This is a genomic window from Streptomyces dioscori, assembly GCF_003024195.1.
Lineage (GTDB): Bacteria > Actinomycetota > Actinomycetes > Streptomycetales > Streptomycetaceae > Streptomyces > Streptomyces dioscori.
Genome location: NZ_KZ679046.1, coordinates 1 through 56,251 on the forward strand (window position 1 = coordinate 1; position 56,251 = coordinate 56,251).

At 70.7% G+C, this 56,251-nt stretch carries 54 protein-coding genes and 1 riboswitch (1 of these 55 cut by a window edge); of the genes, 31 read left to right on the top strand and 23 right to left on the bottom strand.

The features are described 5' to 3' along the window. Positions 1–172: 172 nt before the first annotated feature. From C6Y14_RS22640 to C6Y14_RS22685, 10 genes are all read left to right on the top strand, one after another. On the top strand, positions 173–805 hold the full coding sequence (locus C6Y14_RS22640; RefSeq protein WP_107018623.1) for a CDP-alcohol phosphatidyltransferase family protein: 633 nt from the start codon (positions 173–175) through the stop codon (positions 803–805). A gap of 89 nt (positions 806–894) precedes the next feature. Then, on the top strand, positions 895–3,390 hold the full coding sequence (locus C6Y14_RS22645; protein WP_107018624.1) for a mannose-1-phosphate guanyltransferase: 2,496 nt from the start codon (positions 895–897) through the stop codon (positions 3,388–3,390). Between the two features lie 92 nt (positions 3,391–3,482). Next, positions 3,483–4,385, top strand: a complete 903-nt coding sequence (locus tag C6Y14_RS22650) for a DUF881 domain-containing protein (RefSeq protein ID WP_107018625.1) — start codon at positions 3,483–3,485, stop codon at positions 4,383–4,385. Beyond that, entirely contained in the window at positions 4,382–4,714 is a 333-nt protein-coding gene (locus C6Y14_RS22655) for a small basic family protein (RefSeq protein ID WP_046587749.1), read from the top strand. Before C6Y14_RS22650 ends, C6Y14_RS22655 begins: the two co-directional genes overlap by 4 nt. 5 nt (positions 4,715–4,719) lie before the next feature. Further along, positions 4,720–5,586: a DUF881 domain-containing protein gene (locus tag C6Y14_RS22660; RefSeq protein WP_107018626.1), complete on the top strand. Its 867-nt coding sequence runs from the start codon at positions 4,720–4,722 to the stop codon at positions 5,584–5,586. Between the two features lie 61 nt (positions 5,587–5,647). Then, complete coding sequence (locus C6Y14_RS22665; protein WP_107018627.1) at positions 5,648–6,619, top strand: FHA domain-containing protein; 972 nt, start codon at positions 5,648–5,650, stop codon at positions 6,617–6,619. Between the two features lie 43 nt (positions 6,620–6,662). Continuing rightward, positions 6,663–7,397, top strand: coding sequence for a transcriptional regulator FtsR (gene ftsR / locus C6Y14_RS22670; protein WP_107018628.1), 735 nt, complete (start codon positions 6,663–6,665; stop codon positions 7,395–7,397). 99 nt (positions 7,398–7,496) lie between these two features. Then, complete coding sequence (locus C6Y14_RS22675; protein WP_006123076.1) at positions 7,497–7,970, top strand: bifunctional nuclease family protein; 474 nt, start codon at positions 7,497–7,499, stop codon at positions 7,968–7,970. A gap of 232 nt (positions 7,971–8,202) precedes the next feature. Continuing rightward, the gene (locus C6Y14_RS22680; RefSeq protein ID WP_107018629.1) at positions 8,203–8,835 is read left to right on the top strand and encodes a MerR family transcriptional regulator; all 633 of its coding nucleotides are present in this window, start codon (positions 8,203–8,205) and stop codon (positions 8,833–8,835) included. Positions 8,836–8,947: 112 nt separating this feature from the next. Further along, a complete protein-coding gene (locus C6Y14_RS22685) occupies positions 8,948–10,369 on the top strand; it encodes a DNA polymerase IV (RefSeq protein WP_107018630.1) in 1,422 nt (473 codons plus the stop codon). Positions 10,370–10,483: 114 nt separating this feature from the next. Here C6Y14_RS22685 and C6Y14_RS22690 read toward each other — a convergent pair whose 3' ends face one another. Then, a complete protein-coding gene (locus C6Y14_RS22690) occupies positions 10,484–10,858 on the bottom strand; it encodes a PRC-barrel domain-containing protein (protein WP_107018631.1) in 375 nt (124 codons plus the stop codon). Between the two features lie 104 nt (positions 10,859–10,962). Beyond that, positions 10,963–11,058: riboswitch (glycine riboswitch) on the top strand. Positions 11,059–11,241: 183 nt separating this feature from the next. On the opposite strand from C6Y14_RS22690, the gene gcvP reads away from it, so the two are divergent. Further along, entirely contained in the window at positions 11,242–14,127 is a 2,886-nt protein-coding gene (gene gcvP / locus C6Y14_RS22695) for an aminomethyl-transferring glycine dehydrogenase (RefSeq protein ID WP_107018632.1), read from the top strand. A gap of 93 nt (positions 14,128–14,220) precedes the next feature. On the opposite strand, the gene C6Y14_RS22700 is transcribed toward gcvP, so the two are convergent. Both C6Y14_RS22700 and C6Y14_RS22705 read right to left on the bottom strand, forming a co-directional pair. Further along, positions 14,221–14,424 (bottom strand): DUF5999 family protein, encoded by a 204-nt coding sequence (locus tag C6Y14_RS22700; protein ID WP_107018633.1) that lies wholly within the window; start codon positions 14,422–14,424, stop codon positions 14,221–14,223. Positions 14,425–14,833: 409 nt separating this feature from the next. Continuing rightward, entirely contained in the window at positions 14,834–15,424 is a 591-nt protein-coding gene (locus tag C6Y14_RS22705; protein ID WP_107018634.1) for a hypothetical protein, read from the bottom strand. 673 nt (positions 15,425–16,097) lie between these two features. Between C6Y14_RS22705 and C6Y14_RS22710 the strand changes: the two genes are divergently transcribed. Beyond that, positions 16,098–17,618 carry a glutamate--cysteine ligase gene (locus C6Y14_RS22710; RefSeq protein ID WP_107018635.1) on the top strand — a complete coding sequence of 507 codons (1,521 nt, stop codon included), beginning with the start codon at positions 16,098–16,100 and terminating at the stop codon, positions 17,616–17,618. Positions 17,619–17,640: 22 nt separating this feature from the next. Here the strand turns inward: C6Y14_RS22710 and C6Y14_RS22715 are convergent, their stop codons facing one another. Next, the gene (locus C6Y14_RS22715) at positions 17,641–19,410 is read right to left on the bottom strand and encodes a substrate-binding domain-containing protein (protein WP_107018636.1); all 1,770 of its coding nucleotides are present in this window, start codon (positions 19,408–19,410) and stop codon (positions 17,641–17,643) included. Between the two features lie 217 nt (positions 19,411–19,627). On the opposite strand from C6Y14_RS22715, the gene C6Y14_RS22720 reads away from it, so the two are divergent. Continuing rightward, entirely contained in the window at positions 19,628–20,407 is a 780-nt protein-coding gene (locus tag C6Y14_RS22720; protein ID WP_107018637.1) for a CPBP family intramembrane glutamic endopeptidase, read from the top strand. A 97-nt stretch (positions 20,408–20,504) separates the two neighbouring features. Here the strand turns inward: C6Y14_RS22720 and C6Y14_RS22725 are convergent, their stop codons facing one another. Further along, the gene (locus tag C6Y14_RS22725; protein WP_107018638.1) at positions 20,505–21,323 is read right to left on the bottom strand and encodes a PhzF family phenazine biosynthesis protein; all 819 of its coding nucleotides are present in this window, start codon (positions 21,321–21,323) and stop codon (positions 20,505–20,507) included. Between the two features lie 150 nt (positions 21,324–21,473). On the opposite strand from C6Y14_RS22725, the gene C6Y14_RS22735 reads away from it, so the two are divergent. Further along, on the top strand, positions 21,474–22,139 hold the full coding sequence (locus tag C6Y14_RS22735) for a PadR family transcriptional regulator (RefSeq protein WP_107018907.1): 666 nt from the start codon (positions 21,474–21,476) through the stop codon (positions 22,137–22,139). Between the two features lie 141 nt (positions 22,140–22,280). On the opposite strand, the gene C6Y14_RS22740 is transcribed toward C6Y14_RS22735, so the two are convergent. Then, positions 22,281–22,709 (bottom strand): type II toxin-antitoxin system Rv0910 family toxin, encoded by a 429-nt coding sequence (locus C6Y14_RS22740; RefSeq protein WP_107018639.1) that lies wholly within the window; start codon positions 22,707–22,709, stop codon positions 22,281–22,283. A 128-nt stretch (positions 22,710–22,837) separates the two neighbouring features. Then, positions 22,838–23,026 carry a hypothetical protein gene (locus C6Y14_RS22745; RefSeq protein WP_199854833.1) on the bottom strand — a complete coding sequence of 63 codons (189 nt, stop codon included), beginning with the start codon at positions 23,024–23,026 and terminating at the stop codon, positions 22,838–22,840. Between the two features lie 198 nt (positions 23,027–23,224). Here C6Y14_RS22745 and C6Y14_RS22750 point away from each other — a divergent pair, with 198 nt between their 5' ends. Next, positions 23,225–23,773 carry a Clp protease N-terminal domain-containing protein gene (locus C6Y14_RS22750; RefSeq protein ID WP_404828816.1) on the top strand — a complete coding sequence of 183 codons (549 nt, stop codon included), beginning with the start codon at positions 23,225–23,227 and terminating at the stop codon, positions 23,771–23,773. A 132-nt stretch (positions 23,774–23,905) separates the two neighbouring features. After that, positions 23,906–24,955: an EamA family transporter gene (locus C6Y14_RS22755; protein WP_107018642.1), complete on the top strand. Its 1,050-nt coding sequence runs from the start codon at positions 23,906–23,908 to the stop codon at positions 24,953–24,955. A 92-nt stretch (positions 24,956–25,047) separates the two neighbouring features. Here C6Y14_RS22755 and C6Y14_RS22760 read toward each other — a convergent pair whose 3' ends face one another. Then, positions 25,048–25,728: a pyridoxamine 5'-phosphate oxidase family protein gene (locus C6Y14_RS22760; protein WP_107018643.1), complete on the bottom strand. Its 681-nt coding sequence runs from the start codon at positions 25,726–25,728 to the stop codon at positions 25,048–25,050. A 93-nt stretch (positions 25,729–25,821) separates the two neighbouring features. On the opposite strand from C6Y14_RS22760, the gene C6Y14_RS22765 reads away from it, so the two are divergent. Further along, entirely contained in the window at positions 25,822–27,159 is a 1,338-nt protein-coding gene (locus C6Y14_RS22765) for an aminotransferase class I/II-fold pyridoxal phosphate-dependent enzyme (RefSeq protein WP_107018644.1), read from the top strand. Between the two features lie 283 nt (positions 27,160–27,442). After that, positions 27,443–28,345: a LysR family transcriptional regulator gene (locus tag C6Y14_RS22770; protein ID WP_107018645.1), complete on the top strand. Its 903-nt coding sequence runs from the start codon at positions 27,443–27,445 to the stop codon at positions 28,343–28,345. Positions 28,346–28,366: 21 nt separating this feature from the next. Here C6Y14_RS22770 and C6Y14_RS22775 read toward each other — a convergent pair whose 3' ends face one another. Then, the gene (locus C6Y14_RS22775; RefSeq protein WP_107018646.1) at positions 28,367–28,834 is read right to left on the bottom strand and encodes a pyridoxamine 5'-phosphate oxidase family protein; all 468 of its coding nucleotides are present in this window, start codon (positions 28,832–28,834) and stop codon (positions 28,367–28,369) included. A 188-nt stretch (positions 28,835–29,022) separates the two neighbouring features. Between C6Y14_RS22775 and C6Y14_RS22780 the strand changes: the two genes are divergently transcribed. Then, a complete protein-coding gene (locus tag C6Y14_RS22780) occupies positions 29,023–29,673 on the top strand; it encodes a cysteine hydrolase (protein ID WP_107018647.1) in 651 nt (216 codons plus the stop codon). Here C6Y14_RS22780 and C6Y14_RS22785 read toward each other — a convergent pair. From C6Y14_RS22785 to C6Y14_RS22850, 14 genes are all read right to left on the bottom strand, one after another. Beyond that, positions 29,660–30,115, bottom strand: coding sequence for a Rieske (2Fe-2S) protein (locus C6Y14_RS22785; RefSeq protein WP_107018648.1), 456 nt, complete (start codon positions 30,113–30,115; stop codon positions 29,660–29,662). The two genes, C6Y14_RS22780 and C6Y14_RS22785, sit on opposite strands and share 14 nt — an antisense overlap. 122 nt (positions 30,116–30,237) lie before the next feature. Further along, the gene (locus tag C6Y14_RS22790; protein ID WP_107018649.1) at positions 30,238–32,457 is read right to left on the bottom strand and encodes a S9 family peptidase; all 2,220 of its coding nucleotides are present in this window, start codon (positions 32,455–32,457) and stop codon (positions 30,238–30,240) included. A 101-nt stretch (positions 32,458–32,558) separates the two neighbouring features. Continuing rightward, on the bottom strand, positions 32,559–33,383 hold the full coding sequence (locus C6Y14_RS22795) for a hypothetical protein (protein WP_107018650.1): 825 nt from the start codon (positions 33,381–33,383) through the stop codon (positions 32,559–32,561). A 26-nt stretch (positions 33,384–33,409) separates the two neighbouring features. Continuing rightward, positions 33,410–33,952, bottom strand: coding sequence for a pyridoxamine 5'-phosphate oxidase family protein (locus C6Y14_RS22800; protein WP_107018651.1), 543 nt, complete (start codon positions 33,950–33,952; stop codon positions 33,410–33,412). Between the two features lie 28 nt (positions 33,953–33,980). Beyond that, complete coding sequence (locus tag C6Y14_RS22805) at positions 33,981–34,772, bottom strand: SDR family NAD(P)-dependent oxidoreductase (protein ID WP_107018652.1); 792 nt, start codon at positions 34,770–34,772, stop codon at positions 33,981–33,983. Next, on the bottom strand, positions 34,772–35,236 hold the full coding sequence (locus C6Y14_RS22810; protein ID WP_107018653.1) for a DUF3237 domain-containing protein: 465 nt from the start codon (positions 35,234–35,236) through the stop codon (positions 34,772–34,774). Before C6Y14_RS22810 ends, C6Y14_RS22805 begins: the two co-directional genes overlap by 1 nt. Beyond that, on the bottom strand, positions 35,233–36,135 hold the full coding sequence (locus C6Y14_RS22815; RefSeq protein ID WP_107018654.1) for a hypothetical protein: 903 nt from the start codon (positions 36,133–36,135) through the stop codon (positions 35,233–35,235). The genes C6Y14_RS22810 and C6Y14_RS22815 overlap by 4 nt, the downstream gene beginning before the upstream one ends. Further along, entirely contained in the window at positions 36,132–37,334 is a 1,203-nt protein-coding gene (locus tag C6Y14_RS22820; protein WP_107018655.1) for an aromatic ring-hydroxylating oxygenase subunit alpha, read from the bottom strand. Before C6Y14_RS22820 ends, C6Y14_RS22815 begins: the two co-directional genes overlap by 4 nt. Then, a complete protein-coding gene (locus tag C6Y14_RS22825; RefSeq protein WP_107018656.1) occupies positions 37,334–38,299 on the bottom strand; it encodes a class I SAM-dependent methyltransferase in 966 nt (321 codons plus the stop codon). Before C6Y14_RS22825 ends, C6Y14_RS22820 begins: the two co-directional genes overlap by 1 nt. A 67-nt stretch (positions 38,300–38,366) precedes the next feature. Then, positions 38,367–39,377 (bottom strand): polyprenyl synthetase family protein, encoded by a 1,011-nt coding sequence (locus tag C6Y14_RS22830; RefSeq protein ID WP_107018657.1) that lies wholly within the window; start codon positions 39,375–39,377, stop codon positions 38,367–38,369. Further along, the gene (locus C6Y14_RS22835; RefSeq protein WP_107018658.1) at positions 39,374–40,123 is read right to left on the bottom strand and encodes a flavin reductase family protein; all 750 of its coding nucleotides are present in this window, start codon (positions 40,121–40,123) and stop codon (positions 39,374–39,376) included. Before C6Y14_RS22835 ends, C6Y14_RS22830 begins: the two co-directional genes overlap by 4 nt. Beyond that, the gene (locus tag C6Y14_RS22840) at positions 40,095–41,351 is read right to left on the bottom strand and encodes a DegT/DnrJ/EryC1/StrS family aminotransferase (RefSeq protein WP_107018659.1); all 1,257 of its coding nucleotides are present in this window, start codon (positions 41,349–41,351) and stop codon (positions 40,095–40,097) included. Before C6Y14_RS22840 ends, C6Y14_RS22835 begins: the two co-directional genes overlap by 29 nt. 1 nt (position 41,352) lies before the next feature. Beyond that, complete coding sequence (locus C6Y14_RS22845) at positions 41,353–43,176, bottom strand: adenosylcobalamin-dependent ribonucleoside-diphosphate reductase (RefSeq protein WP_159074303.1); 1,824 nt, start codon at positions 43,174–43,176, stop codon at positions 41,353–41,355. Continuing rightward, positions 43,173–43,913 (bottom strand): dTMP kinase, encoded by a 741-nt coding sequence (locus C6Y14_RS22850; protein WP_159074304.1) that lies wholly within the window; start codon positions 43,911–43,913, stop codon positions 43,173–43,175. Before C6Y14_RS22850 ends, C6Y14_RS22845 begins: the two co-directional genes overlap by 4 nt. Positions 43,914–44,242: 329 nt before the next feature. Between C6Y14_RS22850 and C6Y14_RS22855 the strand changes: the two genes are divergently transcribed. From C6Y14_RS22855 to C6Y14_RS22910, 12 genes are all read left to right on the top strand, one after another. Then, complete coding sequence (locus C6Y14_RS22855) at positions 44,243–45,445, top strand: nucleotidyltransferase family protein (protein ID WP_107018662.1); 1,203 nt, start codon at positions 44,243–44,245, stop codon at positions 45,443–45,445. A gap of 185 nt (positions 45,446–45,630) precedes the next feature. After that, positions 45,631–46,485, top strand: a complete 855-nt coding sequence (locus C6Y14_RS22860) for an isocitrate lyase/phosphoenolpyruvate mutase family protein (RefSeq protein WP_107018663.1) — start codon at positions 45,631–45,633, stop codon at positions 46,483–46,485. Beyond that, positions 46,482–47,729: a thiamine pyrophosphate-dependent enzyme gene (locus tag C6Y14_RS22865; RefSeq protein ID WP_225891218.1), complete on the top strand. Its 1,248-nt coding sequence runs from the start codon at positions 46,482–46,484 to the stop codon at positions 47,727–47,729. The genes C6Y14_RS22860 and C6Y14_RS22865 overlap by 4 nt, the downstream gene beginning before the upstream one ends. Beyond that, positions 47,726–48,982 (top strand): phosphonoacetaldehyde reductase, encoded by a 1,257-nt coding sequence (locus C6Y14_RS22870; protein WP_107018664.1) that lies wholly within the window; start codon positions 47,726–47,728, stop codon positions 48,980–48,982. The genes C6Y14_RS22865 and C6Y14_RS22870 overlap by 4 nt, the downstream gene beginning before the upstream one ends. Further along, the gene (locus C6Y14_RS22875) at positions 48,975–49,910 is read left to right on the top strand and encodes a TauD/TfdA family dioxygenase (protein WP_107018665.1); all 936 of its coding nucleotides are present in this window, start codon (positions 48,975–48,977) and stop codon (positions 49,908–49,910) included. The genes C6Y14_RS22870 and C6Y14_RS22875 overlap by 8 nt, the downstream gene beginning before the upstream one ends. After that, positions 49,879–50,883, top strand: a complete 1,005-nt coding sequence (locus C6Y14_RS22880; protein ID WP_107018666.1) for a hypothetical protein — start codon at positions 49,879–49,881, stop codon at positions 50,881–50,883. The genes C6Y14_RS22875 and C6Y14_RS22880 overlap by 32 nt, the downstream gene beginning before the upstream one ends. Continuing rightward, positions 50,880–51,401, top strand: a complete 522-nt coding sequence (locus tag C6Y14_RS22885; RefSeq protein ID WP_225891219.1) for a hypothetical protein — start codon at positions 50,880–50,882, stop codon at positions 51,399–51,401. Before C6Y14_RS22880 ends, C6Y14_RS22885 begins: the two co-directional genes overlap by 4 nt. Next, positions 51,398–52,492 carry an SDR family oxidoreductase gene (locus C6Y14_RS22890; RefSeq protein ID WP_159074305.1) on the top strand — a complete coding sequence of 365 codons (1,095 nt, stop codon included), beginning with the start codon at positions 51,398–51,400 and terminating at the stop codon, positions 52,490–52,492. The genes C6Y14_RS22885 and C6Y14_RS22890 overlap by 4 nt, the downstream gene beginning before the upstream one ends. Continuing rightward, positions 52,489–53,862 carry an acyl-CoA dehydrogenase family protein gene (locus C6Y14_RS22895; protein ID WP_199854821.1) on the top strand — a complete coding sequence of 458 codons (1,374 nt, stop codon included), beginning with the start codon at positions 52,489–52,491 and terminating at the stop codon, positions 53,860–53,862. Before C6Y14_RS22890 ends, C6Y14_RS22895 begins: the two co-directional genes overlap by 4 nt. Continuing rightward, on the top strand, positions 53,859–55,091 hold the full coding sequence (locus C6Y14_RS22900; RefSeq protein WP_107018668.1) for an aspartate aminotransferase family protein: 1,233 nt from the start codon (positions 53,859–53,861) through the stop codon (positions 55,089–55,091). The genes C6Y14_RS22895 and C6Y14_RS22900 overlap by 4 nt, the downstream gene beginning before the upstream one ends. Before the next feature lie 97 nt (positions 55,092–55,188). Next, on the top strand, positions 55,189–55,641 hold the full coding sequence (locus C6Y14_RS22905) for a type II toxin-antitoxin system RatA family toxin (RefSeq protein ID WP_107018669.1): 453 nt from the start codon (positions 55,189–55,191) through the stop codon (positions 55,639–55,641). Further along, positions 55,638–56,251: the 5' portion of an ABC transporter ATP-binding protein gene (locus tag C6Y14_RS22910; RefSeq protein ID WP_107018670.1), read on the top strand. Its footprint extends 334 nt past the window's final position; only the first 614 of its 948 coding nucleotides appear in the window; the start codon lies at positions 55,638–55,640; its stop codon lies beyond the right edge, outside the window. The genes C6Y14_RS22905 and C6Y14_RS22910 overlap by 4 nt, the downstream gene beginning before the upstream one ends.

Genomic DNA, 56,251 nt, shown 5'->3' on the forward strand with positions numbered 1-56,251 from the left:
TGGGAGAGTAGGACGCCGCCGAACTAATATTGATGGAAAAGCCCCCGCACTTCGGTGCGGGGGCTTTTTTGCGTTCCAGGACAGGGCCGGCCGAACCCCTCCGCGCCCGGGGCGGATGGCTGAGGGTAGGGTCAGGGGGCATCGTTGGCTCGTTCCCACAGGAGGCCCCCGGGTGGAGGTCCAGGAGACCCGCGTCCAGACAGACCGGGTCCTCACCATCCCGAACATCCTCAGCATGGCGCGCCTCGCGGGCGTACCGCTCTTTCTGTGGCTGATCCTCAGGCCGGAGTTCGGTGGGCCCAACAGCGACGGCTGGGCGCTTCTGGTGCTCATGCTGAGCGGTATCAGCGACTATCTGGACGGCAAGCTCGCCCGGCGCTGGAACCAGATCAGCGGGCTCGGCCGGCTGCTCGACCCCGCGGCCGACCGTCTCTACATCCTCTCGACCCTGCTCGGGCTCACCTGGCGCGAGATCCTGCCGCTGTGGCTGACCAGTGTGCTGCTGGCGCGCGAGCTCGTTCTGCTCGTGATGGTGGGCATCCTCAGGCGGCACGGCTATCCGCCGCCACAGGTGAACTTCCTCGGGAAGGCTGCAACGTTCAACTTGATGTACGCCTTCCCGTTGTTGCTGCTCAGTGACGGAAGTGGATGGCTTGCGTCACTCGCTGCTATTTTCGGATGGGCGTTCGCCGGATGGGGTACAACTCTGTATTGGTGGGCAGGGATCCTCTACGTGGTTCAGGTCCGCCGCCTTGTTCGTGCGGACAACCATGGCCGACTGAGCCCGCCCAATGGGCGGCCGTAGAGGTCTCTGATGGCCCGCAACGAGAATGTGCGGGACAATCTGACGGGTGAAGTCGGCTAGACCGTCTCTTCAAGGAGGACGCTTCCGACATGAAGGCCGTCGTGATGGCCGGCGGCGAAGGCACACGCCTTCGCCCCATGACCTCAAGCATGCCCAAGCCGCTCCTGCCTGTGGCCAATCGCCCGATCATGGAGCACGTGCTACGGCTGCTCAAGCGGCATGGGCTCAACGAAACCGTCGTCACCGTCCAGTTCCTGGCCTCGCTGGTCAAGAACTACTTCGGTGACGGTGAAGAGCTCGGTATGGAGCTCACCTATGCCAACGAGGAGAAGCCACTCGGTACTGCCGGCAGTGTCAAGAACGCCGAAGAGGCACTGAAGGACGACACGTTCCTCGTGATCTCCGGCGATGCCCTGACCGACTTCGACCTCACCGACCTCATCAACTTCCACAAGGAAAAGGGTGGGCTCGTAACGGTCTGTTTGACCCGCGTTCCCAATCCCCTTGAATTCGGCATCACCATTGTCGACGACGAGGGAAAGGTCGAGCGCTTTCTTGAGAAGCCGACCTGGGGTCAGGTCTTCTCGGACACGGTGAACACCGGAATTTATGTCATGGAGCCCGAGGTCTTCGACTATGTCGAGGCCGATGTCTCCGTCGACTGGTCCGGCGACGTCTTCCCTCAGCTGATGAAGGAGGGCAAGCCGATCTACGGCTATGTCGCCGAGGGCTACTGGGAAGACGTCGGCACGCACGAGAGCTATGTGAAGGCACAGGCCGATGTCCTGGAGGGCAAGGTCGACGTCGAGCTGGACGGCTTCGAGATATCGCCCGGAGTCTGGGTCGCCGAGGGCGCCGAGGTCCACCCCGACGCCGTACTGCGGGGGCCGCTGTACATCGGGGACTACGCCAAGGTCGAGGCCGACGTCGAAATCCGCGAGCACACCGTGGTGGGCTCCAACGTCGTCGTGAAGACCGGCGCGTTCCTCCATAAAGCCGTACTGCACGACAACGTGTACATCGGTCAGCACAGCAATCTGCGCGGCTGTGTCATCGGCAAGAACACCGACATCATGCGCGCGGCGCGTATCGAGGACGGCGCCGTCATCGGGGACGAGTGCCTCGTCGGCGAGGAATCGATCGTCCAGGGCAACGTACGGGTGTACCCGTTCAAGACCGTCGAGGCCGGCGCCTTCGTCAACACGTCGGTCATCTGGGAGTCCCGCGGCCAGGCCCACCTCTTCGGCGCCCGTGGCGTGACCGGGATCCTCAACGTCGAGATCACGCCCGAGCTGGCCGTGCGGCTGGCGGGGGCGTACGCGACGACCCTCAAGAAGGGGTCCACCGTCACAACGGCCCGTGACCACTCCCGAGGCGCTCGCGCGCTCAAGAGGGCGGTCATCTCCGCTCTGCAGGCCAGCGCCATGGACGTACGGGACCTGGAGAACGTACCGCTGCCGGTGGCGCGGCAGCAGACCGCGCGGGGCAGCGCCGGCGGGATCATGATCCGTACGACGCCCGGAGTTCCCGACTCCGTCGACATCATGTTCTTCGACGGGAACGGGGCGGACCTGTCCCAGGGGAGTCAGCGCAAGCTCGACCGGGTGTTCGCCCGGCAGGAGTACCGGCGCGCGTTCCCCGGTGAGATCGGGGATCTGCACTTCCCGGCCAGCGTCTTCGACTCGTACACCGGCTCCCTGCTCAGGAATGTCGATACGACCGGGATCGCCGACGCCGGGCTCAAGGTGGTCGTGGACGCCTCCAACGGCAGCGCCGGGCTGGTGCTGCCCAGTCTGCTGGGCAAGCTCGGGGTCGACGCGCTGACCATCAACCCGGGGCTCGACGAGTCGCGTCCCACGGAGACGGCGGACACCCGCCGGTCCGGGATGGTGCGGCTCGGCGAGATCGTGGCGTCCGCACGGGCCGCGTTCGGCGTGCGGTTCGACCCGGTCGGCGAGCGCCTGTCGCTCGTCGACGAGAAGGGCCGGATCATCGAGGACGACCGGGCGCTGCTCGTCATGCTCGACCTGGTGGCGGCCGAACGGCGCAGCGGGCGTGTGGCGTTGCCGGTGACCACCACGAGGATCGCCGAGCAGGTGGCGGCGTACCACGGGACGCAGGTCGACTGGACGACGACGTCTCCGGACGATCTGACGCGCGTAGGGCGCGAGGAGTCGACGATCTTCGGTGGTGACGGGCGCGGCGGATTCATCATCCCCGAGTTCAGCAGCGTGTTCGACGGTACGGCGGCCTTCGTGCGGCTCATCGGTCTGGTGGCACGGACGCAGCTCACGCTCAGTCAGATCGACGCGCGGATTCCGCGGGCGCATGTCCTCAAGCGCGATCTCGCGACTCCCTGGGCGGTCAAGGGGCTGGTGATGCGGCGCGTGGTCGAAGCGGCCGGTGACCGGTTCGTCGACACGACCGACGGGGTGCGTGTCGTGGAGACCGACGGGCGCTGGGTGATGGTTCTGCCCGATCCGGCGGAAGCGGTCACCCACCTGTGGGCCGAAGGGCCCGACGACGCCTCGGCGCAGGCCCTGCTCGACGAGTGGTCGTCGGTGGTGGACAGCGCCGGTCGCTGAGCAGCACACGCGCGTGCCGGACAGTGCCCCGAACCGGGCCTGTCCGGCACGTCGGTGGGGCCGTTCGGAGGTACAGGTCGCGACGTGCGACGATGTGCGGCATGCCGCAGCAGCCCCCCGTTCGGAGCACCCCCACGCGCCCCTCGCGCCCGGACGCGTCCATGTCGCTGCTCACCAACGTGATGGACCACAGTCTTGACGAGGGGTACGCCGAGGCCGCTGCCCGGCGGAAGGCCGAAGGCACGGGCGGGATGCCCAAGAAGCTGTCGGCGAAGCTCGGTCTCGCGGCCGGTCTGGTGCTCGCGGCGCTGCTGGTGACCGTGGGCGCGGCGCAGGCGCGGATAGCGGCTCCGGTGGTCGCCAAGGAGCGCGAGGAGCTCATCGACCGCATCGACGGCGAGCAGTCTGCGGCCGAGGACCTTGAGGACGCCATCGACGAGCTCCGTGACGATGTCGGGGCCCGGCAGCGTGAGGCGTTGAAGAAGCACGGCGGTGACCAGGGCGAGCTGGTGGGGATCCTGTCCGGAGCCCTCGAAGTGCACGGTCCCGGTGTGAAGCTCGTCGTGGACGACGCGAAGGAAGCCGACCACGCCGGTGACGGGGACGCGCGGGAGACCTCGGGCTTCTCCGACACCGGGCGCGTACGCGACCGCGACATGCAGCGGGTCATCAACGGGCTGTGGGAGTCGGGCGCCGAGGCCGTCACCATCAACGGACAGCGGCTGACGGCCCTGTCCGCGATCAGGGCCGCGGGCGACGCGATACTGGTCGACAACAAGCCGCTGGTGCCCCCGTACACGGTGTTGGCCGTGGGGGACGGGGACCGGCTGCGCAGCAAGTTCCAGAACAGCGGGGACGGGCAGTATCTGCAGGCCCTGCACGAGAACTTCGGGATCAGGACCAGTATCTCCGCCGAGGACGAGGTCCGGCTGCCCGCAGCACCGAGTGTGATCGTACGAACAGCACAACCGAGCACAGAGAAAGGCACATCGTGATCGCCGTACTGGGCCTCGTCGTGGGAGTCGTGGCTGGATTGCTGGTCCGGCCCGAGGTTCCGGCGATGGTCGAGCCCTATCTTCCGATCGCCGTCGTCGCGGCGCTCGACGCCGTGTTCGGAGGTCTGCGGGCGATGCTCGACGGGATCTTCGACGACAAGGTCTTCGTGGTGTCGTTCCTGTCCAACGTCGTGGTGGCCGCGCTGATCGTCTTCCTGGGTGACAAGTTGGGCGTGGGCGCCCAGCTGTCCACGGGTGTCGTGGTCGTCCTGGGCATTCGCATCTTCTCCAACGCCGCCGCGATCCGCCGGCACGTCTTCCGGGCGTGAGGCCGATGAGCAGCAACGACGAGACGCCGGGAACCTCCGAGAACCCGCTGCGCGAAGAACTGCCCGAAGAGGTCCGGACGAAGGCTCCGGAGGCGGCGCCTGTGCCCGGCGCCGAGCGGGCCGAGCAGGAACCGGCCGGGCCGGCCGGTCCCACCGGCCGTCAGCGCCTCGTGAACGGGCTGTGGCCGCCGCGGGTGTCCCGCGCGCAACTCATCGTCGCGCTGCTGCTGTTCGGCCTCGGATTCGGCCTGGCCGTCCAGGTCGCGTCCAACAGCGACAGCGACGGCGCCCTGCGCGGCGCACGCCAGGAGGACCTCGTACGCATCCTCGATGAACTCGACGACCGTACACAGCGTCTGGAAGAGGAGAAGCAGGGGCTGGAGGATCAGCGCACCGAGCTGGAGAACAGCTCGGACCAGGCCGAGGAGGCCCGCAAGCAGACGGTCGAGAAGGAGAAACAACTCGGCATTCTGGCGGGCACCGTGGCGGCGCAGGGCCCCGGCATCACGCTGACGATCGACGACGGGAAAGGGACGGTCGAGGCCGACATGCTGCTCGACGCGGTCCAGGAGCTCCGTGCGGCGGGCGCTGAGGCGATCCAGGTCAATGGCGTGCGGATCGTCGCGGGCACCTATCTGACTGATGTGAGCGGGGGAGTCGCCGTGGACGGGAACAAGATCAGCTCCCCGTATCGTTTCAAGGTCATCGGCAAACCTCAGGACCTCGAACCGGCGCTCAACATCCCTGGCGGAGTGGTGCAGACTTTGGAGAAGGAGCAGGCCACTGTCACGGTGGAGCGCTCGGACAAGATCGTCGTGGACGCCTTGCGACCCGCCGAGCAGCCTGACTACGCTCGGTCGTCCTCCCAGTGAACCGGGGGCGCTTGGAGGTGGCTCTCCGAGGGCATGAGCTTGCGGGGGGTCGACGCACCGAATGGGTGGTGCGTGGTGGAAACTGTCTGGTGGATACGGACGTTGTGAGGGTGTCCGGCTCGACCGGTGTGTGCAATCAGGGTTCGTCCTGCCCCACGGGCGGGTCTGTTTCGGTCAAGGGGAATCGCCCGTGAAGTTGTTTGCGAAGTTGTTCGGCAAGAGCGCACGAGAGGGCAGCGACAACGCCACTGCCCGGCATCGCGCACCGCGCCCCGCTGAAGGCGAGGAGCAGGGGGACCGCCCGCTGTTCCGGGACCAGGTGGGTGGGCCGCCCGGTGACATTTCCGGTGGTCAGGGCGCGCCGTCTGTTGACCCTGCCCAGTCGGGGCGCATAGGTTTCGGGGATCCGTCAACCTCAGGTGCGGGTGGAGGTTTCGGCTCCGACCCGTACGCGTCCAATACCCCGGCGGGGCAGCCGCGGCAGGAGGATCCGTCCATGTCGGCCCTGGTGTGTACGAGGTGCGGTAACCGCAACGCGGAAGCGAGTCGCTTCTGCTCCAACTGTGGTGCGCCGTTGCGGGCCGGGGCGACCCCGGAGCGTCCGTCGGAGACCACCTCGACGATCTCCATCTCCGGTCTTGAGGCCTACGATGCCGAGGCCACCGGCCAGACGCAGATGCCGATGCTGTCTCCCGAGGCGCAGGCCGCCGTCGACGCCCTGCCCCTCGGCTCGGCGCTCCTGGTGGTGCGGCGGGGGCCCAACTCGGGCAGCCGCTTCCTGCTGGACGGCGATCTGACGACCGCCGGCCGTCATCCGCAGAGCGACATCTTCCTGGACGACGTGACCGTGTCGCGCCGCCATGTGGAGTTCCGCCGTGAGCCCGACGGTTCGTTCACGGTGGCGGACGTCGGCAGCCTCAACGGCACGTACGTCAACCGGGAGCGCATCGACCGGGTCCCCCTGTCGAACGGTGACGAGGTGCAGATCGGCAAGTACCGGCTGGTCTTCTACGCGAGCCAGCGGGGCATCTGACCCTCCCCCAGACTTTGTCCGGGGAGACCCCCAGGGAAGGTCCATGCTTCGAACACCGAGCGGCGGTGCCGGACACGGCGCCGCCGCCACGGACCACGGACTGATGAGCATCGGCACGGTGCTGAACGTGCTCCGTGATGAATTTCCCGAGGTCACCGTCTCCAAGATTCGTTTCCTGGAGTCCGAGGGCCTCATCGAGCCGCAGCGCACCCCCTCGGGATACCGCAAGTTCAGCGAGGACGACGTCGAGCGCCTCGGACACGTCCTGAGGATGCAGCGGGACCACTATCTGCCTCTGAAGGTCATCCGTGAGCACCTGGACGCCATGGGGCGCGGAGAGGCGGCTCCTCTGCCCTCCGTGGGGCGCCAGCGCGACGGTGAGGCGCTGAGCGAGCCGGAAGGGCCTGTCGTCGCCCGCATCGGGCGGGCCGAGCTGCTGGCCGCCGCCGAGATCGGTGAGCAGGAGCTCGCCGAGTGGGAGTCGTACGGGCTCATCACCCCGCTCCTGGACGGGGTGTACGACGCCGAGGCGGTGACCGTCGCCGGACTGGTCCTGGAACTGGGGCGGTTCGGGATCGAGCCGCGGCATCTGCGCGCCGTGAAAGCCGCCGCCGACCGCGAGGCCGGCCTGGTGGACCAGGTCGTGGCGCCCCTGCGGCTGCACCGCAACCCGCAGACCAGGGCACACGCGCAGGAGCGCACCAAGGAGCTGGCGGGACTCGCCGTGAAGCTGCACGCAGCCCTGGTGCAGTCGGCTCTCGGGGTACGGCTTCCCTGACCCGGCGACCCGCGCGGACGCAGGACGTGGAACGTGGGATAGGGCACCCATTCCGTGCTCGACTACCCAAAGGTGCCGGGCACGGCCTAGGGTTGCTGTGTGAACGAGCTCGACGTCGTAGGTGTCCGGGTCGAAATGCCCTCCAACCAACCGATCGTGCTCCTGCGTGAAGTGGGAGGCGACCGTTACCTCCCCATCTGGATCGGTCCGGGGGAGGCGACGGCGATCGCCTTCGCGCAGCAGGGCATGGCCCCCGCGCGACCGCTGACCCACGATCTGTTCAAGGACGTGCTGGAGGCCGTCGGCCAGGAGCTGACCGAAGTGCGCATCACCGACCTGCGGGAGGGCGTCTTCTACGCGGAGCTGGTGTTCGCCAGTGGAGTCGAGGTGAGCGCGCGGCCGTCCGACGCCATAGCGCTGGCCCTGCGCACCGGGACGCCCATTTACGGCAGCGACGGCGTCCTGGACGACGCCGGCATCGCGATCCCGGACGAGCAGGAGGACGAGGTGGAGAAGTTCCGCGAGTTCCTCGACCAGATCTCGCCCGAGGACTTCGGGACCAACAGCCAGTGACGGCCCGACAGCCGAAGGTGGCGCGAGAAGGCGCTCGGTGACCCTCCGGGGCCGTCGGACGACGGGCCGTGCGGCCACCGTCCCGAGAGCATTCGGCTAGCCTTTCCCCGCAGTGGGGCACGGGAAACCACTCTCAGGGTGATTATCACCCGGCGTGCCGAGTGTGGCGATCGTTGACGAGCCCCTGGTGACTGCCTACCGTCGAGAAGGCAGGTCAAGGACGGAGGTCGGCGTGAGAAGCAGCGGCGACGGTACGGCTGGGGGTGTTCCCGGACGCGGTCTGGGGGACAGTGGCCCGTACCCGCTTCACAGCAGCGCGGCCGATCACGTACAGCGGCCGACGGCGGTGCCGGGGGACGGCGAGGTGGCGTCCGAGGAGATCGGCTATCGCGGGCCCACGGCCTGCGCGGCCGCCGGGATCACCTATCGGCAGTTGGACTACTGGGCGCGCACCGGCCTGGTCGAGCCGAGTGTGCGGCCCGCCCACGGGTCGGGGACGCAGCGGCTCTACAGCTTCCGGGACGTGGTCGTCCTGAAGATCGTCAAGCGGTTCCTCGACACGGGGGTCTCGCTGCAGAACATCCGCACCACGGTCCAGCACCTCAAGGAGCGTGGCTCCTGCGACCTGGAGCGGATGACGCTGATGAGCGACGGCGCGACGGTCTACGAGTGTTCCTCGCCCGACGAGGTCCACGCCCTTCTCCAGGGCGGCCAGGGCATCTTCGGCATCGCCGTGGGCGTGGTGTGGCGGGACGTCGAGGGCGCGCTCTCGCAGCTGCACGGAGAGCGGGTGGACACGGGCGAGACGCTCGTCGGGACCAATCCGGCGGACGAGCTGGCCCGGCGCCGCAACCGGGCGGTCTGAGGCCGCAACAGGGCGGTCCGGGGTGGTCGTAGCGGGTGGGACGGTGGCCCCGCGGTGCTTCGTGGGGCGACGGGGCGGGGCATTGTCAGTGGCGTAGGGCAGCATCGGACATGTGAGAACCGCGCCCACGATCCTGCATCTCGACATGGATGCCTTCTTCGCTTCGGCCGAGCAGGCGTCCAAGCCGAGCCTGCGCGGGAAAGCGGTCATCGTGGGCGGCCTCGGACCGCGTGGTGTGGTCTCCACCTGTTCGTACGAGGCGCGGGTCTTCGGGGTGCATTCGGCGATGCCCATGGCGCAGGCCCGCCGGCTGGCGCCGAACGCCGCGTACCTCGTACCGCGCTTCGGTCTCTACCGGCAGATCAGCGAGCAGGTCATGGGGCTGCTGCGGGAGCTGTCGCCGCTGGTGGAGCCGCTGAGCCTGGACGAGGCGTTCGTGGATCTGGAGGCCGGGGAGACGGCCTGGGACGAGGCGTCCGCGCTGCTGGCCGCCAGGAAACTGCGCGACGACATCCGGGCCGTCACGGGGCTGACCGGGTCCGTGGGTCTCGCGGCCTGCAAGATGCTCGCGAAGATCGCCTCCGAGCAGGCCAAGCCGGACGGACTCGTGCTGATAGAACCGGGCACCGAGCGGGCGCTGCTCGCGCCGATGTCGGTACGCATCCTGCCGGGGGTGGGGCCGGCCACCGGCGATCATCTGCGGCGGGGCGGGATCAGCACGGTCGGGGAGATCGCCGAGGCGGGGGAGGACGAGCTCGTACGGCTTCTGGGGAAGGCCCACGGACTCGCCCTGTACGCCATGGCGCTGGCCCGCGACGAGCGGCCCGTGGTGGCCGAGCGGGACACCAAGTCGGTGTCCGTCGAGGACACGTACGACGTGGACATCCACGACCGGGTGCGCGTGCGCATGGAGGTGCAGCGGCTTGCGGACCGGTGCGTCCAGCGGTTGCGGGGGGCCCACCTTTCCGGGCGGACCATCGTGCTGAAGGTGCGGCGGTACGACTTCTCGACGCTGACACGGTCCGAGACGTTGCGGGGGCCTACGGACGATCCGGCCGTGGTGCGGGAGGCCGCCGCGCGGCTGCTGGAGGCGGTGGACACCACGGGGGGTGTGCGGTTGCTGGGGGTGGGTGTGACCGGGCTTGCCGATTACACGCAGGAGGATCTTTTCGCGCAGGCGCGGGCCGCTGCGGCGGGGGTGGAGGAGGGGGCCTCGGGTGAGCGGGTGGAGGAGGCCCAGGTGGGCGGGGGTGCCGGTGCCGGTGCCGGTGCCGTCGACGTCGTGGAGTCTGCGGGGGGTGAGCCCGCGGAGCGGGTGTGGTGGGCGGGGCACGATGTTCGGCATGTCGAGTTCGGGCACGGGTGGGTGCAGGGGAGTGGGCTGGGGAGGGTGACTGTGCGGTTCGAGACGCCCGGGTCCGGGCCGGGGCGGGTGAAGACGTTTCGGGTTGATGATCCTTTGTTGGAGTCGGCGGAGCCGTTGCCGTTGGTTGAGCCGTTGCCTGCGGGGCCTGCGGCGCCTGGGGAGGGGTGAGGGGGCGTAGTGAGGGTGCGGGTTCGTTGTGGCTGGCCGCGCCGTTCCCCGCGCCCCTGAAGGCAAAGGATTGCGCCGTTCCCCGTGCCGCTCGGGGGCCACGGGGGCGGGGTGTCAGGTGGGGTCTTCGCTGTTTGCCAGGTGGCCGAAGTCTTTGTCCGGGAAAGGGGGTGCGGGGGAGATGTCCAGGCCGTAGTGGTGGTAGAGCTGTAGTTCTTGTTCGGGGGAGAGGTGGCGGCCTACGCCGAAGTCGGGGGCGTCCTTGATCAGGGAGCGTTCGAACGGGACGTGCAGGGATTCGGCGATCACTTCGCTGGGCTCCAGGGGGACGAAGGCGTCCCGGCTGAACAGGCCGGTGCGGATGGCAGCCCACTCCGGTGCGCCGGTCGCGTCGTCGAGGTAGACCTCGTCGACGGTGCCGATCCTCGTGCCGTTGCGGTCGAACGCCTTGCGGCCTATCAGGTTGCGCGGATCGATGTCGGTCTGCACGGGCCCTCCAGCTGCTCGCAACTCATCCGTAAGCACTACGAAAGAGCATCTTGAGGTGGGCGGCCACTTGAGGGAACCCCGCTGGTAGGCTGGGCGACGGCTGCTGACCCCGTGCGGGAGAGTCCTCCAGGCTTCAACGGAGGCGCCGAAGGAGCAAATCCTCCCCGGAATCTCTCAGGCACACGTACCGCATGGACGAGGTCACTCTGGAAAGCAGAGGGGTGTTCGAGTATTCGACGGGCTCCGCTCTCACCGACGGTGAAAGCCGGTGCGCCTTCACGGCGAGCCGGTGAAGCTCTCAGGTTGAGATGACAGAGGGGGAGGCCGTTCGGGCACCGCACAGTGGTGCCCCTCGAAGGTCGTCAGACCAGGAGGCCTCCGCAATGACCGCCCAACGTATTCCGCTCTCCGAGCTCGAACAGGGAATCCCCTTCGAGCAGCGTCACATCGGGCCCGACTCCGAGGCCCGCGCCAAGATGCTCGCGCAGGTGGGGTACGGCTCGCTCGACGAGCTGACGGCCGCCGCGGTGCCGGATGTGATCAAGAACGCCGACGCGCTCGAACTGCCGGGCGCGCGCACCGAGGCCGAGGTGCAGGCCGAGCTGCGTTCTCTCGCGGATCGCAACCAGGTGCTGGGTTCCATGATCGGGCTCGGTTACTACGGGACGTTCACGCCGCCCGTCATCCTGCGCAACGTCATGGAGAATCCCGCCTGGTACACGGCGTACACGCCGTATCAGCCGGAGATCTCGCAGGGGCGGCTGGAGGCCCTGCTGAACTTCCAGACCGTGGTCGCCGAGCTGACCGGACTGCCGACCTCCGGGGCCTCGCTGCTCGACGAGGGCACGGCGGCCGCCGAGGCCATGGCCCTGTCGCGGCGCATGGGGAAGAACAAGAAGGGCCTCTTCCTCATCGACGCGGACACCATGCCGCAGACCATCGCGGTGATCCAGACGCGCGCCGAGCCCACCGGTGTCGAGGTGGTCGTCGCCGATCTGCGCGACGGCATCCCCGAGGGGCTCGCCGGGCGTGAGATCAACGGCGTGCTGCTGCAGTACCCCGGCGCCTCCGGTGCCGTACGCGACCTGAAGCCCGTCGTCGAGCAGGCGCACGAGCGGGGCGCGGTCGTCACCGTCGCCGCCGACCTCCTCGCCCTGACGCTGCTCACCTCGCCCGGCGAGCTGGGCGCCGACATCGCCGTCGGTACGACCCAGCGCTTCGGTGTGCCGATGGGCTTCGGCGGGCCGCACGCCGGATACATGGCCGTACGGGAGAAGTTCGCGCGCAGCCTGCCCGGTCGGCTCGTCGGCGTCTCCGTGGACGCGGACGGCAACAAGGCGTACCGCCTGGCCCTGCAGACGCGTGAGCAGCACATCCGCCGTGAGAAGGCGACCAGCAACATCTGCACGGCCCAGGTGCTGCTCGCCGTGATGGCGGGCATGTACGCCGTCTACCACGGTCCCGAGGGGCTGAAGGGCATCGCCCGGCGCACCCACCGGTACGCCACGATCCTCGCCGCCGGTCTGACGGCGGGCGGGGCCGAGGTCGTCCACGAGGCGTACTTCGACACCCTCACCGTGCGGGTGCCGGGCCGGGCCGCCGAGGTGCTCGCCGCCGCCCGGCAGGGCGGGGTCAACCTCCACCTGGTGGACGCGGACCACCTCTCCCTGTCCTGCGACGAGACGACCACGCGGGCCCAGTTGGGTGTCGTCTGGTCGGCGTTCGGCGTCGACGGCGATGTGGCCGCGCTGGACGGGACGGCCGAGGACACGCTGCCGGCCCCGCTGCTGCGCACCGACGAGTACCTCACGCACCCGGTCTTCCACCAGTACCGCTCGGAGACCGCGATGCTGCGCTACCTGCGCCGGCTCGCGGACCGCGACTACGCGCTCGACCGGGGCATGATCCCGCTCGGCTCGTGCACCATGAAGCTCAACGCGACCACCGAGATGGAGCCGGTCACCTGGCCCGAGTTCGGGCAGCTGCACCCGTTCGCGCCTGCCGAGCAGGCGCAGGGCTACCTCACGCTCATCCGTGAGCTGGAGGAGCGGCTCGCCGAGGTGACGGGCTACGACAACGTGTCGCTCCAGCCCAACGCCGGTTCGCAGGGCGAGCTGGCCGGTCTGCTGGCCGTCCGCGGCTACCACCGGGCCAACGGTGACGAGCAGCGCACCGTCTGCCTCATCCCGTCGTCCGCGCACGGCACGAACGCCGCGAGCGCGGTGATGGCCGGGATGAAGGTCGTCGTCGTGAAGACCGCCGAGGACGGCGAGATCGACGTCGAGGACCTGCGGGCCAAGATCGAGCAGCACCGTGACGAGCTGTCCGTGCTGATGATCACGTACCCCTCGACCCATGGGGTGTTCGAGGAGCACGTCGCCGACATCTGCGCGCAGGTGCACGAGGCGGGCGGGCAGGTCTACGTCGACGGCGCCAACCTCAACGCGCTGGTGGGGCTCGCCAAGCCGGGGCACTTCGGCGGCGACGTCTCGCACCTCAACCTGCACAAGACCTTCTGCATCCCGCACGGCGGCGGCGGTCCCGGCGTCGGTCCGGTCGGGGTGCGCGCGCACCTGGCGCCGTACCTGCCGAACCACCCGCTGCAGCCCGCCGCGGGGCCGGAGACGGGCGTGGGCCCGGTCTCCGCCGCTCCCTGGGGCTCCGCGGGCATCCTGCCCATCTCGTGGGCGTACGTCAGGCTCATGGGCGGGGAAGGGCTCAAGCGGGCCACGCAGGTCGCCGTGCTCAGCGCCAACTACGTGGCCAAGCGTCTGGAGCCGCACTTCCCGGTCCTCTACACCGGTCCCGGCGGGCTCGTGGCGCACGAGTGCATCATCGACCTCCGGCCCCTCACCAAGGCGACCGGTGTGAGCGTCGACGACGTCGCCAAGCGGCTCATCGACTACGGGTTCCACGCGCCGACGATGTCGTTCCCGGTGGCCGGCACGCTGATGATCGAGCCCACCGAGAGCGAGGACCTGGCCGAACTCGACCGGTTCTGCGACGCGATGATCGCCGTTCGCGCGGAGATCGAGAAGGTCGGTTCGGGCGAGTGGGCGGCGGACGACAACCCGCTGCGCAACGCCCCGCACACGGCGGGCGCGCTCGGCGACACCTGGGAGCACGCGTACAGCCGCGAGGAGGCCGTGTTCCCGGCCGGGGTCTCGGCCGCCGACAAGTACTGGCCGCCGGTGCGGCGCATCGACCAGGCGTACGGCGACCGGAACCTGGTCTGTTCCTGCCCGCCGCTGGACGCCTACGAGGAGTAGTCGCGCCCGGACATGCGTCGGGGCCGGTTCCGGGAGTGCTTCCCGGGGCCGGCCCCGCTGTCCGTTCTCGTCGTCCGTGGCGTGCTGTGCCGCTCAGGCAGCGGTCATCACATCAAGGGCCAGCGGCCGGTGCGGCGCGATGATCCGGCCGTCCGGCAGAAGCTCGCCGGTGTCCTCGAAGAGCAGGACGCCGTTGCACAGCAGGCTCCATCCCTGCTCCGGGTGGTGCGCCACGAGGAGCGCTGCCTCCCGGTCGGCGGAGTCGGCTGTCGGGCACGGTCGCTGGTGCTGGCACATTGATGGGATCTTTCGCTTCGGTGTGAGGTCGGTGCTCGATGTGTTGTCTGTTCCGCGGCTCGAACTGGCGTCCATGGCCGCCCCCCGTTTGTCAGATGGTCCGGAACCCAGTGTTGCCCTATGGGCGTCAATCCGCAGGGATTTGGCGCCAGCGCTCCTCACAGGTTGATGACGCATCACCCGTGCGGACGGTTCATCCCAACTGGGGTGTCCCTTCGGGTGGTTCGCAATGGTCGGATGGGGCTAGTCCGGATGGGCCGGGAGTGCGCTCTGTCTTGCACGTGTCACTCCGAGCAACGCCCTCCCCATGTCCCTCTCTCGCTTCTCTCGCTTCTTCATCGGTCGGCGCGCACAGCAATGTGCCCCGCGGCCGGGGTGGTGGCCGCGGGGCGGTGGGACCGAGGTGTGCTCAGGCGGGTGAGCCGAGCAGGGGAGTGGCGGCTGGTGCCAGCCGGTTGGTCAGGACGGGCAGCAGTTCGGCCACGCGGTGCGGGCGGTGGGCGGCGATACCGGGCGGGGCGGGTGCCAGTGGCACCAGCAGATCGGTGGCGGCGAGGTGCCCCTTCGTGCCGTCGGCGGTGAAGTCGCCGTGCAGCCAGAGTGTGAGCATGTAGAGCTCGGGTACCGAGAGCAGACGTGGCTGGTACGACCCCTGCATCGTCTCCGCCTGGCGCAGGGCGCGCTCGGTGGCGGTGACGTACGGGCCTTCGAAGAAGTGGGAGAAGGCCCAGCCGTCGGGGGTCAGCCTGGTGTCCGCGGCCGCCACCGCGCGTTCGTGGCAGCGGATGAGGAAGCGCCATCCGGCGAGCCGGGTGGCCGGGGTACCCGCCGGGGTGATTCGGTCGAGTACGTGGACGGGCAGCGGGAGTTCGGCGGTGAGGGGTCCCTGGGTGTCGCGGAGTGACGGGGTACGGGCTTCACGGACCGCGGTCGGGGAACCGAGGGCCGTGAGGACGGTGCGCAATGCCGGCGCGGGAGCCGGAGGGACGTGCAGCGGCATGGTGGGTCGCCTCTCATTCGACAGGCATGGTGGCGCGGGGGCGGGGGCGGACGGCGCTGTCAGCTCTCGGGGTCAAAGGGGCGGGGGCATAGGGCCTGTCGCCGAAGTGATGCCTGCCGCGCGGTGTCCGGCACGCATGCTCGCCGAGAGGCCGGAGGGCTCCGGTAGCCTCGTTCGCTACAAGATCCTTCCGGCGACTTTGCGATCGCACGCACAGGACGCCGCACGGGCCGCCCTTCGGGTTTACGCCGTCACCTCGACGACAGGCCCTGCGACCACGAGCGCCAACTCTCTGCCTCGTTCGCGGAGTTTATACGACACGTGTTCAGGCCGTGTTTCAGCTAGCTGTTCCGCGCATTAAGTGCAAGTGGCAATTAGGTCGCCGATACGTGTGTTTGGTCCTGGTTCTCGGCGGGTACCCGTCGATGACCTCGGAATACTCTTCCGAAGTGGACGGCCGGTTCTCGTCGGCGTTTTTCACGACAGAGTCGACCGTCAAGAAAAATGTGGTGCCTCATGCCTAGTGAATGTGCCCGACGAGAGCTGAGTCCAGAGTAGTGCCCGGGGGGCAGGTCCGGGGCGTTATCGATCACATTGCCTGGGCATCATCTTCCGTGACCCGGGACACCAGCGGCCGGTTCTTCGGGCGGCCCAGTCGAGGAGGGAAGCTTCGATGGGGGAGAAGGTCGTGGCGGGGACCATCGGTCTGTCCGACCGCCGACGGTACCGAGAAAAGCTGCAGCAGTGCCTGGAGGGGCTCGCGCGCCTGCTGGCGGAGGAGCGGTTCGACCGGCCCAGGAATCTGATGGGCCTGGAGGTCGAGCTGAATCTCGCGGGCCCCGACGGCATGCCGAGAATGATGAATGCGCAAGTACTCGAACGAATCGCGAGCCGTGATTTCCAAACAGAACTCGCCATGTTCAATCTGGAAGTCAACATTGCTCCCCACCGGCTCGAAGGTCGGGTATTCGACCGGCTCGCCGAGGAACTGCGCACCTCTCTCGCGTACGCCCACCGGAAGGCGAACGAGGTCGATGCCGGAATCGTGATGATCGGTATTCTGCCGACCCTCGCCCGGGACGACCTGGTCTCGGCGAACCTTTCGGACGTGGACCGCTACACGCTGCTCAACGACCAGATCGTCGCGGCCCGCGGTGAGGACTTCACCCTGGACATCGAGGGCGTGGAGCGGCTCACGTGCACCTCGGCGTCCATCGCCCCCGAAGCGGCCTGTACGTCTGTGCAGTTGCATCTGCAGGTCACCCCGGACCGGTTCGCCGACGTGTGGAACGCCGCTCAGGTCGCGGCCGCGGCGCAGATCGTCGTGGGCGCCAACTCGCCGTTCCTCTTCGGCCGTGAGCTGTGGCGCGAGTCGAGGCCGCCGCTGTTCCAGCAGTCCACCGACACCCGCCCGCCCGAGCTCCAGGCGCAGGGAGTGCGGCCGCGCACCTGGTTCGGCGAACGGTGGATCTCCTCGGCGTACGACCTCTTCGAGGAGAACCTGCGTTTCTTCCCGCCCCTGTTGCCGCTGCGGGACGAGGAGGACCCGATACGCGTCCTCGACGAGGGCGGCATCCCCAGCCTCGCCGAACTCGTGCTGCACAACGGCACCGTGTACCGCTGGAACCGTCCGGTGTACGGCATCGCCGACGGCGTCCCGCATCTGCGGGTCGAGAACCGTGTGCTGCCCGCGGGGCCCACGGTGATCGACGTCGTCGCCAACACGGTCTTCTACTACGGGCTCGTGCGCGCCCTCGCCGCGGAGGCACGGCCCATCTGGACCCGGCTGCCCTTCGAGGCCGCGGCCGCCAACTTCGACCAGGCCTGCCGGTACGGCATCGACGCGCAGCTGGAGTGGCCGCGGCACGGCAGGTACGGCGGGGTCACGCGCGTGCCCGGGGTGCAGCTGGTGCGCGACGAACTGCTGCCGCTCGCCGCGGCGGGACTGGACGCGTGGGGCGTCGAGCCCGCCGACCGGGACCTCTACCTCGGAGTGATCGAGGAACGGTGCAAGCGGGGCGTCAACGGCGCTTCCTGGCAGTCCCGTACGTTCCACAAGGCCCTGGAGGGCAACATGGGGCGGGATGAGGCGCTGGCCGCCACGACGAAGCGGTACAGCGAGCTGATGCATCTCGGTGAGCCGGTGCACACCTGGCCGGTCGGGCTGCCGGAGCCGGCCGTTCCGCTGGGCTGAGGTCCGTCGGGGTGAGGGCGGGTCAGTCCGTGTCGCCCGCCTTCACCACGGCCTTCAGGATCACCGCGTGGATCTGGGACGGGTCGGTGACCAGGTGTCCCGAGCCGCCGGTCGCCTCCGCGATCTCGTTCAGTTCCTTCTTGTCGGCGTCCGGGCCCACGGCGATCGCGATCAGGGGCACGGGGCGCTCCGGGTCGGCGATCTTGCGGAGTTCGGCGATCAGGCCGGCGCGCGAGATGCTCCCGGCATCCTGGTTCACCCCGTCGGTAAGCAGCACCACCGCGTTGAACTTGCCCTTCGTGTAGGAGTTCACGGCCTCCTTGTACGCGGCCAGCGTGGTGTCGTACAGGCCGGTCGAGCCGTCCTTGACCGGCTTGAGGTCACTGAAGGCCGCCGACAGCCGATCGCGCTGGGTGCTGCCGTCCACCTGGTCGCCGAGCCGGTCGGTCGGTACGAGGACGCGGTAGTCGCGTTTTCCGTCGATCCTTCTGGAGAACTTCCACAGCCCTATCTCGTCCTCCGGCGTGAACGTGGCCAGAGCCTGGAGCAGCGCCGCCTTGGTCACGTCCATCCGGGACTCGCTGGTGCCCGGCACCGGGTCCGACATGGACGAGGAGGCGTCGACGACCGTGGTGAGCCGGGCACTCTGCACCGTGATGGTCCACATGCCGAGGGCTTCCTCGATCTCCTTGTCCGTGGCGGGCCTCTCGGGCACCTCCCGGTACGGCTGCGGGGCCCGGCCGCCGGCCTCGGCCACCAGCTTTGCCGGGGTCTCGTCCTCATCCGTACGGAAGCCGTGCTTCTCCAGGATCCTGCGCCCGTCGCGCTCGCCCAGCAGCGTCATGAACCGCAGGGCGGCCCGGCTCTCGTCCGTGGTCAGGTTGGGCTCGTCGACCAGCGCGAACGGATGGTCGAGCCGGGGCGCGCCGTCCTTGGGATAGAAGAGGTCGAGATCGTCGCCGCTGTCCGCCGACTCGTTGTACGCGAACGCCGCCTGCTCGGAGAGGATCAGCGCCTGGTTGCGCTTCGGGTTGCCCTGCTCGGTGCCGGAGAGGTCGCGCGGCAGGGTGTCCAGGACCTGGCCATCGCTGTCGGAGGTGCGCTGCGAGAGGGCCTTGGCGGTGGCCGCAGCCAGGGTGTCGCCGCCCTTGGACTTCCCCGCCGTCTGCGCCAGTTGGGTCAGCGCGAGCAGACCCGTGGCGCTGCGCGAGGGGTCGCCCGCGCCGAGCTTGAGGCGGTCGCTCGTCATGGTGACCCCGGCCAGCTCGGTCCAGGAGTACGTCTTCCTGGGCCAGCCGAGGGACTTCGCGGCCGACGGGACCATGGCGACACCGATGGGCGAGGAGGCGACATTGCCCGCCGGTGTCACCGAGATCGACTGGTTGTCGGCCATGACCCTGTCCACCCACACGCCCGAGTCCGGCACCCACGCCTCGAACTCGGTCGCGTTCTTGCGCTTCGACCGGAGGGCGTCGGCGACCTTGTAGGTGTCCTGCGCGGTCACGCGGACGTCGAGGCAGCTGCCGTCGGACGTCACGTCGTGGTCCCGGGCGTACTGGGCCGCCTCCTTGAGCGCGGGCGCGATGCCGGGAGCCGCGGCGATCCTCAGCCGTACGGTGCTGTCCCAGCAGGACGAGCCGAAGGAGAGCAGGCCGCTGTCGATCGCGGCGACGGTACCGCCGGCGAGGATGGTCACCAGGGCCGTCGCGAGCGCCACATTGCGGTGCCGCGTGTGTGACCGGGGGCCGGTGCCGCCCCTGCGCAACCCGTCGGGCAAGCTGTGACGTCCCATGGCGGTGGTGCCCCTCCCTGATCGAGCCCGGAGCCGTTGAAACGGTGAAATGGCCGAATGGTATGGCACACGGGATGTGCACCCCACATGGCGTCCGTCCCTCGACGGCCTGTCACGCACGATCTTCGCAACTTCTTTCGAGACCCTAGCGGGGCGAAGATGGGGATGAGGCGGGATTACGCAACTGGAGGCATGAGTGCAGGTGGGGCAGGAGCCGATGGCTGATTCTTTTGCCGAGGGACAGCCCGCGCGGCGGATTCTCCGCGACGAGACGCTGCTCGTACTGGGAGTCTCGCTCGGGGCCAGCGGGGTCTCGGCGCTGATCAGCTTTGTCGGCTCGGTCACCAGACCGGGAGGCCTGAAGGACCAGGCGGCCACGCTCAACGCCTCGGCCGCCCCGGGCCGACCCTGGCTCGATCTGGCCTGGCAGCTCTTCGGGATCGCGTCCGCGCTGGTGCCGGTCGCCCTGGTCGCGCACTTCCTGATCCGCGAGGGCAAGGGGCTGCGCACTCTCGGGTTCGACCGCACGCGCCCGTGGTTCGACCTCGCCCGCGGAGCGGGGGTCGCCGCCGTCATCGGCAGTACGGGCATCGCCTTCTATCTGGCGGCACGCGGACTCGGGTTCAACCTCACCGTGGTGCCGGAGGCGCTGCCCGAGGTGTGGTGGAAGTACCCGGTGCTGATCCTCTCCGCGCTCCAGAACTCGATCCTGGAGGAGGTCATCGTCGTCGGGTACCTGCTGCGCAGACTCGGCCAGCTGGGCTGGAGCCCGCTCACCGCGCTGGTGGCCAGTTCGGTGCTGCGCGGCTCGTACCACCTCTACCAGGGCATCGGCGGGTTCATCGGCAACATGGTGATGGGGGTGGTCTTCGTCTACCTCTACCGCCGGTGGGGGCGGATCGGGCCGCTGGTGGTCGCCCACTCGCTCCTCGACATCGGGGCGTTCGTGGGGTACGCGCTGCTGGCGGGGAAGGTCGACTGGCTGCCCACCGCCTGAGCGGCGGGTGAGCCTGTTCGGCTCATGCGGGGCACGCGGAGGGGCGTACGGGTGATCCGTACGCCCCTTCGTCCGTTCCGCGGCCGGTTCGCGCTGGTCAGACGAGCAGGTCGCCCTCGATCACGGTGACCGCGCGGCCCGAGAGCAGGGTGCGGTCGCCCCGGAGTTCCGTACGGACGCGCCCGGAGCGGGCCGAGGCCTGGAGGCCGGTGAGTTCGGTCCGGCCGAGGCGCTCCGACCAGAACGGGGCGAGGGCCGTGTGGGCGCTGCCGGTGACGGGGTCCTCGTCGATGCCGATGTTCGGGAAGAAGCAGCGGGACACGAAGTCGTAGCCCCGGGAGGGGTCTTCGGCGCGGGCCGTGGCGATGACGCCGCGTTCGGAGTAGCGCCCCAGGGACACGGTGTCCGGGGTCAGGCCCAGGACTGTCTTCTCGTCGGCGAGTTCGACGAGCAGGTCACCGATGTTCGGGCCGGTGTCATGGGTGGAGAGGGGCTCGGCGCCCAGGGCCGTCGCGACGCCCGCCGGGATCTCGACCGCGGTGAGCGGGGCGGTCGGGAAGTCCAGCGTGAGGGAGCCGTCGTCCCTGGGGGTCGCGATGAGCACACCGCTTCTCGTGGCGAACCGCACGGGGCCCTGTACGGCTCCCGTGGTGACCAGCACATGGGCGGTGGCGAGTGTCGCGTGGCCGCACATCGCGACCTCGGCGGCGGGGGTGAACCAGCGCAGCGCCCAGTCGGCCTCACCTCCTTCGGGAAGGGGGTGGGCGAACGCCGTCTCGGCGTGGTTGACCTCCAGGGCCACGTTCTGCAGCCAGGCGTCGTCCGGGAAGGACGCCGAGGCGTCGAGGAGGAGGACCCCGGCCGGGTTGCCGGCGAAGGGGCGGTCGGTGAAGGCGTCGACGATACGAATCCGCATGCGCCCGACGCTAGGCGCTGCTCAGGGGCGTGGACCAAGGCCAATCCGGGACGGGCGGCCCTCTTCCGCTGGAAGGGGCTTGTCGGGCGAGCTGTTCCGATATATCGTTGACGCATCGCGACAGATCAACGATGGAATGGAGTGATGGCGATGCGTTCCCATGGAGAGGAATACGGACCGGGCTTCGGCCCCGGTCATGGGCATGGACACGGCCGTGGACGCGGCCGGGGTGGCCCTGGTGGCCCTGGCGGTCCCGGTGAAGGCGGCTTCGAAGGCAGGCGCGGGGCGTTCGGCCCCTTCGGGCCCGGCTTCGGTGGTCCCGGCTTCGGCCCGGGCCCCTGGGGCGGGCGCGGCGGCCGGGGCGGACCGCGCGGCAGGGCGCGGCGCGGCGATGTGCGCGCGTCGATCCTGGCCCTGCTCAAGGACCGGCCCATGCACGGCTACGAGATGATCCAGGAGATCGCCGAGCGCAGCGGCGGGGCGTGGAAGCCCAGCCCCGGCTCGGTGTACCCCACCCTTCAGCTGCTGGAGGACGAAGGTCTGATCAGCAGTGCGACCGACGGCGGCAAGAAGCTGTTCTCGCTGACCGAGGAGGGTCGCGCCGCGGCCGAGGAAGGCCCGGAAGCGCCCTGGGAGGACGCGGGGCGCGGGGTCGACTGGGAGGCGCTGAGCGACATCCGGCAGGCCGGCTTCGGTCTGATGGAGGCGTTCGGGCAGGTCTGGAAGACCGGCAGCAAGGAGCAGCGCGAGAAGGCGCTGGCCGTCATCAACGAATCACGCAAGAAGCTGTATCTGATCCTCGCCGACGAGGACTGATGGGGCACCCGGCCGAACGGGCCGTGACGGCGGGCCGCGCCAAGGGGGGTGCCTCGACTTCGAGGTGCCCCCCATGCGGCCGGGGGACGGAGTGGGGGCTGCGTGCGTGTGGAAATGTGTGTGGGGGTGGCGGGGAGTCCTTCAGGAGACGAGCCCGCTCAGTTTGCGCAGGGACTCGTTGAGGGCCGCCGTGGCCGAGTCCTTGAGCTTGCCCGCCATCAGTGAGACGGCGGCGCCCGTGAACTCGCCGTCGATACGGACCGTGGTGGCTTCCCCGTCCGGAATCAGGGTGTAGCGCGTGGTGACCGTGACGGACATCGGCCCCTTGCCGCGGATCGCGAGCGTACGGGCCGTCTCCAGCTCCTCGATGGTCCAGTTCACCTCGGCGGGGAAACCCATGAGCTTCATGTTCTCCTCGAAGGTGCCGCCGACTTCGAGAGTCTCCGGGCCGCCCTTGGGGAAGCTGGTGTGGGTGGAGTTCCACTCGCCGTACGAGGAGAAGTCCGTGAGCTGCGCCCAGACCTTCTCGGCGGGCGCCTCGATCCGTGCTTCCGCGCTGACTTCGGCCATGCGGCCACCCCTTTGTCTCGGGCGCTGCGCCGGGCGCAGCTGGCTACGGTGTCGCGGAACGTAGCCGTAGAACCGTGAACATTCAATACTGATGAACCGTCAGGGAGTGTGGAGGTGCGGCGGCGGGGTCAGTGCATCCGTCGTATCACCGCCGCGTCGAACACGTCCCACGCGCGCGGGAAAGGCCCTTCGTCGTGGCAGTGCCATGCCTCCCAGAACAGGTCGGCGAGCAGTGCGTCCTCGGGTGCGTAGACCCGGTACACGTACTGTCTGCCGTCCACCGACGGCAGGGCCACCAGCCAGCACCTGCTCTCCATGTCCGTGTGGACGAGCGCCGGAGCGACACGGTTGCGCAAGGGGCGCAGAGCAAAGCGGCGCGCGCTGGGTGCGGGGGAAACAGCGTGATGTCATCCGTAAGGAGGAGGAGCCGGACACCGGTGCCCACCCTGTGTCGGACGCGAGAATGCTTCCCCGCGCGGATGACGGGATGCCGACGGGCTGATGAGGTGAGAGACGTGCAACACCGTCTTTCCCACAGCCCCCACCAGCAGGCCGCCGAGCGCGGCCCGGTGGGCCCCGATGCCGAGGCCCACCTCAGTGCCGAGCTGGCGGCGATGGTCGCGAGTGCGCGCAGAAGGGCGTTGCGGGACGGTGACCGGCAGATCGACACGGCTCACCTGCTGCATACGCTCCTGGAGTCGGACCCCGAGGTGCGCGAAGCCTTCGAGAGCGGCCCGCAGGTCGCCCGGCTGCTCGGCTATCTCGTCCAGCGCAGCATCGGCTACGGGCTCCGCTGGCAGAGTTCCGTCGAGGACTCCGGTGCCGTACCGACGGTGACCGGGGACGGCTGGTCGCCGGTGGCGGCCGGCGTCATGGCGGACGCGTACGCCCGTGCCGTGCGGCGGGGTGAGCCGTTCGCGGACGGCGTCGACCTGCTCGCCGCGCTCGTCGCCGAACCCGAGTCGCGGGCCGTGGAGGTGCTGGGGCGCGCGGGGGTCGACGTACCGGAGCTGCTGGTGCGCCTGGACGGTGTGGCGGAGCGGGAGCGGGGTCTCGAAGCCTGAACCCGGGCCTCCGGGCCTCCGGGCCGCCGGGCGTTCGGCCGTCGGCGGGATCGGTGCGTACGGGCATGCGCGCGTCCATTCGCTGAGACAGGTGTCAACAGGGGTGACGCTCATGTCGTCGCCTGTCATCATGTGCCGGTGCATACGTCAGAGATCAGTCGGGGCAACCGTGGCAGAGGCGTCGGGCTGGGGCTCGCGCTCGGATCGGCGGTCGCCTTCGGCGGCTCCGGCGTCGCCGCCAAACCGTTGATCGAGGCAGGCCTCGACCCTCTGCACGTCGTCTGGCTGCGCGTCGCGGGCGCCGCACTGGTCATGCTGCCGCTGGCCGTGCGCCACCGGAGCCTCGTGCGTGAACGTCCCGCGCTGCTCGCCGGATTCGGACTGCTGGCCGTCGCCGGTGTCCAGGCCTGCTACTTCGCCTCCATCTCCCGGATACCCGTCGGCGTCGCGCTGCTCGTGGAGTACCTCGCGCCGGCGCTGGTCCTCGGGTGGGTGCGGTTCGTGCAGCGCCGGCCCGTCACCCGTGCCGCGGCCCTCGGAGTCGTCCTGGCCGTCGGCGGTCTCGCCTGTGTCGTCGAAGTGTGGGCGGGGCTGAGCTTCGACGTCCTCGGACTGCTGCTGGCGCTCGGCGCCGCGTGCTGCCAGGTCGGTTACTTCGTCCTGTCCGACCAGGGCGGCGACGCGGGGGAGGCGGCGCCGGCCCCGCTCGGCGTCATCGCGTACGGGCTGCTCGTCGGTGCGCTCGTGCTGACGCTCGTGGCGCGGCCGTGGGGCATGGACTGGTCGGTCCTCGGCGGCGATGCGGACATGGACGGGACGACCGTGGCCGCCTCACTGCTCCTGGGGTGGATCGTATTGATCGCGACGGTCGTCGCCTACGTGACCGGTGTTCTCGCGGTGCGCAGGCTCTCGCCCCAGGTGGCCGGAGTCGTGGCCTGCCTGGAGGCGGTCATCGCTACCGTGCTCGCCTGGGTCCTCCTCGGGGAGCATCTCTCGGCGCCCCAGATCATCGGCGGAGCGGTGGTGCTGTGCGGTGCGTTCATCGCGCAGACGTCCGCGCCCGCGAAGGGATCGCAGGCTCCGGTGGCACAAGGCACGGCAGGCACGGTAGGTGTGGACGGTGTGGACGGTGTGGACGGCGTCGAGGAGGAGCGGCTGTCCGGGCGGGGCAGCGCCGGCTAGGGCCGTGCCGTGTGGGCCCACCCCTGTAGGGCCCACACAGCAGACGTCGTCCGTAGCGTGATTCGCGTACGTGAAAGTCGCCCGTACACCGGTCACTTCGGCAGGTAGTCCGGGATCTCCGTGCCCGGAGCCAGGTCGTCGGCCGGCACGGGGGCTCCGTAGGTCGTGCGGACGGGGAGGACTCCGGTCCAGTGGGGCAGGCCCAGGTCCTCGGGCTCGTCGTTCGGGCCGCCGGTGCGCAGCTTGGCCGAGACCTCGTCGAGGTCCAGCCGCAGTACGGAGGTCGCCGCCAGCTCCTTGGCGTTGGCGGCCCGGGAGTCGTACGAGCGGCCCGGCACCACGTGGTCGACCAGTGCGTCCAGAGCCTGTCGCTTCTCCTGCGGGTCCGTCACCTGGTGCGCCACGCCGTGCACCACGACCGACCGGTAGTTGATCGAGTGGTGGAAGGCCGAGCGGGCCAGTACGAGCCCGTCCACGTGGGTGACGGTGAGGCAGACCGGCAGTCCCGGGTCGGTCTGCCCCGCCATCCGCAGCGGGCGCGAACCGGTCGAGCCGTGCACGTAGAGCCGCTCGCCGACCCTTCCGTACAGCGTGGGCAGCACGACGGGCGCCCCGTCGCGGACGAAACCGAGGTGGCAGACGTACCCCTCGTCGAGGATCGCGTGCACCATCTCGTGGTCGTACGCGGCGCGCTCCCGGGAACGGGTGGGGACCGTGCGGTCGGTCGGGGTGTAGGCGGCGGTGGCGGGGCGCGGGGTGGCCGTCTCCGTCATGAGGCTCTCCAGGTGGGCGTCGTGCGGGGTGGTCTGCCGGGGCGGGGTGCGTTCAGCTTGCGTCGTTTTTTGTACTAGTGCATACTCTGCTTTGTGCTAGGAGAGTATCGGATCGAAGGCAGGCGCGCAGCCGAGATTGCCGCCAGTGTCGAGCGCGCGGTGGGTTCGGGGGAGCTGGAGCCCGGCCAACTGCTGCCGCCGATGCGGGAGTTGGCGTCCCGCCTTGAGGTGAATCCCAACACCGTCGCGGCCGCCTACCGCACCCTGCGTGAACGCGGAGTCATCGAGACCGCGGGCCGGCGCGGCAGCCGCGTGCGCTCCAAGCCGGCGACGACCGCACGGGAGCTGGCCCGGCTGGACGTCCCGCCCGGTGTGCGGAACCTGTCGGACGGCAATCCGGACCCCGCCCTGCTGCCTTCTCTCCGTGAGGCGTTCGCGGCGGCCGTGGAGCTCGCGGACCGCGAACCGACGCTCTACGGAGAGGCCTCCGTGGATCCGGAACTGGCCCGGCTCGCCCGCGCCGACCTCGACGCGGACGGAGTGCCCGACGGGCCGGTCGCGGTCGCCTCGGGGTCGCTCGACGGCATCGAACGGGTGCTGGCCGCGCACCTGAGGCCGGGGGACGCGGTCGCGGTGGAGGATCCCGGCTGGCACAGCGTGCTCGACCTCGTCCCGGCCCTCGGGCTGCGGGCCGTGCCCGTCAGGGTCGACGCCGAGGGGCCGCTGCCCGATGCCGTACGAGCCGCTCTGGAAGGGGGTGCGCGGGCGCTGATCGTCACCGACCGCGCGCAGAACCCGACCGGGGCGGCGGTGAGCGCCACGCGCGCGCGTGCGCTGCGGGCCGTGCTGGAGCAGTACCCGGAGATGCTGCTCGTCGAGGACGACCACGGGCACCGGATCGTGGATCTGCCGCTCCATCCGCTGGCCGGAGTGACCCGGCACTGGGCCTTCACCCGCTCGGTCGCCAAGGCCTACGGGCCCGATCTGCGGCTGGCCGTGCTGACCGGCGATCCGGTCACCATGGACCGGGTGCGGGGGCGGCAGCGGCTGGGGCCGGGATGGGTCAGCCGGTTGCTGCAGCGGGCCGTGGTGGGGCTGTGGGTGGGTGGGGCTGTGGACACCGGGGTTGTGGCGGCGGCGTACCGGCTTCGGCGGGACGCGCTGATCGGTGCGCTCGCCGAGCGGGGGGTCGAGGCGTGGGGGCGGAGTGGGATGAACGTGTGGGTGCCCGTTCCGGATGAGACCGGGGCTGTTGCGCGGTTGCTGCACTCCGGGTGGGGTGTGGCCGCTGGGGCGCGGTTTCGGATGGACGCGCCTCCTGGGTTGAGGATCACCGTTTCTACGCTTGCGCCGGGTGAGGTGGGGGTGGTGGCGGATGCGGTTGCTTCGGCGGTGGGGGTGGGGGTGGGGCCGGGGCGGCGGTATGTCTGAGGGGGGGGTGCCGGCGACGGTTTGCGCCCCCGCCGCCCCTTCCCGTTCCCGTCCACGCATGGGGGCTGCGCCCCCTCGCCCCCCTGATCGCGCTTCGCGCTCGTCCTCAGACGCCGGACGGGCTGAGTGGGTGGCCTCTCCGGCGTTTGAGGACCGGGGGTTCGGGGGCGGAGCCCCCGAGCACGTGACGGGAATGGGTAGGGGCGCTCATGCGTCACCCTTGCGGGTGCAACCTCGTAGGACAAGCGAGACTTTTGGTTCGGTATCGCGTAGCGTCGCTTACATGTTGAATTTGGAGCGGCTGCGCACTCTCGATGCCCTCGCCCGCCACGGGTCGGTCGGTGGTGCGGCCGACGGGCTGCATGTGACGACCTCGGCGGTCTCCCAGCAGATGTCCAAGCTGGAGCGCGAAGTGGGACAGCAGCTGCTCGCGAAGAACGGGCGGGGGGTGCGCCTGACCGACGCCGGGCGGCTGCTCGCCGACCATGCCGCCCGGATCCTGTCCCAGGTCGAGCTCGCCCAGTCCGATCTGGAGGCGCAGCGCGGGCAGGTGGTGGGGGAGTTGCGGCTGTCCGCGTTCCCCACGGCGGCGCGCGGGTTGTTCCCCGCGGCCCTGGCCGCGCTGCGCGCCGGGCATCCCGGGCTGCGGGTGCGCTCGCGCGAGCTGGAGCCGGAGGACGGGGTGGCCGGGGTGCTGCGCGGCGACATCGATCTGGCGGTGGTGCTCGACTGGTACAACAGGCCATTGCCCCTGACCGAGGGACTGGTCAAGGCCTCACTGCTCGACGACCCCGCCGATGTGGCGATGCCCGCGGGGCATCGCCTCGCCGATCGTGCGGAGGTGGATCTGGAGGACTTCGCCGACGACGAGTGGATCGCCTGGGAGGAGGGCGAGTTCTGTCATGAGTGGCTGCTGTTCACCCTGCGGGGCAAGGGGATCGAGCCGGTGATCGCCCACCGCGCGGAGGAGCACCACACCCAGCTCGCCCTGGTCGCGGCGGGGCTCGGTGTGTGTGTCGCGCCCAGACTCGGGCGCGGTCCGGTGCCGGCGGGGGTGCGGACGGTCCCGGTGCGGCACCGGGTCACCAGACATGTGTACGCGGTGTGGCGGGCGGACGCCGACCGCCGCCCGTCGATCAGAGCGGTGGCGGACGCGCTGCGGACGGCGGGGGCGGCGTACGGATGACACCGCCCGCCCCGCTCACCGTCACAGATCGGCGAGTTTGCGGAAGTCCCAGGAGGCCGTCGCCTCGGGTGTCAGCCGCATCCAGGCATGTCTGCCGTCGTGCGGCATCTCGTCCAGGCCGAAGTTCTTGTGGGCGAACAGCCGCTCCACGGCGTCGAGTTCGGGGCAGGGTTCGCCCGTGCGCGGCACCTCGCCGACGAACTCGACCGAGCCCGACACCTCGACGCCCCGCAACTGGTCGTACTCCTCGCCCGTGTCGACGACCACGGCCACCCGGGGGTCGCGGCGCAGGTCGGCCCATCGCTTGCTGCGGGTGATCGAGTACAGCCAGAGCGACTTGCCGTCCCAGACGAACCAGAGCGTGCTGACATGCGGGGCGCCGTCCGCGGAGACGGTCGCGACGCGGCAGGTGCGCTGGGTGGTCAGGAACTCGTCCAGCTCCTCGGGCGTCATCATGATTCTTCGTCCCCGGCGCTGAGTGACGGCCATGCGGCTCCCTCTTCTCCGACTGCTGCGACATCTGCCACGGCATCTCCTGAGCGATGCCTGATGCCGCGTCAGGAAAGCATGGGTCGTCTTCCGTCCGTACGCAATGGTGGCTACGCTCGCCCGCCATCGCCGGTCGGACCGAACTGGTCCGGGTGGACCGGGAAGACCGTTCGCGACAGGGGAAAGCCATGCCGTCGTACGAAGCGCTCAGCGAACTCCTCGATCCCGCGACCACGGTGCTGCTGACCGTCGAGTGCCAGCAGGGTGTTGTCGGCCCGGACAGCGCGCTGCCGGAACTCGCCCGGGAGGCCCGTTCGTCGGGTGTCCTGGACCGGATCGCGCGCCTGGTGGCCGCGGCCCACGAGAGCGGCGTACAGGTGATGCACGCCATCGCCGAGCGCCGCCCGGACGGCCGCGGCGCGAACCACAACGCCCGGCTGTTCCGCGCTGCCGAACGGCTGCCGGTGCAGCAACTGGCCGGCAGTACGGCGGTCCGGGTCGCGCCGCCCGTGGAGGTCGCCGCGGAGGACCTCGTCGTACGCCGCCTGCACGGTCTGTCGCCCCTCGCGGGCACCGACGTCGACGCGCTGCTGCGCAATCTGGGGTGCCGCACGCTCGTCGTGACAGGGGTCTCCGCCAATGTGGCCGTACCCAACACGGTGTTCGACGCCGTGAACCGCGGCTACACCGCCGTGGTCCCGGGGGACGCCATCGCGGGTGTGCCCTCGGACTACACCCCCGCGATGATCCGCAACACACTCGCCCTGGTGGCCACCATCACCACCACGGACGACGTGCTGACCTGCTTCAAACGGCCCCGCCGGGTCAGGCGAGCGTGATCGAGTCCCCGCTGACCTTGATCTCGGCGGGGGTCAGTCCGCTGGTCGCGGGCCCCTTCTTGACGGCGCCGTCCGCGACACCGAACTGGCTGCCGTGGGCGGGGCAGGTGATGACGCCGTTGTCCACGCTGTTCACGCGCTGCTTCTGGTGCGGGCACACCGTCGAGAAGGCCTTGAACTCGCCCGCCGTCGGCTGGGTGACGACCACGGACTGGTCGGCGAAGACCTTCCCGCCGCCCTCCGGGATGTCGGTGGTCTTGGCGAGCGCCGCACCGCCGGCGGATCCGGTCGACGCGGCGGAGGAGTTCGAGGAGGAGTCGGACGACGTGTCGTCGGAGCCCCCGCAGGCGGTCAGCGCGGCGGCCAGCCCGGCCCCGCCCAACGCTGCCAGGACGGTGCGACGACAGAGTGCCGGAGCAGGCTGGAGCGATTCGCTGGACATAGTGGCGGTCCCTTCCACAGATGTGCAGGTGTGCAGATGTACAAGTGTGCAAATGCATGGTCGTGCGTTTGCGTGGATGTGCGTCGATCCGATCAGGAGTACGGGCACGTCACCCGCATGGTTCAGGCGCTCCGGAGATCGAGCGACTTCTTGATGAAATCGAGATCCATTCGGAGCAGGGTGTCTATCACGCCTTCCTGTGCCACCAGATGCGTCGCGCCTGCCAATGGGAGCACGGTGTGGGGCCGACCCGCCGCCAGCAGGGCCGCCGAGAACCGCACCATGTGTGCCGGGAACACATTGTCGTCGGCCATCCCATGGACGAGCATCAAGGGGCGCGTGAGCTTGTCGGCGTGCGCCACCAGTGAGCACCGGTCGTAATGATCCGGTTGTACGTCCGGGTGCCCCAGGTACCGCTCCTTCCAGTGCGTGTCGTACAGCCGCAGGTCGGTCGGTGCCGCGCCCGCCACGGCCGCATGGAACGCATCGGGCCGGTGCAGTACGGCTCCCGCCGCGAGATAGCCGCCGAAGGACCAGCCACGGATGGCCACGCGGCCCGGGTCCAGTTCCGGGAAGAGCTCCGCGGCGGCGCGTACGGCGTCGGCCTGGTCCTCGATCACCGGCATCAGCTGGTCGCCGTGGATGGCCGTCTCCCACGCACGGTCGCGCCCCGGAGTGCCACGGCCGTCGACCGACAGCACCGCGAACCCCTGGTCGGCGAACCACTGGTTGACGGCGTGGTGCCACCTGGTCGCCTTCACGACCGTCTGCCCGCCCGGCCCGGAGTACGAGTGCACGATCATCGGAAGGCAGCCCTGACGGCCCGGGGCCGGGTCCGGCTCCGGGTCCGGCACGGCCTCCGATGCCCCGGACCCGTACGACGTCGGCAGATACAGTGCCGCGCGCAGTTCGCGGGCGCCGAGTGTCAGGAAGCGGGGGCGCGGCCGGGTCACGGGCCGCTCCGCCAGCACCTCGATCCGTCCGGCCGGGACGCCGTCCCGCAGCACGGTCACCTTCTGCCCGTCGAGTGTCGAACTGTCCAGCACGACGGTGCCGCCCCCGACGGCGGCGTGGTGCACGCCCGGTTCGTCGGTCAGCCGGACGAAACCGTTCTCCGGGTCGTACGACCAGACGTGCGCCTCGGTCGGCTCCTCGGCGGCCATGAAGTACAGCCGGTCGCCCGCCGTGCCGAGCAGTTCGTGGACGTACATGCCCTCCGGTGTACGGACCCCGGTTGCGGTCATCAGCAGTCCGCGCGTGCCCTCCTGGGTGGTGAGGACGAGACCGGTGGCCGCTGTGGAGGCGGGAGTTCCGGGGACGAACTCCAGCCAGGCGGTGTCCGTCAGGTGGTGCGTTGTCGTGGTCGCTCCGGTCGCCGGGTCGATGGTCAGCACGTACGCGGAACGCTGGTCCCGGGTCTGTACGACGGCGAGGGGTCCGGCCGCGCTCCAGTCCGCCTGCGCGACGTACTCGAAGGCCGGGTCGGTCCACTCCCCGCCGGGATGCGACACGGCCTCCTTGGGAAGGTCCACGTCGACCTCCTTGGGAAGGTCCACGTCGACGCGACCGCCGTCCAGGCGCACGACGTGCAGGGACAGCCGCGCGTTGGCGGTGCCCGCGGCCGGGTAGCGGATCGCGCGCGGGGGACGCCCGGGGTGCGCCGGATCGGCGATGTACCACTGCTGGACCGGCGCGTTGTCGACCCGCACCACCAGCAGCGCGTCCCCGTCCGGCGACCACCAGAACGACCGCGCACGCTCCAGCGACTCGGCCGACACATGGTCACAGAGCCCGTAGGTGACCTCGGGGCCCTCCGGCTCGGCCAGGGCGCGATCACCGGTGCCGTCGGCGCGTACGACCCGCAGGGTGCCCCCGCTCACGTACGCGATGTGGGTGCCGTCGGGACTGGGGTGCGGGGTGACGGCCGGGCCCGCCGTGGGGATGCGGCGGGTGACGCCCTCGTCGGTGCGTACGGTCCACAGGGCGCCCGAGAGGGCGAACGCGACCAGGCGGACGGCCGCGTCGGTGGCGTACGAGACGATTCCGGCGCTGGTCTCGCGGGCCCGTTCGCGGCGGATCCGCTCGGCCTCCGGGACCTCGCCGCCGTCACCGAGGGCGAGCGGGTCGGCGAGCGTGCGTTCCCCGCCGTTCTCGTACAGCCGGAGCAGGCCCGTCGTGGAGCGGCCGTTCGCGGTGCGCAGGAAGAGCACCCGGTCGCCGTCGGGCGAGACGGTGAAACCGCGCGGCACACCGAGGGAGAAGCGTTTCGTCCGGGCGAACTGCAGAGGCAGGTCTTCGGCGGTCACGGGCACAGGGGGTTCCCTTCGGGAGGATGGATTCATGCGGTCGGGCGTCGCTCGGCCCCGGCCGGTTCCGTCCCTCAGGGCTCGCCGGGAGGGATGTCCCGGCCGCCCGCGAGTGAAGAAGTTCCCCTACGGCCGCGTCATCGTGCCGCCGTGGCGAGGATGGTGTCCGTCACCTTCTCGGATGCCGAACCCGTCGCCTCTGCGGCGTCGTGCGCGTCGACGATCGTCCAGCCGTGCGTCCTCGCGAAGTTCTCGTACTCGCGCGCGCAGTCGGTCTGGAGGTCCAGGAAGGTCTGACCGGGGTCTCCGCCGAAGGCATGATAGGTGTCGAACACCCCGATGGTCCTGGCGTTTTTCGCCGCCAGTACGCGTGCCGGGTCCTCCCGCAGGTAGATGCCCACCCGTGGCGCGAGCGCCCTGCCGAAGTAGTCCTTCACGTGATCGCGGACGGCGGTCAGGGCCGGCGCGTGCCCGGGAGCGCTGAATTCCGCCATGAACAGGCTCTTCAGCACGTTCTTGATCCCGAGCGAGTCCTGGATCACCACATGGCCCTCGTCGATGAGCGGCCGCACGACGGAGTGGTGCAGCAGGCTGTGGCCCGCCATCTCCAGCCAGCCGGTCGCCAGGGGGGAAACGGGGCGCATGCCGGTGATCCCGGACCTCTTCAGGTGTTCCACGAGGCCGCTCTCGTGGAGTTTTGCGAAGGAGCGTGGCGTCTCGACGGGGCGCCCGGCGACGGTGGCGTCCGCGAAGAAGACGGGGAACAGCTCCAGCCACAGCCGTTCCAGCTCGTTGTACGGATACTCACCGATCCGGCCGCCGGCGACGGCCGCGGCGAGTTCGCTCTGCCAGGACACCCGCCTGACCGACAGCCCGGCCGCCCGGCAGCGGCGCTCCACCACCGGCAGCAACTCCCTTTTCGCGAGGCCGTCGATGCCGAGGACCTGCACGCCGAAACCCACTGTGTCTCCCCACGCCGATGTCCGCGTCATTCTGATTCCGGCAGGAACCAGCGGTCCCACGTGTCGTCGTCCCCGTACTCCGGCAGGGCGCGGATCGCCGCCTTCATGCTGCGCAGGCTCCAGGTCGCCCACCTGCCCGGAGTCAGTTCCCCGACCGCGTCGTCGATCCCGTCCAGGTAGCGGGAGACGGGGTCCATGCCTTCCGCGGTGAGGTACTTGCCCCTGATCCGCGCGCAGATCCTTCCGGCCTCGTCGCCGGTGAGGACACGTCCCGTGCCCTGCCCCAGCACGACCAGGGTGCTGCCGTCCGCCGCCCTGCCCTTGACCAGTACGGACGCCAGGCCGTTGGCCGCGATGTTGCGGGCCTTCCGCGTCGCGGAACTCCCCTCGAAATACACCCTGTTGTCGTCCCACAGGAACCACACCGGGGCCAGGTGCGGCGTACCGTCCGGGTTCACGGAACCGATCGTGGCGTTCGTCCGCCTCCGCAACACCCGTTCCACCTCCGGCGTCAGACCGCGGTGGGCCCGGTAGGGATCGGGAATGCCCCGCGTACGGGAGACCGTCATGTGCTGCTCCTCTCTCAGACCGCGGTTCTCAGACCGCGGTGAATCCGCCGTCCACGACGAAGTGCTGACCCGTGATCCACGCCGACTCGTCGGAGGCGAGGAACACCGCCGCGTTGACGACGTCGTCGAGCGTCCCCAGCCGCCCCAGCGGATAGTTCTCCGCCGCGCCCTCCAGGTTCTCCGCAGGCGTACGGGGGCTCTTGAGGCCCGCCGTGATCTGTGCCTCCAGCGTGCGGTCCACGAGGGAGGTGGGGACGGTGCCGGGGCAGATCGTGTTGGCCCTGATGCCGTGCCGGGCGAAGTCGGCCGCGACCTGGCGGGTGAGTCCGATCGCGCCCGCCTTGGCCGCCGAGTAGGGCGCCAGGCCGGGCACCCCGACCACACCGGCCACCGACGCCTGCACGACGATCGAGCCCGACCGCTGCGCCACCATGCCGGCCAGCACGGCGCGCATGCTGAGCCATGTGCCCGTCAGCATCACCTCCAGCGCGCGGTCCCACACGCGCCGCTCGGTGACCAGGGCGGTGCCGACGGCCGGTATGCCGGCGTTGCAGTAGAGGGCGTCGATGCGGCCGTACCGGTCCACCGCAGTCGCGGCCATCGCGGTCACGTCCGTCTCGCGGCTGACGTCCGAGCGGACCGCCGTGGCGGTCCCGCCGCGTTCGGCTATGGCCGAGACGACGGCCTCGGCCCGTGCCAGGTCGCGGTCGGCGAGCAGCACGGCGGCGCCCTCCGCGGCGAAGCGCAGGCACGCGGCGGCTCCCAGCCCGGCGGCGCCACCGGTGACGACCACGGTCTTCCCGGTCAGCCTCCCGGCCATCACAGCACCCGGTAGACGCGGTAGGCGATCCCGGTGCTGGTCCTGCGGCCCACGCCCACCGCGACGGTCCGGTTCAGCCACCCGTACTTGGCGGAACCGGTCTCGAACCGCGGTGTGGTCCGGAAGTAGTACGTGGACGGCGGGACGTCCTCGCCGCCGTCCATGCGGGCCTTCACCTCGGGCGGCACGTGGTAGATGCCGCGGTAGTGGTTGTAGATCAGCTCCCCGTCGTCCGTGCTGAGGGTCGCCCGCACATCCAGTTCGGAGGTCCCGTCCGCCCCGCGGACCAGCCAGTCGCCCGCGCCGCCGAGGATCTCCCCGCGCAGCAGCGGGCCGGTGAAGGTGCCGCCGGAGACGACGTAGACGCGGCGGCGCCCGAACGCCGTGTCCCCGATATCCAGCCGGCTCTCCACCTCGGCCCGCAGCTCGAACAACAGCTCCGTACGCAGCTCCAGATCGGTCATCGTGCCCCCGTCTCCTTGAGATCGAGCTGCCTGGGACCGAGGTCCCCGAGTGCCCCGAGGTCGAGCCGGTCGGCCAGCGGGCTGCGGGCCAGGGCCGCCAGGATGCGGCGCCGGTTCTGCGCGCGGGGAACGTCCAGGACATCGACCCGCGTCCAGCCATGGATCTCCGCGAACCTCGCGAAGGCCGTCGCGGTGTGCTCCTGGAGCTGCACGAAGGAGGACTCGGCGCTCTCCCCGGAGGAGGCGAACGTCTCGAACGTGCCCAGTGCGGACTGCCGTTGCCGCCAGCGCAGCGCCGTCCTCGGGTCACCGGCCACATACACCCCCACATCGGGCTGCAGCACACGGCCGAAGTGGTCGGCCACCAGCGCGCGGCCGACCGACGCGGCCCCGGCCATGTCGGGCGACAGATGCTCGGTGTAGGCGAAGAGCTTCAGCAGATGCTTGTAGCCGTACGACTCCTGCAGCACCGCGCACCCCTCGGCGACGGCCGGTTCGATGACGGCCTGGTGCAGCAGGGTGTTCGCGGCGAGTTCGATCCAGGCCGAGGCCAGCGCGCCCTCGGGTCGCAGACCGTGGACCCGCACACCGTTCAGGTACTCGGTGCCGCCGCGCGCGTACAGGTCCGCGAAGTCGGTGGGCAGTTCGACGGGGGTGCCCTGGGCCGTGCGGGCGCCGCCGAAGTAGGCGCGGAACGACTCGACCCACAGCCGGCGCAGTTCCGCCTTCGGGAAGGAGCACCCCTCTCCTTCCTCCTCGACGACGCTGCGCCAGGAGACGGTGCGTACGGGCAGGCCCTGGCTTCGGGCGGTCTCGGCGAGTTCCCGGATCAGGGTGCTCTTGCCGACGCCGTCGATGCCCATGAGGGCCAGATGGAACCCGGGAGCGGACGTGGTCATCGCCGGTCCTCCTTCTCCGGCTTCTTCGAGAGGCCGGCGTCCTTCTCCGCCAGGGCGGCGTCCACGGTCGAGCGGAACAGCTGGAGGCCCCACTCGTTCCGGCCGAACACGACGCTCTCGTGCCCGGGGGCGCGAACCGCGCCCGGTCGGCCGAATCCGTCCTGGGCCGGTTCCAGCGCGCCGAAGTCCTCGGCCGCCGCGTCCATGAACTTGCCGATGTTGTCGTCGTGGTACGCCCGGCGGTGCAGGGTGTCCTCCCGGACGGCGTGCAGAAAGCGCACGTCGCACGCGTCGACGGCGGTGGGCCGCATCGACATGACGGTGATGTGCCGCTTCTCCAGGAACAGGACCGTACTGGGGAAGATCATGTAGGCGATCGTGGCGTGGTCGCGGATGCGCCGGTCCGCGGGGCGCAGCTCCCGGTTCTCCAGCACGGACTTCTTGGGGGCGACCAGGCGTACGTGCCTGCCGATGCCGTTCACCAGGGACAGGTCGGGCGCGAAGACGTACTTCTTCATGGCAGGGTGCAGCCAGCGGAAGTGATAGGTCTCCAGGAACGCCTCGATGCCCAGCTTCCAGTTGAACCGGCCGGGGCGGCGGGAGTGGCCGTAGACGGTGTGCGTGTCCAGGCCGAGACCGGCGAACTCGGCGTCCAGCGCGCCCAGTTGGCCCGCCACGCCCGGCTCGCCGTCCGTGTCGAGCGTGACCCACACGAACCCGTGCCGTACCTCGGTGGTCAGCCGGAGCAGTCCGCGTCGAGCCATGTCGATCTCGGGAAACCCGCGCCGCCGGTCGGTGATCCCGCACAGCCCGCCGTCCAGCCCGTACCGCCAGCCGTGCCAGGGGCAGGTGAACCCCTCCGCCACCGCCTTGCCCGCGCCGGGCGCGACCAGCCGCGTACCGCGGTGGCGGCACAGGTCGACGAAGCCGCGTATCTCGCCGTCGGCCTGTTTGACCAGCAGGAACGGGACCCCCAGGAGGTCGTCGGCCACATAGTCGCCGGGGGAGGCCAACTGCGTGACGTGGGCCACGACGAAGGGCTCGCGGCGGAAGATACGGTCCACTTCGCGCCGGTACACCTCCTCGTCCCCGTACGGGTCGCTCGACCGCAGCGAGACGTGCTCCGCGACATCGGTGGTCGCCTCGTCGACGTGTGTCAGCAGGCGCTGGACGAGCTGGGACTGGGTCGTTTCTCGCATCAGTGGAATCCTTCGGTCTGACGCCTCGTCGGTGCGGTCGGTGCGGTCGGTGCGGCGGTGTCGCGGCGCGGGTCGGCGGCCCGTCGGGCGGACAGCAGCATGGGGACGATCCGGCCCGAGCGGAACTCGTTGCGGGCGGTGCCGAGCGTCGCGCGGATCGAGTCGACCGACCGTTCGCCGTAGATGCCGTCGGCGCTGCCCCGGAAGATGCTCACCACCTTGAGCCGTTCCTCAAGGAGCGCGATGGCCCACTGCCGCAGGGGCCGTTCGGTGGTGCCGATGAATCCGGCCCGGCGCAGCTGCTCCAGCCGTTCGTCGACGGGCGTGGTGAAGAAGACGCCGGGCGGATGCCTCTCGCGGAACGCGGCGCCCGGCCCGCGGGGGCTCCGCGTCAGGCTGACCTCCTCCGTCAGCACCAGGAGCCCGCCGGGCCGCAACAGTCGCGCCGCCTCGCACAACACCTCGCCGGGGCGCGGGAAATGCGGCATCGAACCGGTGACCGTCACCACGTCGAGCGAGCCGTCGGGCAGCGGCACGTCGGTGGCGGACGCGCAGATCTCGGTCACCGCGGCCCGGCCCTGCCGTGCGCTGATCCGGCGGCTGACCGCGCAGTGCTCGGGCACCAGGTCGACGCCGTACGCCCGGCCCACGCCGACACCGTGGGCGGCCAGTCTGTCCACGGTGTAGCGCAGCGCCCCGCCGAAACCGCTGCCCAGCTCGCACAGGGCCGGTACACGGCGGGGGAACGCCTCGCGGACGACCTCGGCGACGAGATCGCACCCGTGCGGTCCGAAGTGCCCCATCTGGTCGAGGCCGAGCAGCCCGCTCGGCCGGCTGTCCTCGCTGAACTCCACGATCGCCCGCTCGGTCCGCTCCCAGTCGTAGAGAGCCGGGAACAGGCCCCGGTGATAAGCGTGTTGGGTACTGGTCTGGTCGACGTCCTGACGTTCGGATGACCGGGTCATCGGCACGCTCCATCCGGGTGCCTCGCGTTGCGGTTCAGTGGTGGTACGGGTCACCGGGGGGTACGGGTCAGTGGTCGGGGCGGCCCATCGCGGCGATCTCCGCGAAGCCGCGCCGGATGTCCTCGGCGAGATCCAGGGAATCCAGCGCCGTCAGCGCGGCGGTGACCTTCGACGACGCCAGCTCGGCCGTACGCTCCCGGCCGCCCCCCTTCTCGACCAGCTCGGTGGCCCGCGCGACCTCCGCGTCGCCGGGTCCGGGGCGCAGCAGGAACTCACGCAGCTGGTCCGCCGCCGCGCTCCTCTCCTCCAGGGCGAAGGCCACGGGCAGGGTCGCCTTGCGTGCCTTCAGGTCGAAGCCGGGCGGACGCCCGCCCGTCTCGTGCGGGGCTCCCCAGATGCCCAGCAGGTCGTCCCGCGCCTGGAAGGCGACGCCCAGGGACTCTCCGTAGACGCGCAGCTGCTCCAGCACCTGCGCGGGGGCGCCCGCGAGGACCGCGCCCATGGTGACCGCGCAGCGCATCAGCGAGGCGGTCTTCCATTCCGTCATCCGCACACACCGCTCGACGCTCACCTCGCTCGCCCCCTCCATCTCCAGGTCGAGGGCCTGACCGGCGAGCATCGTCGCGAAGGTGTCGTCGTACAGGCCCACCGCCTCGTGCCGGTGCGGCGAGTCCGAACGCAGCAGCGTCGCGTTGCCGAGGACGAACAGGGCGGTGCCGGCCAGCGTGGACATGCCCTTCCCGAAGACCACCCAGGCCGTCTCGCGCTGCCTGCGGTGGCGGTCGCCGTCCATCACGTCGTCCAGCAGGAAGGCGCAGTTGTGCAGCGCCTCCACCGCGACGGCTCCGGGGACGGCCGACGCGTCCGGTGCGTGCCCGGCTGCGGCGGTGGCGAGGAGGGCGAGCGTCGGCCGTACGCCCTTGCTGCTCTGCTTCTCGACCGGTCGGCCCTTCGCGTCGCGCCAGCCCATGTGGTAGTCGACCACCGCCCGTAACTCGGGCGAGAGCGCACCGAAGGCGGACCGCAGGGCGGGGACGATCTGGGCGTGCGCGTTCTCCAGCACGGGGGGAAGTTTCATGGAGTCCTCTCCTCTTTCCGGATCGTGTGCGTGCCGCGTGTGTCGTGGGTGCTGTGCGTGCCGTGCTTGTCGTGCGTGCCGCCGAGACTGCGGTAGGCGCGCATCCGCTCCCTGCGCTTGCGCGGGTCGTCGGTGAACCGCTGCTCCCCGAGGACGGGCCCGCGCCGGGCGTAGACGCGGTTGAGGTAGAGGAGGACCGGCATGTCCTCCAGGCGCACCTCGTCCTGCCCCAGCCACTCCGCGTCGACGAGGCACTCGGCGATCCGGCCCAGGACCGTCTGATGGGACGGCGCCGCCTGCAGGTTCAGCTCCTTGCGGCCGAGGTGCCCCACGGCGTCGCAGGCCATCACGATCGGACAGCTCTCCACGTACGGCAGCCCGGTCCCGGGCAGTTCGCGGATCTCCAGGCCCGATTCCGCGACCTTGTCGCCGCTGCGGCGCCAGGACCGGGTGCCGGTGAAGTCGGCGGCCCAAAGGTCGTTCTCCAGCGGCAGGTTCACCACGAAGCGGCCGGTGCGGCGGATGTTCTTGTAGGTGTGGCGGCGCGGTTTGATGCCCACCGCGATGATCGCGGGGTCCAGGCACACCACCCCGACCGCCGACATCGCCGACACGTCCACCTCGCCCTGTTCGCTGACCGTCGTGAGCAGGACGACGGGGGAGGGGACGTAGAAGGCGTTGGGCGGGACCGAGATCTTCGTGCCGCCGCCGCCCGTCTCAGCGGGCCGCCCGGATGATGCGTCCAACGTTCCTCACCACCTTGTGGATGCCGTCCTGGTACGCGTCGAGCAGGTCGTCGCACGGGTTGTGCAGAAGGGGGGCGGGGAAGCTCAGGCTCGACCGGTAGTACTGCTCCGCGCCCGGCAGTTCCCCCTGCCGGTAGAGCGGGCGGGGCCGGCCGGGACGGTAGTGGGGCGGTTCGAGCCGGCGGCCGGTGAACATCGCCTGCCGGTGCAGCGGCCTGTTGGAGGGGCGGCCGACGTCGAGCCCCTCGGCCCGCAGCGCGGTGACGAAGTCGTCCAGCGGCAGCCCGTCCAGCTCCTCGGGGACGTACCGCGCCTTGTAGCCGTACCAGCCCCCGCGTGTCACGTGCGGTGCCGTGCACGGGGGACGCAGCCCGGGGATGTCCGAGAGCCGTTTGCTCAGCCCTTCCAGGACCGCTGTCTTGACGGCGATCCGTTCGTCCAGGTCGCGGTACTGCTCGACGCAGATCGCGGCGGCCGGCAGCCCGATGCGGTGGTTGCCGCCTAGACCGACCGCCACGTCCGCCGCGGGCAGGGACCGGCCGGCCCGCTCATGGGTGTGGCCGAGGCGCTGCGGGGCGCGGAAGACTTCCTCGTCCGCGGTCACCAGGACGCCGCCCATGCCACCGCTGACCATCTTCCGCGCACCGAGGCTGAAGACCCCCGCGTCGCCGAAGGTGCCGACCGGACGGCCGCGGTACCGGGCGCCGTGGGCGTGCGAGCCGTCCTCGACCACCTTGAGACCGTGCCGGGCCGCCAGCCGTCCCAGCGCCGTCAGCTCCACCGGATGGCCCCACAGATGCGTCACCGCGACGGCCCTGGTCCGCTCGGTGATCCGCGACTCGGCGTCGGCGAGGTCGACGTTCCCCGTCAGCGGGTCCACGTCGCACAGCACGGGGACCGCGGAGAGCAGGAACAGCGGGGCCACCGTCGCGTGGAAGCTGTAGGACGGCACCAGCACCTCGTCGCCCGGCCCGACCCCCACCGCGAAGTACGCGCACAGCAGGGCGTCCGTGCCGCTGGACGAGGCGAGCGCGTACGGCAGGCCGTGGTAGCCGGCGACGGTCCGCTCGAACTCGGCCAGCACGGGGCCGTGGTCGTAGTCCGACAGCTCACCCGCGTCCAGCAGCCGCTCCACCCGCGCCCTGGCGGCCGGTGAGAGCTGTGGCCAGGCGGGCGGCGGGGGGACGGTGACCGCCGGCGGGCCGCCTTCCAGGGCCAGTCGTTCCATCTCAGCCCACCACCGTGTTCGCCCGGCCCGCGAGCAGCGCCCTGCTCTGGCGGAACCGGTCCTCCGCGGACCCCCGGTCCTCTGCGGAGACCCGGTCCTCCGCGGCTCCCCGGATCTCCGCGGCCCCCGGGGTCTCGGCCGCCACCCGGGTCTCCATCAGGTCCTGGTCGCGGGAGCCCTGGCGGTAGAGGGAGGTGCCCTTGCAGCCCAGCTCCCAGCTCAGCCGGTAGACCTCGGCCGCGTCCGACGCGGTCGCCGAGTACGGCAGGTTCACCGTCTTGGAGACCGCGTTGTCGACATGGCGCTGCCACCGTGCCGCGACCCGCACATGCCACGCGGGGGAGATGTGATGGGCGTACCGGTACCTGGCACGGGCGCCGGCAGCCAGGGGCAGGTCCGCAAGTGCCTTCGTCCGTACGAGGTCCAGCGCGTCCTCGGCGGCCAGCCCGGTGGAGCGGCGTACGTCGGCGAGCAGCTCCTCGTCGACGAAGGTGACCCCGTCCTCGGTCAGCACGTCCTTGTTCCACACGGCGGAGAAGCGGGGTTCGATGCCCGCCGAGCAGCCCGCGACCATGGAGATCGTCCCGGTGGGCGCGACCGTGGTGATCCCGCAGTTGCGCGCGGGCCTGCTCCAGCCGGTGTGCTCCCAGTTGGGGAACGAGCCCCGCTCCAGAGCGAGTTGACGACTGGCCTCCCGGGTCACCTCGCGGATCCGGGAACCCAGCTCGTCGATCAGGGTGAGCGTGGACTGCGAGTCGTAGGGGATGCCGAGGCCGACCAGGAGATCGGCGAAGCCCATCACGCCGAGCCCGAGCCGCCGGTTGGCATGCGCCATCCCGGTGATCCGGGGGTCCGGATAGCGGCTGGCGTCGATGGCGTTGTCGAGCAGCCGTGTCGCGTCCGCGACGGTCTGCTCCAGCGCCGGCCAGTCGATGTGGCCCCCACGGCCGAAGGCGGCGAGGTTGACCGAGCCGAGGTTGCTGGCCTCGTACGGGTAGAGGGTCTGCTCCCCGCACGGGTTGGTGGTCCGGATGGGGCCGAGGTGCCCGGCGAGCGGGTTGGCGCGGTTGACGGTGTCGGGGAACAGCACGCCGGGGTCGCCGGTGCGCCAGGCATTCTGCGCCAGCCGCTCCCAGATCTCCGCCGCGGGAACGGTGCGCACGGCCCGGCCGTCCTGGGGGCGGACAAGGGCGATCTCCTCTCCCGCGGCCAGCGCGCGCATGAACGCGTCGTCCACGGAGACGGAGATGTTGAAGTTCGACAGGTCGCCCACCCGTGCCTTGGCGTCGAGGAACGCGAAGATGTCCGGGTGGCGCACGGAGAGCGAGGCGAGGTTCGCGCCCCGCATCTTGCCGCCCTGCATCGTCACCTTCGTCTCGGTGTCGAACAGGTGCAGCCAGGAGACCGGACCACTGGCGCCGGCCGCCTCGGCGGAGCTGATGCCGGCCCCGGACTCGCGCAGCGCGCTCAGGTCGAAGCCGGTGCCGCCGCCCGTACGGTGGCAGGCCGCGGCGAGCCCCAACGTGTCGAAGATCCCGGCGAATTCGTCGGGCAGCGGGAGTACGAAGCAGCTCGCGAGCTGCCCCTGCCGGGTGCCGCAGTTGTTGAGTACGCGTCCGCTGGGCAGGAACCGGTTCTCCGCCATCATCGCCCGGAAGCGGGCCGCCCAGTGGTGGGCGGCGGACGCGCTCGTGTACCGGGACTCGACGCCGCCCAGGGTCCCGGCGACGCGGTCGAGGATCTCCTCCGCCGTCTCGGTCCGTACGGAACCGGTGCGCGTGGCCGTCCGGCGGCCCAACTTGCCTTCGAGAACGGAGATGTTCACCGTGGTCCTCGCAGACCGGGGTGTTCCCTCACATGGCTCAGGGCCGCCGAGACGGTCTCCGCGAGAGGCCGTCCGTCCACGGACAGCACGTGCCATCCCCAGTGCCCGGCCGCTTCCCGCAGCTCCGTCGCCAGTGCGCTCTGCAGCTCCACGAACGCCTCGTCCCCCGGCCGCCCGGCGACGGACAGATCCGCGCCCGGCTCAAGCCCGCCGCGCTGGGCGCGGCGCCACCGGAGGGCGAGCGCGGGGTCGGCGTCGAGCAGCAGTCCGACGTCCGGCTGCAGGACCGGTGAGGACAGTGCCGTGCGGACACCGCGCAGTGCCTGGTCGACCGCCTCACGCAGGCAGCCCTCCATGAACTGGGCCTGCCGCAGGGTCCGTACGACGTTCTTCAGGCAGAAGCTGTCGGTGAGGACGACCGCTCCGCGCTCCAGTGCGGGCTCCACGACGTCCGCCCTGATCACACAGTAGGCGGTCAGTTCCAGCAGGCCGCTGGTGAACACCGCCGACTGGGCGGGCGGTTGGCGCAGATAGAGCCGCCAGCCCTCCTCCGCGATGTGGTGCAGCGACTCCCACGGGTGTCCTTCGCCCAGGGCCGCGCGCTCGAACATCACGTCCGTGCTCGCGTCCACGACCTCGTGCCCCGCGTGTTCCAGACCCTCACGCAGTGCTGCGGCCACTGAGGACTTGCCGCCCCCGTCGATGCCGAGCAGGGCCACATAAACCCCCCGTTCCACGCGCGGCTCCTTTCGAGAAACACCTGAGGTGAAGACCGCTGTACACGGCCACCGGAAATGTCCTGTGCCGTGATGTGACCCCCGGCAATCGGGTTGCCACTTGGCGAACCAGGATAGTGAAAAAAATTAGGAAATCAATGTTGATCCGTTAACTATCCGCTGAGCAGGCATTCCTTTCGGGGAATAAAAGATTCCACAGCGCCGCTCGGGTCGGCCTTCCCGGGATACCTCTTGCGGACACGGTCGACCGCTGCCAAGAATGAGGCATCCCAGCGGGTGGGGTAAAAATCTCGTCCAGTGACCAGGTGCTTCGGTAAGGGGATATCTCGATGCGTGCAAGTGAACTCATCGCTTCGGTGGGTCCGCACCCTGAAAGCGTCGCGGCGGCATGGCGCGATCACATGGACGCGGAGCCGCCGAGGGGTTCGGGCGAGCCGCTCGTCGACTGGTCCCACGTGCTGGTGCTGGCACTGCGCCACCAGGTGTGCCGACTGCTGTGGGACGCGCTGGAGGCCGCCTCCCTCGCCGACCGGGTGCCGGTGGGCATCGCGGAGGAACTCTGCTTCCACGCGCGGACGACCGAGACCCGGCACGAGGAGCTGACCGCCGCACTGCGGGAACTGGCCGAGGCGGAACCGGAGGTCGTCGCCCGCTCGGTGCTGCTCAAGGGCGGTGCGCTGCTGGGGGAGTACGGCCACCCGGCGCACCGCCCGATGAACGACTTCGACGTGCTGTTCTCGGCCGCGGACTTCGAAGCCGTCGAGCCCCGGTTCGCCGAGCTCGGCTACTGGCGCAAGGAGAGCCTCAACGGCCCCACGTACTACCGGGACCGCGCCGGGCCCGGTGGGCCGCTGTGCATGGACGTGCACGTCGCGGGCCCCAGCAAGTACTGGCGTCCCGAGAGCGCGCTCGGCGCCTGGCTCGACGACACGGAGCCCCTGACCGGCCCCGGCGGGGTCCTGTGCAGGCGGCTGTCGCCCGAGTTCGAGCTGCTGAACGTCGTCACCCACCTCCACGAGCACCTGGGGAGCTGGATCCACACCCTGGGCGACGACGACATCGCGCTCGTCCGTGTGTGTGACGTGGAACTGCTCGCCGAGCGCCGGCCGGTGGACCTCGAACGGTGCTGGCGGCTGGCCGTCGCACAGGGCCTGCACGGTGAGTTCGCGCTCGGTCTGTGGGCCGTCGACCGGCTCCGGGGCGGGCTGCCGGGCCCGCTGTCCGCCCTCGCACCCGCCGTCGAGCGGGTCGCCGCTGTCGGGGAGTTCGTCGCCCTGCCCGGCGGTACGGCCGTGGAGTGGTCCGTGCCGCTGCGCGAGCGGGCTTTCCTGACCGACAGGACGGACCTCGTGTTCGAGGCCCTGCACAAAGGGCTGCCCGATCCGGAACGCATCCGTATGGCAGACGTGGAGAATATCGATGCCTGGCGGAACTGGTATCAGGAGCTCGGCGCGAGAAGTGGGTACCGGGAGCGCGTGGAGAATCTCGGAGCGCGTGCGCGAGACCTCCTATCCGGGCTCAGTGTGAATTAGAGAAGCAAGTTCTCGCATTCTTTACGGACGCCGACGGACAGCGTCGGATTTCATCGGACAGGACCGGACACCACCGGACGGCATGACGCGAAGGGCCGTGGAGATCGGAATTCCGCGGAATGCAGCTTCGTGGAGAGAGAACCACCAGGAATACGTGGCGTCGGAGCCCGAGGGAGAACGCACAGATGGAGAAAGCCAGGCACCTGCGTCACCTCCTGGCGTCGGGGCGATTGATCCGGGCGGCCGGCGCGCACGACGGTCTGGGCGCCGTGCTGGTGGAGGAGGCGGGGTTCGACGCGGTCTGGGCCTCCAGCTTCGAGGTCTCCGCCGCGCGCGCCCTGCCCGACGCGAGTCTGCTGACCATGACGGAGTACCTCCAGGCCGCGGTGCACCTCGACCGGGTCTGCTCCCTGCCGGTGATCGCCGACTGCGACACCGGGTTCGGCAACGCGCTGAACGTGGCGCACATGGTGACGGAGTACGAGGCCGCGGGCATCGCGGGGGTCTGCATGGAGGACAAGACCTTCCCCAAGGTGAACAGCTTCGCCGCGCGGGGCCAGGACCTCGCCGACACCGCGGAGTTCGCCCACAAGGTCCGGGTCGCACGGAACACGGCACGCGGCGACGACTTCCTCGTGATCGCCCGTACCGAGGCCTTCATCGCCGGATTCGGCGTGGAGACCGTCCTGGAGCGGGCGCACGCCTACGTCGACGCGGGGGCGGACGCCATCCTGGTGCACTCCAAGGGGACGGCCCCCGACCAGATCCTCGCCTTCCTCAAGAAGTGGCGCAGTCCCGTACCGGTCGTCGCGGTCCCCACCACGTACAGCTCCTGGCACGCCTGCGACGCCCACGCGGCGGGGGTGAGCATGCTCATCTACGCCAACCACGGCCTGCGGGCCAAGGTCGCCGCCACCCGTCATGTACTGGAGGCCATCTCCGCGCACGGCAGTTCGGCGGGTATCGAGCCGGACATCACGAGCATGAAGGAGATCTTCGCACTGCAGCGGCTGGACGAGTGGATTGCGCTGAACCCGTGATCGACGCGGAGGCGTTCTGCGCGCTGCTCGTGGCACGGGGATTCACGGGTGGCACGGGTGTGCCGTGTTCCTCCCTCGGCGGGCCCACCGCCGTACTCACCGCACAGGGCCGGTACGTGGCCGCCGCGCACGAGGGAGCCGCGCTGGCCCTGGCCGCCGGTGCCGCCCTGGCGGGGGACCGGATCGGGGTCCTCGTGCAGAACTCCGGCTTCGGCAACCTCGTCAACCCGCTGACGTCCCTGGTCATGCCGTACGGCATCGGAGTCGTGGTCTTCATGAGCCTGCGCGGCTGGCCCGACCCGCGGGGCGACGAACCCCAGCATGCCGTGATGGGGCACAGCGGCCATGCCTTGCTGGACGCGCTGGGGGTGGCGCACTGGACGTTGGACGGCGGCACTGGTGCGGGTGCGGGTGCGGGTGCGGGTGCGGGTGTGCGTGCCGGTGCCGGTGCTGATGCCGGTTCCGGCGCCGGTTCTGGTGATGCCGGTGATACCGGCGGTCTCGATGACGCGGCGCGTGTTCTCGACGCCGCCGTGGCGCGTGCGGGCGCGGGCGAGCCGGCGTTCGTGCTGGTGCCCAGGGGCACGTTCGGCTCCGCGCCCGGGATCGGCGGGGTCGGCGGGGTCGGCGGGGTCGGCGAGGGCCGGGCGGAGGGCACGGCGCGCGCGCCCGTCAGCCGTACCGAAGCCGTCCGCCTCATAGCCGCGCACCTCCCCCCGGCCACGGCTGTCGTGGCCACGACCGGCTACACGTCACGCGACCTGTGCGCGGCGGCGGACCGCGACGGCAGTTTCTACATGCAGGGCTCCATGGGACACGCGAGCGCCCTCGGCCTGGGACTGGCCGCAAGCATGCCGCGCCGCCCGGTACTCGTCCTCGACGGTGACGGAGCGGCCCTCATGCACCTGGGCACCCTGTCCACCATCGGCGCCGAGGCGCCGGAAAATCTCGTGCACGTCGTCCTGGACAACGGCGTCTACGCCTCGACCGGCGGCCAGCCGACGACCTCGGCCACCACCGACCTGGCCCAGGTCGCGGCAGCAGCCGGCTACCGCGGCACCGCCCGGTGCGCGACGCGGACGGACCTGTCGGGGGCGCTGAAGGTGGCCTTCGGCACGCCGGGACCGCACTTCCTCCATGTGGGCATCAGCGCGACCGGTCCCGTACCTCCCAGGGTCACGGACGGGATCTCGCCCACGCGGTTGAGGGAGCGGTTCGCCCACTGGGCCCGGGAGGACGCGTGACACCGCGCACGGACAGCACCGCGACGGCAGCCGCCGCGCATCCCGCGCCTCCCGCGCACCCCGCGGAGGACGCCAGGCCCCTGCGCCTTGTACTGCGCTCCGGTTGCACCGCGATGCTGCCCGAGGTGGTCGCGGACGCGGTGGTCGTACGGGACGCCGTGGTACGGGACACCGTCGTGCGGGAGGCGGTCGCACAGGGGGCAGTTGCCCAGCGGCGGCCGGCGCGCGTCGCGGTGTTCGCCACCGAACGTGCCTACGCCGAGGCGCAGTTGCCCCGGCTGCTGGAGGCGCACGCGTGCTCGCGCTTCTCCGCCATCACGCCGAACCCCACCCTGGAGACGGTCCTCGCGGGGGCCCGCACCCTGGCCGAGGCCCCTCCCGATCTGATCGTGGCGGTCGGCGGCGGCTCCACGCTCGACGTCGCCAAGGCGGCCCGCGTGCTGCCCGTACGCAGCGAAGCGGCCCGCGCCGCGCTGCACGGTGACACCGGCCTGCTGCGCGGCGACCCGCCCCCACTCGTCCTGCTGCCGACCACCGCGGGCAGCGGCAGCGAGGTGACCCGGTTCGCCACCGTCTACGTACAGGGGGACAAGCGGTCCCTCGACCACCCGTCCCTCCGGGCGGACGTGGCGCTGGTCGACCCGGACCGCACCCACGGCTGCCCGCCCTCGGTGACGTATCCGTGCGCGTTCGACGCGCTGGCACACGCCGTGGAGTCGCTGTGGAGCACCCGTGCCACCCCGCACTCACGCGCGCTGGCCGCACCCGCCCTGCGGGAACTGGCCGAGCTGACCGGGCAGCCGCTGAACCGGCCCACCGACCTGCAGCGGTACCGGCTGACCGCCGCCGCGACCACAGCGGGACGGGCCATCGACCTTTCCCGCACCACCGCGGGCCACGCCTTCTCCTACTGGCTGACCCATCACAAGAGGATCCCGCACGGACTGGCGTGCGCGCTGAACCTGTTGTGGCTCCTGCCGTACAACGACCGGTACACCGCACCGGCCGTACGTCACCGGATCCGGGAGGTGCACACCCTCCTGGGCGCATCCGACGGCGAGAGCGCGGCGCGGGCGCTGCGGGAGCGGCTGGCGCGCGCCGGCTGCCCCGTACGGCTGGCGGAGTGCGGTCTGACCCGCGGTGAACTGCCCGCGTTCATCGAGGCGGGCCTCGGCCACCGGGGGAGGGCCGGGAACAACCCGGCCGCACTCACCTTCGACGCGGTACACGAGGAAGTGATGCGCCATGTCTGAAACACCACTCGCCCGCCGCACCGCGGGAGCGGGACTGGGAACGGGAGCAGGAGTGGGAACACCCCGTGTCGGGGTCGACCGGGGACTGTCGCGCGCTCTGTTGTCGGCGGGTGACACCGCGGCCCTGTCCGCCCTCCTCCACGACGGCGCGCGCCACCCCGACGGATACGCGGTGTTCGCCCTGGAGGAGCGGTTGGACGAGTACCGGGCGCGCGACTTCGTGACCGCCGCGACCGGACTGCTCGGCGCAGCGCTGCCGCAGGACGCGCGGGGCGCGCTGCTGCGCGACGTCAGAGACCGCGGGATGCGGCTCGGCGAGGGCGCCACCGGCAGGTACTCCGACTCCCGGGACGGGGGCAATCTGCACACCGACGGCCCGCACATGCCCGGCGAGCCCCCTGACCGCTTCCTGCTGTACTGCGTCCACCAGGCCGCCGACGGCGGCGAACTCGTGCTGCTGCACCGCGACGCACTCACCGAACGGCTCTCACCGGACGCCGTACGGGTCCTCGGCGAGCCCTTCCACTTCGACCGGCGCGGCGGCGACGCGTGGGCCGAACCCACCGTCGTACGCGGCGTTCTGACTCCCGGACGCATCAGCTACCTGCGCGCATACATCACCATCGGGCACCGCCACCCCCACGTCCCGGACCTGACCGCCGAGCAGCTCGCGGCGCTGGACGAGCTGGACTCGCTGCTGGACGACCCACGGCTGTGGCGCGTGGAGCGGCTGTCCCCGGGAGAGTTCGTCGTCGTCGACAACCGTCTGCTGTGCCACGGCCGGACGGCGTTCCGGGACACCCCGGAAGAACCGCGGCGGCTGATGCTGCGGACCTGGATACGTGAGGCGGCCCGGACAGATGAGGCCCGGACCCGTGAGGCGAGGGGGGCACAGGGTGACAACGGCGCGCCACGACGCGCGAACTGAACGGTTCGCCGCGCACATCGAGGCACACGGGCTGACCCGCGCACGCGTGCTGGAACAGGTGGACGAGTCCTTCGGGGACCCGCTGCTCGTCGTCGCCGCGGGCTCCGTCATCGCGGGATTCGGCAACGACACCAGCGACCTCGACCTGTACGTCGTCGTCCAGGACGACGTGGCCAGCACGCTTCCGCTGATGTCGTACGCCAAGAGCGCGCGCATCGACGTCATCATCACCGGCGCCGACCAACTCATGGCCCGGCACGCAGAGTTGAGCGCGGGAGCCTGGCCGCCGCCGACCGTCTCCCCGGGCGACCTGGTGGAACAGCGCAAGGTCTTCGACACGCTCAGCCGCTTCGGCCTGGGGCTCCCTCTGGACGGCACCCCGCAGTGGCTGGACTGGCAGCGCCGGCTCGACGGGGAGATCACCGGGTGGCTGCGCGCCTGGTACGCGGTCGAGGCCGTCCGCATGCGCTCCGCCTCCCGCGCGCTGGCGGACCGCAAGCCGCTCGCGGCCGCGCTGCGGGCGGGCGAGGCGCTGATCGCCGCCCTGGAACGGCACGCGGTCACCAAGGGCGAGCGCTACTTCAAATGGAAGTGGGTCGGCGAGAAGCTGCGACGGCTCGGCGACCAGGACGGGATGGCGGCGTTCGAGCTTGCCATGTGCCCGCCGCTGACGGCGGACGAGGCACCCGCATACCTGCGCCGGGCCGAGGAGGTACTCGACACCTACCTGTCCGACGTGGACACGTCCGGCTGGCAGCTGTGCCTGCTGCCCGCCGCGGGCACCGCCTGGCGCCCCTTCGGCGAGGGGCACCTGGTCTCCCGCTGGGGACTGCGCGCCGCCGCCGTCTCCGAGGACAGCCCGGTGAGCGCCCCCGGAAGCTGGACCTACCACCCGGGCGAGGCGTGGCACCCCGATGTCGCCTCGCTCTTCGCCGAGGACATGCTCTGGCTGGGGATTCGGAGTGCGCCGTGACCGTACGTCCCACGCGCGATCTGCGCACCCACGTGACGCATGTCAGTCATGGGGCGGTCATCACCATGGTCGTCACCCAGGAGGCGCTGGAGGACGTCGGAGGCGGTGTCCGCGCCGGTCAGTGGCGGCTGGTGGCCGCCCAGACCCGCCATCTGGTGCAGTCCTGCCTGTATGTGCGCGGTTTGGCGTACGGCGGCGAACCGTACCTCTACGAGGACGGCGGGGCCGTCGACCCGTGCGCCCGCGTCCCGGACGACGTCCGTGTCGAGGGGCTGCGGTTCGTCCACGAGGCCAACGCCCTCGCCGCCGATCCGACGGGGGCGGAGGAGTGGCTCGGGCGGCTGCGCGACTGGGTCGCCGTCGCGCAACGGGAGCTCGGCCTGAACGCTGAACTGCCCGAACTCCGTTCCCCGAACGGCATGTTCGGCGGGCTGCGCCTCGTGCGGGGCTGGCAGGAGGCTGTCGACGAACTCGGACTGCCCGCGCTGCTGCCCAGCGAATGGATCAAGCCGCTGTGAACACACCAGGCACGATGCTCATCACCGGTGCCACCGGAGTCGTGGGAGCCGAACTCGCCGAGCAGGCACGGGCCGCCGGCTGGCAGGTCACCGGCTGCTCCGCCCGGGGCGGCACCGGCGCGACGGCCTGGCGCATGGGGGAAGCCCCGGCACCACCGGAACTCGCCGGCCCCTGGGACGTGATCGTGAACGCGGCGGCCCGGCCCCGCTGGAACCTCCCCGCGGCGCGGGCCACCGCCGCGAACGTCGCCCCCGTCGGCGCCCTCGCCCCCCTGGTCGGCCCCCGGACCCACGTCATCCACGTCTCCACCGCGTACGTCACCGGCCTGCGCGGCACCGCCGGATCGCAGAACCCGGACGACTTCCGGAACAGCTACGAGTGGTCCAAGGCCGCCGCCGAGCGGGAAGCCGTCGATCGCTACGGCGCCACGGTGGTGCGCCCGCCCCTGGTGATCGGCCGCCGCTCGGACGGGGCGGTCAGCAGGTTCACCGGCCTGTACTCGCTGATCCGCAGCTGTGTCACCGGGCTGCTGCCCGCCGTCGTCGGGGACGGGGAGGCCTTCGTGGAGACCGTGACGAGCTGCGACGTCGCCGCCTGCGTGCTGGACCTCGCGCGCGACGGTCGCGGCGGCCGCGACGGTCCAGTCGGTCCAGTCGGTCCAGTCGGTCGTGATGGGCGTGACGGGCGTGTCGGGCTCGGCGGATCGGCCGGACAGCCCGTCGTCCTGGGCACCGGCGAGGACGCCTGCTCGGTGAAGGAACTGGTCGAGGTGCAGTTCAGGACGCTCAACACCTGGCGTGCGGCGCGCGGGTGCGGCCCCCTGGAGATCCCGACGATCGTCACCCCCGAGCAGTGGGACCGCTTCTATCTGCCGTTCGCGCGCCCGCACCTGACAGCACGCCAGCTCCACGCCGTGGAACTGCTCAGCGCGTTCATCCCGTACATGTCCACGCACGAACCCATCGGGGTGACCCGGCGCGTACCGCCCGTCGGACCAGCCCTGCGGACGTGCGTAGAGGCGTGGGCCGACCGGCATCCGCGCCTGGCACAGGGCCACCCCGCACCGTGGGTCGGCGAGGAGGAGACGTGAACGACGCGGACACGAACCAGGCGGACGCATACGACTACCGGCGCGGAATCCAGGCCCTGTGGCCCGATACGGAACGGCTGCTGCCCACCTCGGTCACCGACAGGCTCGCCGGGCTCGCGGCGGAGAACGACCGTACGGGACGGCTGTCCGACCGCAGTGTCGTGGCACTGCGCGAAGCGGGCTGGTTCGGGCTGCCCGTACCGAGTGAGTTCGAGGGCGGCGGCGGTTCGATCGAGGAGTGCTGCGCCCTGCAGCGCCGGATCGGCGCGGCGGACCCGGCGCTCGCCATCGCGGTCAACATGCACCTCTTCTCGGTGGGCGTCCTCGTCGAGCACTGGCGCCGGGAGCGCGACGAGTCGTGGATGCTGCTCGAAGCGATCGCCGGCCAGCAGCGCATCGTGGGCAACGCCTTCGCCGAACCCGGGCTGGCCGGTGCGCTGACCAGATCCCACTGCACCGCCCGCCGCAACGGCAAGGGATGGACGGTGAACGGCGTCAAGGTGCCCTGTTCGCTGGCCGAACGCAGCGACCTGCTCTGTCTGCAGGTACGGGACGAGGCGGGCGGCCCGGAGAGCCTGCTGGTGGCCCTCGTCGCCACCGACAGCCCCGGCATCACCGTCGAACGCACCTGGGACACGCTGGGCATGCGCGCCTCCGAATCCGACACCGTACGGCTGCGGGACTGCGCGATCCCCGACGAACTCGTCTTCCACCGCACGCGGCCCGGCTCCCACGGCGACGAGGTCTTCGCCGCCGGACTCGGGTGGTTCTGCGTGTCGACCACGGCCTGCTATCTCGGGCTGATCTCCGCGGCGGTCGACCAGGCCCGTACCGCGCTGGAGGGTTCCCGGGTCACCCACCTCGGGGCGTCCCGCTCCGAACTGCCCTCCTTCCAGTCCGCGCTCGGCGCCGTCCTCGTCGACGTACTCCCCCTGGAGGCGGCCTGCGCGGGGCTCGCACGGCAGCTGGACGCGCGCACGGCCGACCCGCGCAGCCTCACGCCGGCGCTGCTCGCCCTCAAGTGCCGGGCCGCCGAACTGGCGACCCGGGCCGTCGAGGCGACCTCCGAACTCGTGGGCGTGGCGTCGTACGCGGCCACGGGAACGGCCTCCCGGCTGCTGCGGGACGCCCACGCGGCCCGCTTCCACCCGCCGACCCGCTTCGCCACCCGCCAACTCCTCGGCCGCTGGGCACTCGACCTCCCCTTCACCTTCGAACTGAACGAACGCCCTGGCTCCGCCCCGGACGGACACCCCGGCTACGAGCCGGACGGACGGCGTGGCGCAGGGCCGGACGAGCGGTGTAGCGCGGTACCGGACGCGCCGCCCGGTCTCGGGCGGAAGCAGCGGTCCGTGGGCGGGGCCCCATGACGGCCCTGCTCGAACTCGTCCGCGCCCATCAGTCCGCCGGGCGCGCCCTCCTCTTCCGGCTGACGGGCGCCACCGACCCCGAGGTCGGCGGGGAAGGCGCCTGGGTCACCGGCGCGAGTGGCGAGCGCTATCTCGACGTGGGCTCCTTCGCCGTGTTCCTGCTGGGCCACGGCCACGCCGGACCCGTCGAAGCCGTGGCACGGCAGCTCCGTACGCTCGCCGGATCCACCCGGACGCTCCCCAACGAGTCCCACGCGCGCGCGGCGGCGGCCCTGGCCGCCCTTGCACCGGAGCCGCTGACCAAGGTCATGCTGCTCAACTCGGGCGCCGAGGCCGTCGAAGCGGCCCTCAAGCTCGCCCGCGCCCGCACCGGACGCACCGGCCTCGCGCACCTGGCGGGCTCCTTCCACGGCAAGACGACGGGCGCACTGAGCCTCACGGACGCCGCACCCTTCCGTACCGGACTGGGACCGCTGCTCCCCGGCGTGCTCCGGCTGCCGCGCGACGACGCCGCCTCGGCCGCGCGGCTCGTACGCGAGCAGCGGCCTGCCGCGGTCTTCGCCGAACCCGTACAGGGCGAGGGCGGTGTCCACCCCCTGACCCCCGACTACGCCGAGGCGCTGCGCCGGGCGTGCGACGAGGCGGGCACGCTCCTCGTCCTCGACGAGATCCAGTGCGGCCTCGGCCGCTGCGGCACGCTGTGGGCCCACGAGCCCCTGGGAGTGCGCCCCGACATCCTGCTGTCCGGCAAGGCACTGGGCGGCGGGGTCATACCCGTATCGGCACTCGTCGCCACCGAGGACGCCTTCCGCCCCTACGACCACGACCCGCTGCTGCACACCTCGACCTTCGGGGGCAATCCGCTCGCGTCGGCCGCGCTGCTGGCCACGCTGGAGGTCGTCGCCTCCCATGACGTACCCGCGCTGGCCCGGCGGGCCGGACACGCGCTGCACACGGTCCTCAGCGGCCTGGTGCGGGACTGGCCGGAGCTGTTCACCGGCGTCACGGGCCGCGGCCTGATGCTCGGACTGCACGGGACCCGGCCGGACGTGTCGGCCGAGATGATGCGGGCCGCGCTGAGCGAGCGGCTGCTGCTGACGATGTGTCTGACCGCGCCCGGTGTCCTGCGGTTCACCCCGCCCGCGTTCATCGACGAGGACGATCTCGCGTTCCTCGAACGCGGCCTGCACGCGGCCGCGACGACGACCCGGAGGGAACTGACCACATGACGGAGGGAACTGACCACATGACGGAGGGAATTGAGCACACGACGGATGGAACCGAGCACATGACGGAGGGACCTGAGCACATGACGGAGGTTCGGACATGCCCGTGGTGACGGTCAGCGAACGCCTGCACGCCTCGGCGGCGTCGGTGTGGGAGAGGGTCTGCGACGTCGAGTCGTACCCGGCCTTCATGGAAGTGGTCATCTCGACCAAGGTCTACAACGAGACAGCGCGCGACGACGGCGGCACGGAGGCGATGACCGACTGGGAGGTGCTGCTCAAGGGCTCCGTCCTCAAGTGGACCGAGCACGAGGTACGGGATCACCGCGCCCGGCGTATCCAGTACACGCAGGTCTCGGGCGACCTGGAGGTGTTCCAGGGGTACTGGCAGGTCGTCGCCGAGACCGACACGGTCACCAGGGTCACCCTGCAGGTGGAGTTCGAGATCGGTATCGCCATGCTCAAACCCATGCTGGAACCCGTCGCCGTCCGTGCCATCGAGCGCAACTCCACCGACATGCTCCTGGCGCTCGGGGAGCGCGCCACCCGGTGACGCCCGGACCGACACCCGGACCTCTGCCCGGACCGACGCCCGGACTCAGGATCAGAGGGCTCGTCAAGTCCTTCGGAGGCAGGCGGGTCCTCGACGAGGTCGATCTCGTCGTGGAACGGGGAGAGGTGGTCTCCCTGCTCGGACCCAACGGGGCCGGGAAGACCACCCTCGTCTCCGTCGTCGCGGGCCTGCTGCGTCCCGACGCCGGCTCCGTATCGGTCCTCGGCACCGACGTCGTACGCGCCCCCCGCGCCGCCCGCGGCCGGATCGGTCTCGCCGCCCAGGACGTCGCCGTCTACCCCACCCACACCGTGGAGGAGAACCTGCGCTTCTTCGGAGCCCTGGCCGGTCTGCGCCGCGGTGAGCTGCGTACCTCCGTGGACACCCTGCTGGAGACACTCGACCTGACGCCGCTGCGCCGACGCCGGGCCCGTGAACTCTCCGGCGGCCAGCAGCGCCGGCTGCACGTGGGCTGCGCACTGGTCCACCGGCCGCGGCTGATCCTGCTCGACGAACCCACCGCGGGCGCGGACCCGCAGACCCGCCGCGGCCTTCTGCGGCAGGTCCGCGCCCTGGCCGACGACGGCGGCACCGTCCTGTACACCACGCA

Excerpts from the sequence above, each read along its gene's own strand:
- C6Y14_RS22875 (WP_107018665.1), top strand. The coding sequence starts at position 48,975 with ATGTCTGAAACACCACTCGCCCGCCGCACCGCGGGAGCGGGACTGGGA.
- C6Y14_RS22855 (WP_107018662.1), top strand. The coding sequence starts at position 44,243 with ATGCGTGCAAGTGAACTCATCGCTTCGGTGGGTCCGCACCCTGAAAGC.
- C6Y14_RS22905 (WP_107018669.1), top strand. The coding sequence starts at position 55,189 with ATGCCCGTGGTGACGGTCAGCGAACGCCTGCACGCCTCGGCGGCGTCG.
- ftsR (WP_107018628.1), top strand. The coding sequence starts at position 6,663 with ATGCTTCGAACACCGAGCGGCGGTGCCGGACACGGCGCCGCCGCCACG.
- C6Y14_RS22720 (WP_107018637.1), top strand. The coding sequence starts at position 19,628 with ATGGCTGATTCTTTTGCCGAGGGACAGCCCGCGCGGCGGATTCTCCGC.
- C6Y14_RS22805 (WP_107018652.1), bottom strand. The coding sequence starts at position 34,772 with ATGGCCGGGAGGCTGACCGGGAAGACCGTGGTCGTCACCGGTGGCGCC.
- C6Y14_RS22705 (WP_107018634.1), bottom strand. The coding sequence starts at position 15,424 with ATGCCGCTGCACGTCCCTCCGGCTCCCGCGCCGGCATTGCGCACCGTC.
- C6Y14_RS22810 (WP_107018653.1), bottom strand. The coding sequence starts at position 35,236 with ATGACCGATCTGGAGCTGCGTACGGAGCTGTTGTTCGAGCTGCGGGCC.
- C6Y14_RS22650 (WP_107018625.1), top strand. The coding sequence starts at position 3,483 with ATGTGCGGCATGCCGCAGCAGCCCCCCGTTCGGAGCACCCCCACGCGC.
- C6Y14_RS22840 (WP_107018659.1), bottom strand. The coding sequence starts at position 41,351 with ATGGAACGACTGGCCCTGGAAGGCGGCCCGCCGGCGGTCACCGTCCCC.
- C6Y14_RS22735 (WP_107018907.1), top strand. The coding sequence starts at position 21,474 with ATGCGTTCCCATGGAGAGGAATACGGACCGGGCTTCGGCCCCGGTCAT.
- C6Y14_RS22815 (WP_107018654.1), bottom strand. The coding sequence starts at position 36,135 with ATGACCACGTCCGCTCCCGGGTTCCATCTGGCCCTCATGGGCATCGAC.
- C6Y14_RS22745 (WP_199854833.1), bottom strand. The coding sequence starts at position 23,026 with ATGGAGAGCAGGTGCTGGCTGGTGGCCCTGCCGTCGGTGGACGGCAGA.
- C6Y14_RS22800 (WP_107018651.1), bottom strand. The coding sequence starts at position 33,952 with ATGACGGTCTCCCGTACGCGGGGCATTCCCGATCCCTACCGGGCCCAC.
- C6Y14_RS22740 (WP_107018639.1), bottom strand. The coding sequence starts at position 22,709 with ATGGCCGAAGTCAGCGCGGAAGCACGGATCGAGGCGCCCGCCGAGAAG.
- C6Y14_RS22725 (WP_107018638.1), bottom strand. The coding sequence starts at position 21,323 with ATGCGGATTCGTATCGTCGACGCCTTCACCGACCGCCCCTTCGCCGGC.
- C6Y14_RS22785 (WP_107018648.1), bottom strand. The coding sequence starts at position 30,115 with ATGTCCAGCGAATCGCTCCAGCCTGCTCCGGCACTCTGTCGTCGCACC.
- C6Y14_RS22825 (WP_107018656.1), bottom strand. The coding sequence starts at position 38,299 with ATGACCCGGTCATCCGAACGTCAGGACGTCGACCAGACCAGTACCCAA.
- C6Y14_RS22830 (WP_107018657.1), bottom strand. The coding sequence starts at position 39,377 with ATGAAACTTCCCCCCGTGCTGGAGAACGCGCACGCCCAGATCGTCCCC.
- gcvP (WP_107018632.1), top strand. The coding sequence starts at position 11,242 with ATGACCGCCCAACGTATTCCGCTCTCCGAGCTCGAACAGGGAATCCCC.
- C6Y14_RS22760 (WP_107018643.1), bottom strand. The coding sequence starts at position 25,728 with ATGACGGAGACGGCCACCCCGCGCCCCGCCACCGCCGCCTACACCCCG.
- C6Y14_RS22820 (WP_107018655.1), bottom strand. The coding sequence starts at position 37,334 with ATGCGAGAAACGACCCAGTCCCAGCTCGTCCAGCGCCTGCTGACACAC.
- C6Y14_RS22860 (WP_107018663.1), top strand. The coding sequence starts at position 45,631 with ATGGAGAAAGCCAGGCACCTGCGTCACCTCCTGGCGTCGGGGCGATTG.
- C6Y14_RS22790 (WP_107018649.1), bottom strand. The coding sequence starts at position 32,457 with ATGAATCCATCCTCCCGAAGGGAACCCCCTGTGCCCGTGACCGCCGAA.
- C6Y14_RS22645 (WP_107018624.1), top strand. The coding sequence starts at position 895 with ATGAAGGCCGTCGTGATGGCCGGCGGCGAAGGCACACGCCTTCGCCCC.
- C6Y14_RS22775 (WP_107018646.1), bottom strand. The coding sequence starts at position 28,834 with ATGGCCGTCACTCAGCGCCGGGGACGAAGAATCATGATGACGCCCGAG.
- C6Y14_RS22660 (WP_107018626.1), top strand. The coding sequence starts at position 4,720 with ATGAGCAGCAACGACGAGACGCCGGGAACCTCCGAGAACCCGCTGCGC.
- C6Y14_RS22770 (WP_107018645.1), top strand. The coding sequence starts at position 27,443 with ATGTTGAATTTGGAGCGGCTGCGCACTCTCGATGCCCTCGCCCGCCAC.
- C6Y14_RS22780 (WP_107018647.1), top strand. The coding sequence starts at position 29,023 with ATGCCGTCGTACGAAGCGCTCAGCGAACTCCTCGATCCCGCGACCACG.
- C6Y14_RS22900 (WP_107018668.1), top strand. The coding sequence starts at position 53,859 with ATGACGGCCCTGCTCGAACTCGTCCGCGCCCATCAGTCCGCCGGGCGC.
- C6Y14_RS22665 (WP_107018627.1), top strand. The coding sequence starts at position 5,648 with ATGGGTGGTGCGTGGTGGAAACTGTCTGGTGGATACGGACGTTGTGAG.
- C6Y14_RS22710 (WP_107018635.1), top strand. The coding sequence starts at position 16,098 with ATGGGGGAGAAGGTCGTGGCGGGGACCATCGGTCTGTCCGACCGCCGA.
- C6Y14_RS22700 (WP_107018633.1), bottom strand. The coding sequence starts at position 14,424 with ATGTGCCAGCACCAGCGACCGTGCCCGACAGCCGACTCCGCCGACCGG.
- C6Y14_RS22715 (WP_107018636.1), bottom strand. The coding sequence starts at position 19,410 with ATGGGACGTCACAGCTTGCCCGACGGGTTGCGCAGGGGCGGCACCGGC.